The 56,268-nt window shown below is 69.5% G+C and carries 54 protein-coding genes and 1 riboswitch (2 of these 55 running past the window's edge); of the genes, 26 read left to right on the forward strand and 28 right to left on the reverse strand.

Annotated features, from left to right (window positions below; all coding sequences use genetic code 11):
- Positions 1–686: the beginning of a DNA-directed RNA polymerase subunit beta gene (locus tag ABVF28_RS08765; RefSeq protein ID WP_104254045.1), read on the reverse strand. 2,803 nt of this gene lie to the left of the window's left edge; 686 of the gene's 3,489 nt are visible here — the first part of the coding sequence; its start codon is at positions 684–686; the stop codon falls past the left edge of the window.
- A gap of 428 nt (positions 687–1,114) precedes the next feature.
- On the opposite strand from ABVF28_RS08765, the gene ABVF28_RS08770 reads away from it, so the two are divergent.
- From ABVF28_RS08770 to ABVF28_RS08780, 3 genes are all read left to right on the forward strand, one after another.
- Entirely contained in the window at positions 1,115–1,402 is a 288-nt protein-coding gene (locus ABVF28_RS08770) for a DUF1540 domain-containing protein (RefSeq protein ID WP_104254046.1), read from the forward strand.
- Positions 1,403–1,606: 204 nt separating this feature from the next.
- Entirely contained in the window at positions 1,607–3,334 is a 1,728-nt protein-coding gene (locus ABVF28_RS08775) for a lamin tail domain-containing protein (protein ID WP_371030209.1), read from the forward strand.
- Positions 3,335–3,572: 238 nt separating this feature from the next.
- Positions 3,573–4,385: a hypothetical protein gene (locus tag ABVF28_RS08780; RefSeq protein ID WP_371030210.1), complete on the forward strand. Its 813-nt coding sequence runs from the start codon at positions 3,573–3,575 to the stop codon at positions 4,383–4,385.
- Positions 4,386–4,484: 99 nt separating this feature from the next.
- Here ABVF28_RS08780 and ABVF28_RS08785 read toward each other — a convergent pair whose 3' ends face one another.
- Together ABVF28_RS08785 and ABVF28_RS08790 are read right to left on the reverse strand one after the other, a co-directional pair.
- The gene (locus tag ABVF28_RS08785; protein ID WP_104312725.1) at positions 4,485–5,981 is read right to left on the reverse strand and encodes a catalase; all 1,497 of its coding nucleotides are present in this window, start codon (positions 5,979–5,981) and stop codon (positions 4,485–4,487) included.
- Positions 5,982–6,045: 64 nt separating this feature from the next.
- Entirely contained in the window at positions 6,046–6,510 is a 465-nt protein-coding gene (locus tag ABVF28_RS08790) for a Fur family transcriptional regulator (protein WP_371030211.1), read from the reverse strand.
- An 84-nt stretch (positions 6,511–6,594) separates the two neighbouring features.
- On the opposite strand from ABVF28_RS08790, the gene ABVF28_RS08795 reads away from it, so the two are divergent.
- The 4 genes from ABVF28_RS08795 (at position 6,595) to ABVF28_RS08810 (ending at position 9,968) form a co-directional block, all read left to right on the forward strand.
- Positions 6,595–7,488 carry a spermidine synthase gene (locus ABVF28_RS08795; RefSeq protein WP_371030212.1) on the forward strand — a complete coding sequence of 298 codons (894 nt, stop codon included), beginning with the start codon at positions 6,595–6,597 and terminating at the stop codon, positions 7,486–7,488.
- Positions 7,489–7,574: 86 nt separating this feature from the next.
- On the forward strand, positions 7,575–8,147 hold the full coding sequence (locus tag ABVF28_RS08800) for a hypothetical protein (protein WP_104254052.1): 573 nt from the start codon (positions 7,575–7,577) through the stop codon (positions 8,145–8,147).
- Between the two features lie 8 nt (positions 8,148–8,155).
- Entirely contained in the window at positions 8,156–8,629 is a 474-nt protein-coding gene (locus tag ABVF28_RS08805) for a SprT-like domain-containing protein (RefSeq protein ID WP_104312728.1), read from the forward strand.
- 133 nt (positions 8,630–8,762) lie between these two features.
- On the forward strand, positions 8,763–9,968 hold the full coding sequence (locus tag ABVF28_RS08810; protein WP_179556234.1) for a mechanosensitive ion channel family protein: 1,206 nt from the start codon (positions 8,763–8,765) through the stop codon (positions 9,966–9,968).
- A 68-nt stretch (positions 9,969–10,036) separates the two neighbouring features.
- Here the strand turns inward: ABVF28_RS08810 and ABVF28_RS08815 are convergent, their stop codons facing one another.
- Positions 10,037–11,065: a pirin family protein gene (locus ABVF28_RS08815; RefSeq protein ID WP_371030213.1), complete on the reverse strand. Its 1,029-nt coding sequence runs from the start codon at positions 11,063–11,065 to the stop codon at positions 10,037–10,039.
- Between the two features lie 67 nt (positions 11,066–11,132).
- Here ABVF28_RS08815 and ABVF28_RS08820 point away from each other — a divergent pair, with 67 nt between their 5' ends.
- The 3 genes from ABVF28_RS08820 to ABVF28_RS08830 all read left to right on the forward strand — a co-directional run bounded on the left by ABVF28_RS08820 (position 11,133) and on the right by ABVF28_RS08830 (position 14,301).
- Positions 11,133–12,173 (forward strand): low specificity L-threonine aldolase, encoded by a 1,041-nt coding sequence (locus ABVF28_RS08820; RefSeq protein WP_371030247.1) that lies wholly within the window; start codon positions 11,133–11,135, stop codon positions 12,171–12,173.
- 31 nt (positions 12,174–12,204) lie between these two features.
- The gene (locus ABVF28_RS08825; RefSeq protein ID WP_371030214.1) at positions 12,205–12,723 is read left to right on the forward strand and encodes a hypothetical protein; all 519 of its coding nucleotides are present in this window, start codon (positions 12,205–12,207) and stop codon (positions 12,721–12,723) included.
- Positions 12,724–12,837: 114 nt separating this feature from the next.
- On the forward strand, positions 12,838–14,301 hold the full coding sequence (locus tag ABVF28_RS08830) for a hypothetical protein (RefSeq protein ID WP_371030215.1): 1,464 nt from the start codon (positions 12,838–12,840) through the stop codon (positions 14,299–14,301).
- Positions 14,302–14,329: 28 nt separating this feature from the next.
- On the opposite strand, the gene ABVF28_RS08835 is transcribed toward ABVF28_RS08830, so the two are convergent.
- Positions 14,330–14,473: a hypothetical protein gene (locus tag ABVF28_RS08835; protein ID WP_249312607.1), complete on the reverse strand. Its 144-nt coding sequence runs from the start codon at positions 14,471–14,473 to the stop codon at positions 14,330–14,332.
- A gap of 200 nt (positions 14,474–14,673) precedes the next feature.
- Between ABVF28_RS08835 and ABVF28_RS08840 the strand changes: the two genes are divergently transcribed.
- Entirely contained in the window at positions 14,674–16,011 is a 1,338-nt protein-coding gene (locus ABVF28_RS08840; RefSeq protein WP_371030216.1) for a GNAT family N-acetyltransferase, read from the forward strand.
- A 47-nt stretch (positions 16,012–16,058) separates the two neighbouring features.
- On the opposite strand, the gene ABVF28_RS08845 is transcribed toward ABVF28_RS08840, so the two are convergent.
- On the reverse strand, positions 16,059–16,664 hold the full coding sequence (locus ABVF28_RS08845; RefSeq protein ID WP_371030217.1) for a TetR/AcrR family transcriptional regulator: 606 nt from the start codon (positions 16,662–16,664) through the stop codon (positions 16,059–16,061).
- 51 nt (positions 16,665–16,715) lie between these two features.
- On the opposite strand from ABVF28_RS08845, the gene ABVF28_RS08850 reads away from it, so the two are divergent.
- Entirely contained in the window at positions 16,716–17,741 is a 1,026-nt protein-coding gene (locus ABVF28_RS08850; protein ID WP_371030218.1) for an FAD-dependent monooxygenase, read from the forward strand.
- A gap of 51 nt (positions 17,742–17,792) precedes the next feature.
- Here ABVF28_RS08850 and ABVF28_RS08855 read toward each other — a convergent pair whose 3' ends face one another.
- The gene (locus tag ABVF28_RS08855; RefSeq protein WP_371030219.1) at positions 17,793–18,149 is read right to left on the reverse strand and encodes a hypothetical protein; all 357 of its coding nucleotides are present in this window, start codon (positions 18,147–18,149) and stop codon (positions 17,793–17,795) included.
- Between the two features lie 70 nt (positions 18,150–18,219).
- On the opposite strand from ABVF28_RS08855, the gene ABVF28_RS08860 reads away from it, so the two are divergent.
- Together ABVF28_RS08860 and ABVF28_RS08865 are read left to right on the forward strand one after the other, a co-directional pair.
- Positions 18,220–19,623 carry a M20 family metallopeptidase gene (locus ABVF28_RS08860; protein WP_371030220.1) on the forward strand — a complete coding sequence of 468 codons (1,404 nt, stop codon included), beginning with the start codon at positions 18,220–18,222 and terminating at the stop codon, positions 19,621–19,623.
- On the forward strand, positions 19,620–20,654 hold the full coding sequence (locus ABVF28_RS08865; protein WP_371030221.1) for a RimK family alpha-L-glutamate ligase: 1,035 nt from the start codon (positions 19,620–19,622) through the stop codon (positions 20,652–20,654). The genes ABVF28_RS08860 and ABVF28_RS08865 overlap by 4 nt, the downstream gene beginning before the upstream one ends.
- Positions 20,655–20,749: 95 nt before the next feature.
- Here the strand turns inward: ABVF28_RS08865 and ABVF28_RS08870 are convergent, their stop codons facing one another.
- On the reverse strand, positions 20,750–22,117 hold the full coding sequence (locus ABVF28_RS08870) for an NtaA/DmoA family FMN-dependent monooxygenase (RefSeq protein ID WP_211892072.1): 1,368 nt from the start codon (positions 22,115–22,117) through the stop codon (positions 20,750–20,752).
- Positions 22,118–22,142: 25 nt separating this feature from the next.
- Entirely contained in the window at positions 22,143–23,297 is a 1,155-nt protein-coding gene (locus tag ABVF28_RS08875; RefSeq protein WP_371030222.1) for an LLM class flavin-dependent oxidoreductase, read from the reverse strand.
- Between the two features lie 122 nt (positions 23,298–23,419).
- On the opposite strand from ABVF28_RS08875, the gene ABVF28_RS08880 reads away from it, so the two are divergent.
- The 6 genes from ABVF28_RS08880 (at position 23,420) to ABVF28_RS08905 (ending at position 28,973) form a co-directional block, all read left to right on the forward strand.
- Complete coding sequence (locus ABVF28_RS08880) at positions 23,420–23,761, forward strand: VOC family protein (RefSeq protein WP_371030223.1); 342 nt, start codon at positions 23,420–23,422, stop codon at positions 23,759–23,761.
- Positions 23,762–23,786: 25 nt separating this feature from the next.
- A riboswitch (TPP riboswitch) is annotated at positions 23,787–23,894 on the forward strand.
- Positions 23,895–23,921: 27 nt separating this feature from the next.
- Positions 23,922–24,563 (forward strand): YkoF family thiamine/hydroxymethylpyrimidine-binding protein, encoded by a 642-nt coding sequence (locus ABVF28_RS08885; RefSeq protein WP_179556223.1) that lies wholly within the window; start codon positions 23,922–23,924, stop codon positions 24,561–24,563.
- Positions 24,560–25,150, forward strand: coding sequence for an ECF transporter S component (locus ABVF28_RS08890; RefSeq protein ID WP_371030224.1), 591 nt, complete (start codon positions 24,560–24,562; stop codon positions 25,148–25,150). Before ABVF28_RS08885 ends, ABVF28_RS08890 begins: the two co-directional genes overlap by 4 nt.
- Complete coding sequence (locus tag ABVF28_RS08895; RefSeq protein ID WP_371030225.1) at positions 25,140–26,858, forward strand: ABC transporter ATP-binding protein; 1,719 nt, start codon at positions 25,140–25,142, stop codon at positions 26,856–26,858. The genes ABVF28_RS08890 and ABVF28_RS08895 overlap by 11 nt, the downstream gene beginning before the upstream one ends.
- The gene (locus ABVF28_RS08900) at positions 26,855–27,619 is read left to right on the forward strand and encodes an energy-coupling factor transporter transmembrane protein EcfT (protein WP_371030226.1); all 765 of its coding nucleotides are present in this window, start codon (positions 26,855–26,857) and stop codon (positions 27,617–27,619) included. Before ABVF28_RS08895 ends, ABVF28_RS08900 begins: the two co-directional genes overlap by 4 nt.
- The gene (locus ABVF28_RS08905; RefSeq protein ID WP_371030227.1) at positions 27,612–28,973 is read left to right on the forward strand and encodes an NtaA/DmoA family FMN-dependent monooxygenase; all 1,362 of its coding nucleotides are present in this window, start codon (positions 27,612–27,614) and stop codon (positions 28,971–28,973) included. The genes ABVF28_RS08900 and ABVF28_RS08905 overlap by 8 nt, the downstream gene beginning before the upstream one ends.
- Here ABVF28_RS08905 and ABVF28_RS08910 read toward each other — a convergent pair.
- From ABVF28_RS08910 to ABVF28_RS08975, 14 genes are all read right to left on the reverse strand, one after another.
- Positions 28,951–30,468 (reverse strand): aldehyde dehydrogenase (NADP(+)), encoded by a 1,518-nt coding sequence (locus tag ABVF28_RS08910; protein WP_371030228.1) that lies wholly within the window; start codon positions 30,466–30,468, stop codon positions 28,951–28,953. The genes ABVF28_RS08905 and ABVF28_RS08910 overlap by 23 nt on opposite strands.
- A 13-nt stretch (positions 30,469–30,481) precedes the next feature.
- A complete protein-coding gene (locus ABVF28_RS08915) occupies positions 30,482–31,489 on the reverse strand; it encodes a proline racemase family protein (protein WP_371030229.1) in 1,008 nt (335 codons plus the stop codon).
- Between the two features lie 38 nt (positions 31,490–31,527).
- Positions 31,528–32,469: a dihydrodipicolinate synthase family protein gene (locus ABVF28_RS08920; protein ID WP_211892062.1), complete on the reverse strand. Its 942-nt coding sequence runs from the start codon at positions 32,467–32,469 to the stop codon at positions 31,528–31,530.
- Positions 32,466–33,950 carry an NAD(P)/FAD-dependent oxidoreductase gene (locus ABVF28_RS08925; protein ID WP_371030230.1) on the reverse strand — a complete coding sequence of 495 codons (1,485 nt, stop codon included), beginning with the start codon at positions 33,948–33,950 and terminating at the stop codon, positions 32,466–32,468. Before ABVF28_RS08925 ends, ABVF28_RS08920 begins: the two co-directional genes overlap by 4 nt.
- Positions 33,947–34,225: a (2Fe-2S)-binding protein gene (locus ABVF28_RS08930; RefSeq protein WP_371030231.1), complete on the reverse strand. Its 279-nt coding sequence runs from the start codon at positions 34,223–34,225 to the stop codon at positions 33,947–33,949. The genes ABVF28_RS08925 and ABVF28_RS08930 overlap by 4 nt, the downstream gene beginning before the upstream one ends.
- A complete protein-coding gene (locus ABVF28_RS08935; RefSeq protein WP_371030232.1) occupies positions 34,222–35,406 on the reverse strand; it encodes an NAD(P)/FAD-dependent oxidoreductase in 1,185 nt (394 codons plus the stop codon). Before ABVF28_RS08935 ends, ABVF28_RS08930 begins: the two co-directional genes overlap by 4 nt.
- A gap of 86 nt (positions 35,407–35,492) precedes the next feature.
- A complete protein-coding gene (locus ABVF28_RS08940; RefSeq protein WP_104312752.1) occupies positions 35,493–36,203 on the reverse strand; it encodes an ABC transporter ATP-binding protein in 711 nt (236 codons plus the stop codon).
- Complete coding sequence (locus ABVF28_RS08945; protein WP_371030233.1) at positions 36,200–37,201, reverse strand: ABC transporter ATP-binding protein; 1,002 nt, start codon at positions 37,199–37,201, stop codon at positions 36,200–36,202. Before ABVF28_RS08945 ends, ABVF28_RS08940 begins: the two co-directional genes overlap by 4 nt.
- Positions 37,198–38,328, reverse strand: coding sequence for a branched-chain amino acid ABC transporter permease (locus ABVF28_RS08950; RefSeq protein ID WP_104312754.1), 1,131 nt, complete (start codon positions 38,326–38,328; stop codon positions 37,198–37,200). Before ABVF28_RS08950 ends, ABVF28_RS08945 begins: the two co-directional genes overlap by 4 nt.
- Positions 38,329–38,332: 4 nt before the next feature.
- On the reverse strand, positions 38,333–39,223 hold the full coding sequence (locus tag ABVF28_RS08955) for a branched-chain amino acid ABC transporter permease (RefSeq protein ID WP_068479389.1): 891 nt from the start codon (positions 39,221–39,223) through the stop codon (positions 38,333–38,335).
- Between the two features lie 57 nt (positions 39,224–39,280).
- On the reverse strand, positions 39,281–40,480 hold the full coding sequence (locus tag ABVF28_RS08960; RefSeq protein ID WP_104312755.1) for a branched-chain amino acid ABC transporter substrate-binding protein: 1,200 nt from the start codon (positions 40,478–40,480) through the stop codon (positions 39,281–39,283).
- A gap of 150 nt (positions 40,481–40,630) precedes the next feature.
- Positions 40,631–41,320 carry a GntR family transcriptional regulator gene (locus ABVF28_RS08965; RefSeq protein ID WP_249312664.1) on the reverse strand — a complete coding sequence of 230 codons (690 nt, stop codon included), beginning with the start codon at positions 41,318–41,320 and terminating at the stop codon, positions 40,631–40,633.
- Positions 41,321–41,410: 90 nt separating this feature from the next.
- Positions 41,411–41,953: an EVE domain-containing protein gene (locus ABVF28_RS08970; RefSeq protein WP_371030234.1), complete on the reverse strand. Its 543-nt coding sequence runs from the start codon at positions 41,951–41,953 to the stop codon at positions 41,411–41,413.
- Between the two features lie 27 nt (positions 41,954–41,980).
- Positions 41,981–42,517: a DUF4916 domain-containing protein gene (locus tag ABVF28_RS08975; RefSeq protein WP_104254078.1), complete on the reverse strand. Its 537-nt coding sequence runs from the start codon at positions 42,515–42,517 to the stop codon at positions 41,981–41,983.
- A 31-nt stretch (positions 42,518–42,548) separates the two neighbouring features.
- On the opposite strand from ABVF28_RS08975, the gene ABVF28_RS08980 reads away from it, so the two are divergent.
- Complete coding sequence (locus ABVF28_RS08980; protein ID WP_179556209.1) at positions 42,549–43,247, forward strand: alpha/beta hydrolase; 699 nt, start codon at positions 42,549–42,551, stop codon at positions 43,245–43,247.
- A 22-nt stretch (positions 43,248–43,269) separates the two neighbouring features.
- On the opposite strand, the gene ABVF28_RS08985 is transcribed toward ABVF28_RS08980, so the two are convergent.
- Complete coding sequence (locus tag ABVF28_RS08985) at positions 43,270–43,449, reverse strand: PspC domain-containing protein (RefSeq protein ID WP_104254080.1); 180 nt, start codon at positions 43,447–43,449, stop codon at positions 43,270–43,272.
- A 126-nt stretch (positions 43,450–43,575) separates the two neighbouring features.
- Between ABVF28_RS08985 and ABVF28_RS08990 the strand changes: the two genes are divergently transcribed.
- Genes ABVF28_RS08990 through ABVF28_RS09000 form a run of 3 tightly spaced genes read left to right on the forward strand, consistent with a single transcriptional unit; the run spans position 43,576 to position 49,980 of the window.
- Positions 43,576–48,501 carry a DEAD/DEAH box helicase gene (locus ABVF28_RS08990; protein ID WP_371030235.1) on the forward strand — a complete coding sequence of 1,642 codons (4,926 nt, stop codon included), beginning with the start codon at positions 43,576–43,578 and terminating at the stop codon, positions 48,499–48,501.
- A gap of 26 nt (positions 48,502–48,527) precedes the next feature.
- Positions 48,528–49,220 (forward strand): pentapeptide repeat-containing protein, encoded by a 693-nt coding sequence (locus ABVF28_RS08995; protein WP_371030236.1) that lies wholly within the window; start codon positions 48,528–48,530, stop codon positions 49,218–49,220.
- Complete coding sequence (locus ABVF28_RS09000; protein ID WP_371030237.1) at positions 49,207–49,980, forward strand: DNA-formamidopyrimidine glycosylase family protein; 774 nt, start codon at positions 49,207–49,209, stop codon at positions 49,978–49,980. Before ABVF28_RS08995 ends, ABVF28_RS09000 begins: the two co-directional genes overlap by 14 nt.
- Positions 49,981–50,103: 123 nt before the next feature.
- On the opposite strand, the gene ABVF28_RS09005 is transcribed toward ABVF28_RS09000, so the two are convergent.
- From ABVF28_RS09005 to ABVF28_RS09020, 4 genes are all read right to left on the reverse strand, one after another.
- Positions 50,104–50,415 (reverse strand): hypothetical protein, encoded by a 312-nt coding sequence (locus ABVF28_RS09005; protein WP_371030238.1) that lies wholly within the window; start codon positions 50,413–50,415, stop codon positions 50,104–50,106.
- 78 nt (positions 50,416–50,493) lie between these two features.
- Positions 50,494–51,183: a hypothetical protein gene (locus ABVF28_RS09010; protein ID WP_371030239.1), complete on the reverse strand. Its 690-nt coding sequence runs from the start codon at positions 51,181–51,183 to the stop codon at positions 50,494–50,496.
- Between the two features lie 251 nt (positions 51,184–51,434).
- A complete protein-coding gene (locus ABVF28_RS09015) occupies positions 51,435–52,904 on the reverse strand; it encodes an NAD-dependent succinate-semialdehyde dehydrogenase (RefSeq protein WP_151422263.1) in 1,470 nt (489 codons plus the stop codon).
- A 139-nt stretch (positions 52,905–53,043) separates the two neighbouring features.
- Positions 53,044–54,078, reverse strand: a complete 1,035-nt coding sequence (locus ABVF28_RS09020) for an LLM class flavin-dependent oxidoreductase (protein ID WP_371030240.1) — start codon at positions 54,076–54,078, stop codon at positions 53,044–53,046.
- 336 nt (positions 54,079–54,414) lie between these two features.
- Here ABVF28_RS09020 and ABVF28_RS09025 point away from each other — a divergent pair, with 336 nt between their 5' ends.
- Both ABVF28_RS09025 and ABVF28_RS09030 read left to right on the forward strand, forming a co-directional pair.
- A complete protein-coding gene (locus tag ABVF28_RS09025) occupies positions 54,415–55,071 on the forward strand; it encodes a GntR family transcriptional regulator (protein WP_179556203.1) in 657 nt (218 codons plus the stop codon).
- 101 nt (positions 55,072–55,172) lie between these two features.
- Positions 55,173–56,268 carry the beginning of a PhoX family phosphatase gene (locus ABVF28_RS09030; RefSeq protein ID WP_371030241.1) on the forward strand. It continues 1,310 nt past the right edge of the window, so the window shows 1,096 of its 2,406 coding nt (coding positions 1–1,096); its start codon is at positions 55,173–55,175; its stop codon lies off the right edge, out of view.

Genomic DNA, 56,268 nt, shown 5'->3' on the forward strand with positions numbered 1-56,268 from the left:
AGGCCGAGGGCCTTCATGAAGACCGTGACGGACTGCTTGCGCTTGCGGTCGATGCGAACGGCGACCTGGTCGCGCTTGTCGATCTCGAACTCGAGCCATGCGCCACGGCTCGGGATGATGCGCGCCGAGAAGACGTCCTTGTCGCTGGTCTTCTCGGGGGTGCGCTCGAAGTAGACGCCCGGGCTGCGGACGAGCTGCGAGACGACGACACGCTCGGTGCCGTTGATGATGAACGTGCCCTTGCTCGTCATGAGCGGGAAGTCGCCCATGAAGACGGTCTGCGTCTTGATCTCGAGCGTCTGGTGGTTCATGAACTCGGCCTCGACGTAGAGAGGCGCGGAGTACGTCTTGCCGCGCTCCTTGCACTCCTCGAGGGAGTACTTCTCGGGCTCGAGGTACGGGTTGGTGAAGCTCAGCTGCATCGTCTCGCCGAGGTCCTCGATCGGAGAGATCTCCTCGAAGATCTCGTCGAGGCCGGAGCGGAGAGCGACGTCGGTGCGGCCTTCAGCCTGCGCCTGAGCGAGGCGCTGCTTCCAGGCGTCGTTGCCGACGAGCCAGTCGAAGGATTCGGTTTGCAGAGCGAGGAGATCTGGCACATCGAGTGTGTCGCTGATCTTCGCGAATGAGAGTCGGCGTGCATTCCGACCGGTCGTAGGCGTCGGAGATGCGTTGCGCGCAGCAGCCAAGGAAGTTCCCTCCACGATCCCGCGGATTCCGCGAGATGCCAGTAGTGTCGTCGGTGAGGTTCCGCCACGTTTCACGATGTACAAGGCATGCCCATCATCAACGGACGCGGTCGATTACGACCCGCGAAGATGTTGGTGAGAGAAGCACTGCCAGGCCGACCGCAATATGAAGGCATGGTGAGACGAAGCGCAAACATCGAGTGTATGCGCCGATTGGTGGTATGTCTACCCCGACCTTGCCTCAATCTGAAATCTCAGGTATAACGCGCCTCGTCCGGACCTCGCCGGGTGCGCGTGGAGGCAGGCAAGGCTCCGCTCAGCAAGGCGAACCTCCCCTTATCGGAAAGACACGATCGAGTCCAGTGTCGGCTTGAATACGGGGCCCGCGGGCTCCTACCGTTGAGGCAACCCAACAACGGAGGCACATCATGACACTGCTCGATCTCCCCAACGTCAGCACCTGTTCTGTCGCCGGATGCTCGTTCAACCACGACGGCTGCCACGCGCCCGCTGTGACGATCGACGGCGACGAGGGCTGCGCCACGTTCATCCCCCTCGACCGCAAGGGTGGCCTCGACAAGGTCATCGCAGGAGTGGGTGCCTGCCAGGCCGCAGACTGCCGCTTCAACAAGGACCTGACCTGCAGCGCCCCTGCCATCCGCGTCGGAGCCCAGGGCAACGATGCCGCGGACTGCCTCACCTATGAGGCAGCCTGACCGCCGCAGCAGCTCTTCTGCGAAGCGCCGACCCCCGACGGGGGTCGGCGCTTCTTTTTTCCCGTCGACCAGGACGAGGATCCGCGATTCCTCTCACAGTCGGCGACCGGCACGGGTGCGGCTCCCCGCGCGGTGTCTAGACTTGCCCGCGGCGACGCCCGCCTGAGCTCCCCCAGGTCGCCATTCACCAACAGAGGAGCGTGCGTGCAAGCACAACGAATGAACCTGGCGGCGGCTGTCGCCCTCATGATCGGTGGAGGTGCGGTGCTGGCCGCGCCCGCATCCGCGAACGCGACTGAGGTGCCCGTCTCCGGCGCTGGCAGCGTCGTCATCAATGAGATCGAGTCGTCCGGTGGCGAGCCGGGTGATTGGATCGAGCTCGCGAACCCGGGAGCGGCGGCGATCGACCTCGAAGGCTACGTCCTCACCGACAACTCGCCGGAAGACCCGACGCACCGCTTCACGATCCCGGCCGGCACGGTCGTCGCGGCGGGAGCGCACCTCGTGATCGAGGACGGCGAGAGCGGTCTCGGGCTGGGTGGCGCTGACAGCGTGCGCCTGTTCGGGACGGACGGGACGACCGTCGTCGATCAGTACTCGTGGACCCAACATGCGGCGACCACGTACGGGCGCTGCCCCGACGGTGCCGGGGAGTTCGCCCAGACCGCGGTGGCCACCAAGGGGAGCGCGAACGCCTGCGCCGACGCCCCGACCGAGGCACCAGGTCCCACGACTCCCGACAGCGAGCCCTGGCCGGGTGATGCCGACGTCGCTCCGATCGCCGGTGGCATCACGCTCGGCGAGGACATGTCGGGCCTCGACTACCAGTACTCGCCGGACGGCAGCACGCTCTGGGCCGTCGAGAACGGCACGGGCGGGCTCTACCGCTTCGAGGTGACGGCTGACGGGGGCGTCACCCCCGCGCAGGGCTGGGAGGAGCCCAAGCGGGTGCGATTCCAAGCTGACTCGGGCAAGCCGGATGCGGCGGGCCCGGACACCGAGGGCGTCACGTTCTCGCCGGAGCGGCCAGACTCGGTCTTCGTGGGCGCGGAGCGCGACAACTCCGTCAAGTCGACGAACCGGAACACGATCCTCGAGGTGAACGTCCGAGCCGCGACGGGCGCCGAGATCGTGGCGACAACCGAGTGGGATCTCACGGCGAGCCTGCCGCAGGTCGGCGCCAACACGGGCATCGAGGCGATCGAGTGGGTCGCGGACAGCGAGCTCGAGGGCAAGCTGCTCGACGAGAACACGGGCGCCCCGTACGACTCGGCGAACTACCCGGGCGCCGACGGCCTGTTCTTCGTCGCCGTCGAGGAGACCGCAGGCGTCTACGCCTACGCGCTCTTCGACGACGGCAGCGCCGGTCGCGTCGCGACCCTCGAGTCCGGCCTCGGCGGCGTCATGGCCCTCGACTACGACGAGTCCACGCAGACGCTCTGGGGAATGTGCGACAACGGATGCGGCGGCACGAGCGCACTGTTCCAGTTCGGCACGGAAGACGGCTCCGCCGGGTACACGGTGACGCACGTCACCCGCCCCGCCGGACTCCCCGACACGAACAACGAGGGCTTCGCGATCGCCGCCAACGAGACCTGCGTCGACGGCACACGCGCCGCCTACTGGCTCGAAGACGGCGTGAAGGCCGACGCACTCAAGCAGGGCTCCATCGCGTGCGCCCCGGACGAGACACCCGCGCCAACGGAGACCCCCGGCGCGACCGTCGCTCCGGGCGGGACGACGACGCCGGGGGCGAGCACGGCACCGGGAGACGGGTCAGCGCACGGAAACGGGCCTGAATCCGCGGCCGGCGGCACGGACGGAGGTGCCCTCGCGACGACCGGTGCCGAGCACCTCGTCCTCGTCACGCTCGCCGGGCTCACCGCGCTCACACTCGGCGGCTTCGCGCTCACGCGCCGCCGCGACGCGTAAGCCAACCGAGACGTATCAGCTGAGGGCAGGGCGATTCGCGCCCCTGCCCTCAGCCGTCTCCCGGACGACCCACGGGGCGTCGGCTGCCCGGCTTCCTGCGGGGAGTCCTCCCCCGCATCCACCCCCAGCCACCCAGTTCCGTTAGCGTGTCTTCCAGCACGGTCGGCTTCGTCGGATCGCGAGGAAGCGCCCCGCCCCACCCTCGGCCGTGTCATGCCCTCGCCATGAAGGAGACCTCGTGAAGAAGCTCGTGCGCACGTCAGCGGTCGCGCTGACCGCCCTGTTCCTGCTGTCGGGATGCGCGCTCGTCGGGCAGATGTCCGGCGGCGAGACGCCAGAGGTCGAGACGACCTCGACCTCGGAGAGCACTCCAGGTGCGCCCGGCGAGACGACCCCCTCGGAGTCGTCCGACCCCGGCGCGTTCTCCGTCAGCTACGCCTGCCGGATGACCGACACTCGCACGTTCGCGGAGGCCCCATCCGACCTTGCCGAGATCTGGGCGCTCGGCGACGACGTCACCCGCTGCACGGGCAAGTCGAACGGCGGGACCACGTTCTCGGAGACCGAGCAGAAGGCACTCGACGCCCTCGGACAGGCGGCCACGGACGACGACAAGGACGTGGCACCCGACGACGTGCGCCTCGCCGATGTCTACGCGCTCTGCGCTACCCCGGGGTTCTACTTCGCGATCTCCCCTGGCATCTCGACGGACGAGCAGTCGTCGCAGCTCGAAGCCGCCCTCATCCTCTGCCCTGAGCACCCGGACGCGGATTCCGCCAGGACCTCGCTGAACACCTACGAGGCCAACGTCACCGCCGGCAACGACGGCACGCGCTTCAACGACGGCGTCTGGAAGGTCGGCGAGGAGATCAAGCCGGGCACCTACAAGCCCGAGACGCCGAGCGACAACTGCCGCTGGTTCCGCTACGACGACAAGGGCGAGTGGATCGAGACGTCGTACGACAAGACCCAGGCCGAGATCGTCGTCACGATCGACGCCAAGGACAGCACGTTCGAGTCGCGCAACTGCGGGTACTGGCGCGCCTCCTGACCACCTGTCGCCCTCGCGAACGCAGATGAGCGTGCCCACTCGAGTGAAGCACTCGAGTGGGCACGCTCGTCTGCGGGGCCGCGGCCCGCGCCGTTCCGGCTAGTGGCCGACGCCCACTGGCGCGGGGTCGCTGTCGACGGCGTTGGCCTCGACTGCGGCACGGATGCGAGCACCGGTCTCCGGGTCGATGTTCACCCAGTACTGGAACGCGTTCGAGCGGACGGGCTCGATGACGGTCTCGAGGGCACCAGCGACGGTCTCTACGAGACGGTCGCGCTGCTCCTGCGTGAAGACCTCGCGGACGAGTGTGCCCGCCTGCGAGAAGTCGTCGTCGTCGGCGCGGAGCGTGTACGCGCTGCGCACCAGGTCCCCGTCGGTCTCCCACGAGTTCTCGACCGGTCCGGTCTGGTCGGCGTACGGGCGACCGAACGAGTTCGGCGCGTAGACGGGCGCGGCACCGGAGTGCGACACGGTCATGTTGCCGTCGAACGTGTACGAGTTGGTCGCGTTCTTCGGCCGGTTCACCTCGAGCTGCTGGTAGTTCGTGCCGACGCGGGCGCGCTGGGCGTCCGGGTACGCGAAGACGCGGCCGAGCAGCATCTTGTCCGGCGAGATTCCGGTGCCCGGCACCTGGTTCGAGGGCGAGAACGCTGCCTGCTCGATCTGCGCGAAGAAGTTCTCCGGGTTGCGGTTGAGTTCGAGGTCGCCGACCGGGATGAGCGGGTAGTCGGCGTGCGGCCACACCTTCGTGAGGTCGAACGGGTTGATGCGGTAGGTCTTCGCGTCCTCGAACGGCATGACCTGCACGTTGAGCTTCCAGCGCGGGAAGTCGCCCCGTCCGATGGCCTCGAAGAGGTCGCGGCGGTGGTACTCGGCGTCGGAGCCCGCGAGCTTCTCTGCCTCGTCGTTCGACAGCACCTCGACGCCCTGCTCGGAGATGAAGTGGTACTTCACCCAGAAGCGCTCGCCCGCCGCGTTGATCCACGCGTACGTGTGCGAACCGTATCCGTTCATGTGGCGCCACGACTGCGGCAGGCCACGGTCGCCGAGCAGGTACGTGACCTGGTGCGCGGTCTCGGGGTTGAGGGTCCAGAAGTCCCACTGCATGGTGTTGTCGCGCAGGCCCGAGTCGGGGAGGCGCTTCTGCGAGCGGATGAAGTGGGGGAACTTCATGGGGTCGCGCAGGAAGAAGACGGGCGTGTTGTTGCCGACGATGTCGAGGTTTCCCTCGCTCGTGTAGAAGCGCAGCGAGAAGCCGCGCACGTCGCGCCAGGTGTCGGGCGAGCCCTGCTCGCCCGCGACGGTCGAGAAGCGCAGCAGCGTCTCGCTCTCGGCGCCCTGCTGGAAGACGGCGGCGCGCGTGTACTGCGAGACGTCGTGCGTAGCCGTGAAGGTACCGAAGGCGCCTGCACCCTTCGCGTGCGGGTTGCGCTCCGGCACACGCTCGCGGTTGAAGCTCGCGAGCGTCTCGACGAGGCGCACGTCGTGCAGCATGAGCGGGCCGTCTGCGCCTGCGCTCAGGGAGTTCCGGTCGCTTTCCGTGGGACGGCCGTTGGTCTCGGTGGATGGGACTGTCGGGTCGATGTAGTCAGTCATAACGCTCCTCTTCGGATTCAGCTGGGCTGTGAACTGGGGATGAGTCTGGGTGTGCCGACTTGGGTCAGCGTGGCGCGCAATCGGCGCAGACGCCGCGGTAGACGACTTCTGCCGTGTGCACGGCGAACCCGTTCGGCGCGTCCGGGACGAGGCAGGGTGCCTCGCCGACCGAGCAGTCGATGTCCTCGATGCGCCCGCACTCGTCGCAGACCGCGTGGTGGTGGTTGTCGCCGATGCGGGTCTCGAAGCGGGCCGCGGTGCGGGGCGCGTCGAACCGACGCACGAGGCCAGCGCGACCGAGGTCGTCGAGGATGCCGTAGACCGCCTGCAGAGTGAGCGAGCCGAGCTCAGCGCGAAGCGAGGTCGCCGCTGCGAAGATCCGCTCGGCCGACGCGTGCGGGTCGGCGTCGAGCAGCTCGAGCACCGTCACGCGCTGGCGCGTCACTCGGAGCCCAGCGTCGCGCAGCGCCGAGCGCCAGAAGGCGGCGTCGTGTCGCTCGCCCACCTCGAGCTCGGTTGTCGTTGCCATGCCTCCATGCTGGCAGTTGTTTTGAACGATTCCAAACAAGGCCACCCTTGCTCGAACCCAGCGTGTCTCTGCTTGACTTGCCAGGTGCCGTCAGCCAGCGAGAAGACCCCCAACAGCTCCAGCCCGCAGAGCGTCAAGCTCGCCTCAGGAGCCCAAGCCCGCTTCTCGCGCGACGGAGAAGAGTGGACCCTGATCGTCGACGGCACCCCGCAATCGGCCGTCAACCCGCTCGACCCGAGAGAGCTCTCGTTCGGGTACATCCGCCACATGGGCTACGTCCTCGACCTCGCCTTCCCCGAATCGGCGGCCATCACGGCCCTGCACCTCGGAGCCGGGGCCCTCACCATCCCCCGCTACGTCGACGCCACCCGGCCCCGCTCACGACAGCAGGTCGTCGAGCTCGAGCGCTCGCTCGTCGACTTCGTGCGCGAGGTCGTGCCGCTTCCGGCCGGGGCGAGCATCCGGGTCCGCTACGGGGATGCGCGTGAGCAGCTCGGCAGACTCCCCCGCGGCCTGCTCGGCTCCGTCGACGCGATCGTCGTCGACATCTTCTCCGGCGCGCAGACCCCGGCTCACGTGACGAGCGTGGAGTTCTTCGCCGAGCTCGAACCGTTCTTGAAGTCCGAGGGAGTCGTGCTCGTGAACATCGCCGACGGCCACGACCTCGCGTTCGCCCGAGCGGAGGTCGCGACGCTGCTCGAGGTGTTCGGCGAGGTCGCGCTCGTCGGCGACCCCGCCATGCTGAAGGGCCGGCGTTTCGGCAACATCGCTGCCGTCGCCTCGCGCTCCGCCGATGCACTCGCGCTGCCCGGACTCGAGCGACGCGTCGCGTCGGGCTTCCCGCCAGCCGTCGTCGTTCGCGGCAAGGCCGTGCGCGAGTTCATCCGCGGCGCCGAGCCGGCCAGGGACGCATCGGCGACAGCGTCGCCGCTGCCAGGGAAGAGCCTCTTCCGCGAGCGCAGACAGGGCGGCTGGTGAACCCCACGGGCGCCTGATCGGATCCGCTGTCCACAACCCGGCGAGGGATGCACCCAAACCGCCGCCGCTGCGACTAACCTGCTGGGGTGTCAGACGCTCCCATCATCCTCGGCTACGACCCGGAGACCCTCCGCGAGCGCATCGACGTCGACGCCGCGGAGGCTCGCCTCGCGGAGATCGCCGTGCTGCGATCCCTCACCGCGCTGAACGAGAAGGTCGCGCTGCTTCGCATGCTCGGCCGCCTCGACGAGGCGTTCGACACGGCGCAGACCGCGTACCGCCAGTCGCGCTTCACCGGCGCCCGCGAGGACGCCCTCGCGGCACGTGTCCGCAAGGCGCAGGTGCAGCAGTTCCAGGGCAAGCACGACGTCGCACTCCAGGACCTGACCGGCTGCGTCGACGAGGCGCTCACCCATGAGTGGGACGAACTGGCCGCGTTCGCGCTGCAGCACCGCGGCAAGGTGCGCTTCGAGCAGCGCGAGTACACGGAGGCGCTCGTCGACTTCGAGCGGGCCCACGAGCTGCGCCTCGCACGCGGCGTGGCTGCCGACCAGCTGCAGTCGTCGAAGTTCGCGATCCGCGTGACCCGGGCGATCCTCGAGGGCGACGAGGAGCCCTCCTCGGAACTGAGCGAACCGATCACCTCGATCGACTCCTAAGCGGCGCGGTGGCCGACCTGGCCAAGGTGCAGGTGTGGGCGGAAGCCCTCATCCGCATGCACCTCGACGACAGCTGGAGCTTCGGCTTCGACCACGCGAAGAAGCGCGCGGGCGCCTGCAACTTTCGAGACAAGCGCATCACGGTCTCGCGGTACCTGTCGGCGAGGTACGACGACGACACCGTGCACCAGACGCTCCTGCACGAGGTCGCCCACGCGGTCGCCGGTCACAAGGCGGGGCACGGGCCGGAATGGAAGCGCATCGCGGATGAGCTCGGCTACGTCGGCGGGCGCACGCACGACGGTGAAGTTGCGTCCGAGTTCGCCAAGTGGGTCGGCACCTGTCCGAACGGGCACGAAGTGCTGAGGTTCCGTCGCCCGACCAACGGCAGACTCGTGTCTTGCCTGCGCTGCGCGCCCTCCTTCGACCGGAGGTTCCTCATCCAGTGGCGGGAGCGCTCGGACGCAGAGCGGCGAGGCTGACGCGCTGGCGCCTCCCTTTCTGGTCGCAAGCCAGGGAGCACGGAGACTCGATCACTAGCGTGGGTTGCTCCAGCCCTCCGCGCCTCCTGCTTCCGCGGGCCCGAAGAGGGACCTCCACTCCCCAAGGAGGAACGTGCTCGATCCCTGGCTCGCTTTTGCCATCTCACTCGCTGTCGCCGTCGCGGCCGCGGTCGCCCTGACCGCTGCCGTCGCCCTCATCATCCGCCTGGTCGCGAAGCGAATGCGCTGGCCCGAACCGCTTGTGCGGCACACGCGGCGCCCCTTCCGCGTCGTCGTGCTCATCATCGCGCTGTGGATCGCCGTCGCAGTGGCGTTCCCCGCCTCCGGCGAGGGCTCCTGGCGCGAGGTGATCTACCACGCGCTGACGATCTGCGTCATTGCCGCTGGCGCCTGGCTCATGGCCGGCCTCGTCGCCTTCTCGACCGACATCACGCTCGGCCGCAACCGCATCGACGTGGCGAACAACCGGGTCGCTCGTCGCATCCGCACCCAGACCCTGATCCTGCGACGCCTGGCGGTCGCCGTCATCGTGATCATCGCGTTGGGGGCGATCCTCCTGACGTTCCCCGCAGTGCGCACCGTCGGCGCCAGCCTCCTCGCCTCGGCCGGCATCGCGTCGGTCGTCGCGGGACTCGCCGCGCAGTCGGTGCTCGCGAACATCTTCGCCGGCCTGCAGCTCGTGTTCAGCGAGGCCCTGCGGGTCGACGACGTCGTGGTGGTCGAGGACGAGTGGGGCCGGATCGGCGAGATCACGCTGAGCTACGTGGTTGTGGACCTCTGGGACGACCGGCGTCTCGTGCTGCCGTGCACCTACTTCACGACGCAGCCGTTCCAGAACTGGACGAGGCAGGGCAGTGAGCTGCTCGGCTCGGTCGAGCTCGACGTCGACTGGCGGGTCTCTCCAGCCCTCATGCGCGAGCGCCTCGCGGAGGTGCTCACGCAGACCGACCTCTGGGATGGCCGCGCCCAGGTGCTCCAGGTGACCGAGGCCACGGGTGGGCTCGTCCGCATCCGCATCCTCGTGACGGCGGTGGATGCGCCGACCCTGTTCGACCTCCGGTGCTTCGTGCGCGAGGCCATGGTCACCTGGCTGCAGCGCACCATGCCGTCGGCACTGCCCGTGCAGCGGGTGCTCATCACCGAGCCCGCGGTTCCAGATGACGCTGCATCACGTGCGTCTCAGGACGAAGACACCCGCAGCGATGACACGAGTGCGGGAGGTTCTGGGCTCTTCACGGGAAGCGTCGAGGCCCAGGAGCGGGCATCGGTGTTCACGAATGCGATTCCCGTCGTCGACGCGGAGGATCGCGACCGTTGAGGCCTTGCCGGGCCGGGGCTGGGGCGGGGGCCGGGGCGGGCTGAGGCCGAGGTCTCGGGCCGTGCGCGTCAGGCGTTGCGGGTTCGACCGCGGGGCTTGAGGCGCACGGTCGGGAGGGCCGGGGCCGCGAGTGTCCTCCCGTCGTGGCTGTCGACGGCGCCGAAGCGCGCATCCGCTGACAGCGACCCCCTGGTCGCTTCCCACTCTGTTCGCGCCGCCGCGACGTCCTCGTGCGAGGAGCCGACGAAGTTCCAGAACATGACGATCTCTTCCTCGAAAGGCACGCCTCCGAGCAGCAGCGCGCGTCCGCCCTCCGCCGCACCCACGACGCTACGTCCCGTCCCGGCGGGCAGATAGCCGACGGCGCCCACGGGAAGTTCCACGTCGTCGACCGTGATGCCAGGCGAGCATGCCAGCACACCGTGCTCGAAGGCCGGATCCAGTGCGAGTTCCGCTTCCGAGCAGCCCGGGAACGCGAGCTCGACTCCCACGAGCGGCGAGAAGCTCGGGGCGTCGGAGCGCAGACCGGCGTACTCCCCCATGAAGACGGTCGCCTCGACGCGCCCGTCCACTCCCGTCGACGCCTCGAGCTGCGTCGACGGACACCGGTCCAGACCCGCGAAGGCGGGCGCCATGCCGCGACGCTCGGCGGGCAGCGCGACCCAGAGCTGCACCCCGTGGAGCACCGGCGCACGGGTCGAACGTGTCGGCGAGACCTCGGAGTGCGCGATCCCCTGGCCCGCCGTCATCACGTTGACGCCACCGGGCGCGACCTCGTGGACGCTGCCGATCGAGTCGCGGTGCAGCACCTCGCCGGAGAACAGCCAGCTCACCGTCTGCAGGCCCGTGTGCGGGTGCGGGGCGACGTCCATCCCGCCATCCGACGGCAGGTCGACCGGGCCGTAGTGGTCGATGAAGCACCACGCCCCGATGAAGTGGCGGTACTTGTTGGGGACCGAGCGCAGGACGGGCAGCGAGCGGGGTCCGCCGAGCGGCACCTCGCGGGGCAGCAGCAGCTCGATGCCCGCGATGACCTGGCCGGTCTCGTAGGCGTCCTGCAGCCGCGCCTCGATGGGGTTCGCCTCGGCGTTGCTCATATACCGAGGGTAGACGCGAACACATGAGTTTTCATCGACCCGTGGCGTGCGCGAGAATGGATCGGTGATTTCGCAGCTGCACGACCCCAGCATCCGCACGTTCACGAGCGACAACGCCGCGGGCGCCCACCCGCAGGTGCTGGATGCGCTGGTCACCGCGAACGGCGGGCACGTCGGCGCGTACGGGGCCGACCCGTACTCGACGGCGTTCCAGAACCTGTGTCGCGAGCTCTTCGGTGAGGCAGCCATCGGCCTGCCGGTCTTCAACGGCTCGGGCGCCAACGTCGTCGCGCTGCAGTCGATGGTCCCACGCTGGGGCGGAGTCGTGTGCCCAGCATCCGCGCACATCAACACCGATGAGAACGCGGCACCAGAGCGGGTCGGCGGGGTCAAGCTGCTGAGCGTCGAGACCCCGGACGGGAAGCTCACCCCCGCCGACGTCGAGCGCGCTGCGGCGGTTCGGCGCGACGTGCACCGCGCGACCCCGCTCGCCGTGAGCATAAGCCAGGCGACCGAGGTCGGCACCGCATACTCCCCGGACGAGGTCCGCGCCGTGGCCGATGCCGCCCACGCGAACGGCATGTGGCTGCACGTGGACGGCGCACGCCTCTCGAACGCCGCCGCACACTTCGGCTGCACGCTCGCCGAGGTCTCGAGCACCGCGGGGGCCGACGTCATCAGCCTTGGCGGGACCAAGAACGGGGCGCTTGCCGCCGAGGCCGTGGTCGTCGTCAACCCAGAGGCCGTGTACGGCGTCGAAGAAGCGCGGAAGATCGACCTGCAGCTGTCCTCGAAGATGCGCTTCGTCTCAGCGCAGCTGCTCGCGCTGTTCGGCGGCGAGCTGTGGCGCGAGAACGCCGAGCACGCGAACGCCATGGCCGCTCGCCTCGCCGCCGGCATCGCCGCTATCGACGGCTGCTCGGTGCCCCTCCCCCGCCAGGCAAACGGCGTCTTCGCCATCCTGCCGGGTGAGGTCGCCGAGCGCGTCAGCGAGCGCTACGCGTTCCACACCTGGGACGCCTCCACTGGCCTCGTGCGCTTCCTCTGTTCCTGGGACACCACCGACGGCGACGTGGATGGACTCATCGCGGCCGTCGCGGGCGCGTAGAACGAGGCGACGGGCGGGTAGCCTCGGGGCCGTGACTGACTACACCGCCTGGGAACGCCTCTGCACGCTGATCGATGACGACCCGGAGATCTGGCCGAGCGTCCAGGAGGCGCTGCACGGCGGTGCCGACGATGACCACGAAAAGGGTCACGGTGATCACGATCACCAGGCAGACACCGACGAGAGCGGCGTCGAGGAGGACGACGGCGCCGACGAGGCCTGGGGCGCCCTCATCGACGCGCTCGATGACTGTGGCGCCCTCGCGTATCTCCACGCCGACGACACCGCAATGGAACTCGCGGATGCCCTCGCCGGCGTGCCTCGAGTCGTCCGCATCGGGCTCGACACCGATGAGATCGGAGACGTGGACGGGGATGTGCCAACCGCATCCGCAGCTGCGGACACGCTGCTTGCGCCCGCCGGTCTCGCGCTCGTGTTCCTCGAGGAGGACAGCGACGCCTACCCGCTGGTCGTCGTGCCGCGCGAATCCGTGCCCGAGATCGTCGACACGGCGGCCGCGCTCGGGTTCGTGGCGCGCCAGCTCCCCTAACGGGCGCGAGTCCCCCTCGATCTGTCGTCGGAGCGGTGCAGACCTTGAAACCTGGAGCCGTAAAGTTACTGGTAATTCCTAGTAACTAGATTCTAGTCGTGCTAGGGTTGACCCATGTACCAGCCGGCAGCGAGCTTCGAGGAGCGTTGGCGTTTCGACGTCAACGACCCAGCTTCCGTCGCCGCCGAACGTGCTGCGATCCTGTCCGAGACCGCCCGCATCGAGTCAGCCAGGCGCGCTATCGACGCTGAGGCGATCCTGCTCCAGGCTCGCGCGTACAATTTCGGCTACCTCCTCGACATTGCCGACGGCCACCCCGAGATGGGCATGCACGTCCGATCGATCTCGGCGGAGATCTCGTTCGAACTGCAGGCGAAGCACAGTCTCGTGATCCGGCAGCTCGCCGGGTCGTGGAACGCCGTCCGGGAGTTCCCCGCCGCAGTGGATGCAGTGGCAGACGGACGCATCTCCGGCCACCATCTCGACGCCATCGTCTCGTCAGGGCTTCTCATCTCCCACGAAGTGGAATCCGAACAGGCTTCGCTCCGCGCCCGCTACGTCGAGATCGCTCTCGACCAGGTGAGCGGACAGATCCTCACGGAGGCGGCACTCAGGCGCATCACCGCTCGCATCGCGGAGGAACTCACGCAGATCCCACTCGCGGAGCGGCGCCGGAAAACGCGCATGAAGGGCTTCGTCTCTGTGACCGACGCGGGCGATGGTCACGGAGTGCTGCACGTCGGAGGGTCGCTCCTCCTGCTCACCGCCGTTCGCGAGAGAGTCCGCAAGCAGGCGACGCGTGTCCTGCGGGCACGCACCAAGGCCGAGAAGGCCGCCGCTGCCGCCGGCGGACTTCCAGAGTCAGAACCCGACGAGCGAACACTTGGAGAAGTCAGCGCCGACCTTGTCTGCGACCAGCTCCTCACGAGCGACCCCACCTCGACAACCGCAGCCAATGGCGTCCAGGCGACGGTGAACCTGGTCATCCCAGCAACAACCCTGCTCGCCGACCAACGCGAACCCGGCCGTCCCCCGGCGCTCCTCGACGGCCTCTCACCCGTGCCGATCGACGAAGCCAAGCGCTTGGCCGCACTGGCACCGATGTTCACGAGGATTCTGACACACCCCATAACCGGGACCGTACTGGCCGTCGACACGTACACGCCGACCGCGGCCATGCGGAGATTCCTGGCAGCCCGCGACGTCCACTGCCGTTTCCCGGGCTGCCGCCTCCCAGCCCGCGCCTGCCAGATCGACCACACTCAGGAATGGCAGCACGGTGGGAAGACCTGCCTCGGGAACCTAGAACACCTCTGCGTCTTCCACCACGTCATGCGCCACGCCACACCGTGGTCAGTCGACCAGCTTGAAGGCGGAGTCCTCGAGTGGAAGACGCCAGGAGGAACAGAGCTGGCCGACAAGCCCGAGCGGCAGGGCGTTCGGTTCGTGCCGACAGCCGAAATCAACGCGCAGAACGAAGCCCCATCCACGGCCGACCCCTCGACCGCGACCACATCCGGGGGGCCATCCGGACCTCAGATGGAACGAGACCCGAGCAACGATCCGCCGCCATTCTGACGCGGGCCGATGCACATACCGATCTCGTCTACACCTCTTCGATGCCGACGCCGCGCAGGAGGAGCCTCTGCTCGCCCACACCCGAGCGCTCTGACACGAAGAGCTGCGAGAACAGCCTCTGCAGGCGCATGGCCATCGAGGGACCGCCATCGGTGCGGACGGAAATGCTCATGTGCTGCCCTCTCGTTCGTCGCGGTCCTTCGTCGCCATGACGAAACCTCTTGCGTCAGCGTAGGAACGCAGGAACCAGGCCGGAAGCAGGCGCCGCAAGACGGGTACACGAGACGACACCGTGCTTCGCCGGGCGAAACACGGCGTCACCGGACAGCCAGTCGCGAGCCCAGAAGCCGGGATGCGGCGCACCATGTGCGCATGACATCCGCGCTCACCGCACGCCGCCTCGACATCGCCTCCACCGAGGTCGTCGAGGTGCTCGATGCCCTCGACGAGGAGTACCGCACCAGGTACCGCGAGTTCTACAACGACGACATCGGCGCCTACCCAGTCAGCGACTTCCTCGCCCCGGACGGGGCATTCATCGGCATCCTCGACGGCGACCTCCTCGTCGCCGCCGGCGCGATCCGCCGCTACGACGCCACCACTGCCGAGGTGAAGCGCATGTGGACGCGAGACTCGCACCGCCGCCGCGGGCTCGCCCAGCAGGTGCTCGGCGAACTCGACAGCGCCGCAGCCGAGCTCGGCTACACGCGCATCTTCCTCACCACCGGGTCACGGCAGCCCGAGGCGGTCGCCCTCTACCGCGCCTCCGGCTTCCAAGGCGGCGAGCGGCGCATCCCCGAATTCGACCTGCCCGTCTTCGCGTTCGAGAAGCCCGTCACCAGCACCCCCAGGAACGCCCCGCTAACGCCTGAAACGCCCGCGCCAGCGCCTGAGGAGTACCCTCGCAAGGTGCCAGCAACTCCCCCGAACCAGCAGCCGCGTCGACCCAAACGGAGCCGGCTTCGGCGCACGCTCATCTGGAGCTTCTCCATCATCGCCGGCGTCTTCGTCGCCGCAATCGCCGCGTTCCTCGTCTGGGCGAACGTCGGCGTCATGGCCGCCGAGCCCGAACCGCTCGCGTCCGTCACCGACGACCCGGCGATCACCGTCGCGGACGTCGACGGGTCGCTGGTGCTCAGCCCGACCGAAACCGCGAGCACAACCGGGCTCGTCTTCATCCCCGGAGCGAAGGTCGAGCCAGCGGCCTACGCCGCCAAGCTCTCCAGCCTCGTCACCGACGAGCAGATGACCGTCGTCATCCCGCAGCCCCTCCTCAACCTCGCCTTCTTCGACACCCGCACCATCGACGACTACTCGACCGCGGCGCCAGGGGTCACGACGTGGGCCGTCGGCGGGCACTCCCTCGGCGGCGTCCGCGCCTGCCAGCTCGCCGATTCACCCGACGTGGCCGGCCTCCTCCTCTTCGGCAGCTACTGTGCCAACGACCTCACGGCCGACACCTCGCTCGACGTCCTCAGCATCACGGGAAGCGCCGACGGACTCACCACCCCGCAGAAGGCAGCCGATGCACGCGGCCTGCTCCCCGCGGACGCCGAGACCCTTGAAGTCGACGGCGCAAACCACGCCATGTTCGGCAACTACGGCCCGCAGTCCGGCGACGGTACGGCGACCATCCCTGACGAGGAGGGGCGCGAGCAGATCGCCGTCGCAACATCAGCCTGGGCGGCAGAGCTGCAGCCAGCCGGTTGACGGTACCAGCCCGGTGATGTCCACCCGCGCGCAGCAGACGGGGACACCTACCCCTCGGCGAGCATCCGTCGCACCGTGAGACCCACGTCGACAGCATCACCCACCCGGCCCTCGCCCGGCTCACCCTCGTTCGACGGCCCCTCGGTCGACTGCCCCTCCGAAGGCGCGGAGAGCCGCTGCAGGACAACCCCGTCGATGAACGCGAAGAGGGCGAAGGCACGCGCCTCAGGGCCGCTCACACCGAGACCGGCGACCGCACTGACGGCCCAGCTGCGCAACCGATCGCGCCCCTCCTGGATGGCCGCGGCCACTGACGGATTGTGGGTGCCCTCAAGGACCAGCGCGTAGCGGGCGAGCGTCTGCTCGCGCCCGGTGCCGGTCATGGAATCGACTGCCGCTTCGATGGCGGCGCAGAAGCGCTCGACGCTCGGCTCCCCCCACTCGTACGTGAGGAGCCACTCCGCGTAGTCGCTCCTCACCAGGCGCTCGATGACCCCCTCGATGAGCGCCTGCCGCGTTCTGAAGTGGTTCGAGGTCGACCCGCGCGGCAGCCCAGCCTCAGCGTCGACGCGAGCGTGCGTGAGCGCGCGTATGCCGCCTGAAGCGAGCAGCTGGAGGGCGGCGGAGAGCGAGCGATCACGTGTGGAGGGCACCCTCAAACTATAGACGTAGTGTTGCCACTACGCCTGTAGTAGCCTGCGCGTATGGACAGGCGCGCGACGATCATCGGCGGCGGCATCGCTGGGCTCGCCTCAGCGCTCGCGCTGCACGATGCTGGCTTCGAGGTGACCGTCCGCGAGCGCGCCACTGGCCTCCCGAGCAGCGGAACCAGTCTCGGGATGTGGCCTGACGCCATGGCCGCACTCGATGCGATCGGGGTTGGGGCCCGGATACGAGACGAGACCGAGGCGCACGCGGGCGGGAGCATCCGTCGTGCGGACGGGCGGATGCTCGCGCGGCTCGGCACCGGACGCGAGGCGCGCATCGTTCCGAGGCCGACCCTGCTTCGTGCGCTGTCGGACGAGGTGGAGACCCGTCTCGGCCCGGACGCCATCATGTGGGGTGACACCGCAGACGCCGCCGAGAACGCCGAGAACGCCGGCCGCGAAGCGCTGATCGTCGGCGCGGACGGCATCAACAGCATCGTGCGTGCCCGAGACTGGCGTGACGCCAGCCCGCGAGCGCTTGGGACGACCGCACTCCGTGGGGTCGTGCCCGGTGAGGCGACCGAGATCTCCGAGACGTGGGGCCGGGGCCGCATCTTCGGCATCACCCCGCACTCCCCCGGCCACACGAACTGGTTCGCCTGCGCCAGAACTGTCCAGCTGCCGCCGAGTCCGCAGCCGTGGGGCCATGCCAAGACGCTGCGTGGCCTCTACGGAGATTGGCACCCCGCTGTCAGGGAGGTGCTCGCTCAGGTCACGGAGCAGTCCATCGACGCCAGGCCCCTGTTCGAGGTGCCACGACTCAGCAGTTACGTCCGCCCGGGTGTGGCGCTCGTCGGCGACGCGGCACATGCCATGGCGCCGAACCTGGGGCGCGGGGCCTGTGAGTCGCTCATCGACGCGGCGGCTCTCGGCGCCGAGCTCACCTCAGCGCGCGACCTCGACACCGGGCTCGTCGCCTATAGCCGTCGGCGTCGAGGGCCGAGTCAGCGCACGCGACTCGGCTCGCGCATCCTGAACCGGTTGACCACCGGGCCGTTGACGACGATCATCAACGCCTGGTGAGGCGGTGCCTCACCCATCGTCGAGGCCTCGAGCGGGCCGGCAGCTCGGCCGTCATGACTGCAGCGTGCGTTCGTGTCGGGAGTGCGCGATGAGTCCAGGCACGAACAGCACGAGCGCGACAGGCAGCAGCGCGGCGAGCCCGATGACGTGCCAGAGCTGGCCCGCGGCGACGACGGCCAGCAGCGCCCCGCCCATGCGCAGCCAGCTCGCGAGCTTCGGAGTGCCGGGCGGGTCCTTGAAGATCGGGAGCTTGCGGCCGGCGCCCGCCCTGTTGATCAGGAAGTGCGCCCAGGTCGTGAGCGCGAGGCTGAGCCCGAGCAGCACGGCACCGACGATGAACATCACGCTGTCACTGTAATCGAGCTTCACGTTACGGCCCACGACGGCAACCGAGACACGGTCAGGCACGCCCCGAAGAATCGAGGCACGATGGATGCAGACGGCCCGATCGGGGCCCCGGCGGCAAGGAGCACACCACGTGAGCGAAGCAGCAGGCCCGAGCAGCGCACCCCAAGGATCCGGGGCCACCCGCGGCATCAGCGTCGGAGCGTCCCCCACGACGCCGAGCAGCACCTACCTGGACCTCGTCGCTGCTGAGACCGCCATCGCGGCCGCCGCCGCCCCGCGCATCACCTCAGCCCACGACGGCGTATCCGGTGACGACACCTCCGCGATCCGCTCCGCCTCCGAGTCGCTGCAGCCCGAGCTGGTGGAGCTCTCCCACCGCATCTTCGAGTACGCGGAGGAGGGATTCGAGGAGACGCAGAGCGTCGCCGATATCGCCGAGCTGCTCGCCGAGCACGGCGTCACGGCTCAGGTGGGTGCCTTCGGGCTCGACACTGCACTGGTCGCAGAGCTGGTCGTCGGCGAAGCGGCACAGGATGCGCCGACCGTCGCGATCCTCGCCGAGTACGACGCCCTCCCCGGAGTGGGCCACGGCTGCGGGCACAACATCATCGCCGCTTCCGCCGTGGGCGCGTTCCTCTCTCTTGTCGAGGCGAGCCGAAGCCGTGCGCTCCCGGCGGGTCGGATCGTGCTCTACGGGACACCCGCCGAGGAAGGCGGAAACGGCAAGGAGATCATGGCCCGCGCGGGCGCGTTCGACGGCGTCGACGCCGCCATCATGATCCATCCCTTCGGCTACGACGTCACCGACCAGCCCTTCATCGGGCGGCGCATCCTGCGCGTCCGCTACTACGGGGTGCCCGCCCACGCCTCCGCGTCCCCGTTCCAGGGACGCAACGCGCTCGATGCCGCCAACCTGAACTACCAGGCCACTGGCCTCCTGCGGCAGCACCTGTACCCGGGCGACCGCATCCACGGCGTCATCGTCAACGGCGGACAGCGCCCCAACGTGGTCCCCGAGTTCGCGGAACTCGAGTACTACGTGCGCTCGAACGCCGCCGAGACGCTCAAGGAACTGAGCCTGCGCCTCGAGGACATCGCCAACGGCATCGCCCTGGCCACCGGCACAGGGGTCGAGGTCGAGTGGGACCCGCTGCCGTTCACGATGCCACTGCGCTACAACACGCCACTCTCCGAACGCTGGGCCGTGCACCAGGAGGCCAGGGGCCGTCGCGTGCTCACCAAGGCGTCCGTGCCCTCGCACCTCGCCGCATCCACCGACTTCGGCAACGTGAGCGTGCGCGTGCCCGGCATCCACCCGGTCATCGCGATCAGCCCACCGGACGTCAGCCTCCACACGCGCGAGTTCGCCGAATACGCGACGAGCGACGCCGCGAGCACCGCCATCGCGGACGCAAGCGCCGGCCTCGCACTCGTCGCCGCCGACTTCCTGGCCGACCCCAACCTCCGTGCCGCGGCCCGCGCCGACTTCGACGCGGCGGGCGGCGCACTCGACGTCGAAGGATTCTTCTCTTGAGCACACCGGTCTCCTCCCAGTCCATCTCCTCCCAGTCCATTTCCTCGCAGCCCGTCGCAGCAACACCCGTCGTCTACGCGCTGCACGAGAACCCCGAGTGGTGGCCGCCGTTCCAGGCCGCCTTCGAGGCCGCCGGCGTTCCCGTCGTCGAATGGCGCCTCGTCGAGGGCGTCCTCGACCTCGACGCGCTCCCACCGGAGGGCATCTTCTGGTCCCGCATCAGCGCCTCGTCGCACACCAGGGACCACGCGCTCTCGAAGGACTACGCGCGCTCCGTGCTCAACTGGGTGGAGGCCGCGGGCAGGCGAACCGTCAACGGCCGCCGCGCCATCGAGCTCGAGGTGAGCAAGGTCGACCAGCTGACGCTGCTGCGCCGGGCCGGCATCGACACCCCGCGCACCCTCGCCGTCATCGGCAAGCAGGGGCTGCGGGGTGCGGCGCGCGACTTCCCGACCCCGTTCATCACGAAGCACAACCAGGGCGGCAAGGGCCTCGGCGTCCGCCGCTTCGACCACTTCGCCGACTTCGAGGCCTACCTCGACTCCCCCGAGTTCGAGGAGCCGCTCGACGGCATCACGCTCCTGCAGGAGTACCTGCGTCCCGCCGGCGGATTCATCACCCGCGTCGAGATCGTCGGGGGCGAGCACATCTACTCGATCGCGGCCGACACCATCCACGGCGGCTTCCAGCTCTGCCCAGCGGATGCGTGCGCGATCGACCCGGACACGGGCCGGCCGGTCGTTCCCCCGGGCGCCGAGCTGGCGCCCGAGCCAGGCACGTCGATCTTCTCGCTACGCCAGGGCGGCCACGACGACCTCGTCGAACGCCTTGTAGCGTTCACGAAGGACATCGGCCTCGAGATCGCCGGCATCGAGTTCATCGAGACCGAGGACGGCCGACAGGTGGTCTACGACATCAACACGAACACCAACTACAACGCCGATGTGGAGCGCGTGGCCGACGGCTCGGGCCCAGGGGCCATCGCGGCCTACCTGGGGCGCGTGCTGCGGGAGACCTACCCGGACGTGTGAGCCCAGCCACTCACGGCACGGCACGGCACGCGGAGAGGTGGCCGCCGGAGTTCATCTCCGGCGGCCACCTCTTCGTTGCTGGGGATTCTTCTGGGTCAGACCGCGAACGCGCTCGGAGCCCGCGTCCCCCGCTCCGGCACGGGGATGCCGAGGTTGTCGCGCAGGGTCGTTCCCGCGTACTCCTCACGCAGGGAGCCGCGCTCCTGCAGGATCGGCACCACGTGGTCGACGAAGTCGTCGATGCCACCCGGCGTGAGGTGCGAGCCGATGACCAGCCCGTCCGAGCCGTCGTTCTGCACGAACTCGTCGATCTCCTCGGCCACTTGGGCGGCGGTGCCGACGAACCGCACGCCGCCGAGCTCGTTGCGGGCGAACTCGCGGATGCTCCATCCGTTCTCCTGCGCCTTCTCGCGCCACCTGCGGACCGTGGCGAGCCGGTCGCCGTAGGTGAAGGCGCGGCCCTCGATGATGGGCGCGCTCTCCCCATCCGGATCGAAGTCGGGCAGGGGACCATCGAAGTCGATGTCCGAGAAGTCACGGTTCCAGACCTGCTCGAGACGGACCTGAATGGTGCGCGGGCTGAGCTGCTGCTCCGTCACCCAGCGAGCCTTCTCCTGCGCCTCCTGGTGAGTGTCGCCGAGCACGAAGCTCGACTGCGGCAGGATCTTCAGGTCGTCACGGTTGCGGCCGAAGCCCTCGACTCGAGCCTTGATGTCGGCGTAGAAGTCGCGTGCCTCCTCGAGGCGCGAGTACGGGGAGAAGATGACGTCGGCGTTGGCAGCCGCGAAGTCCCTGCCCTGCGGAGAGATGCCAGCCTGCACGATGATCGGCCTCCCCTGCGGGCTGCGGGGAACCGTGAAGCGCCCGCTGATGTCGAACTGGCTCGTTCCCACGTCGAACCGCCCCTCGTCGGCGGAGTCGAGGAACTGCCCGGTCTCCTTATCCGCGACGATCGCATCCGCCGACCAGGAGTCCCACAGCTCCCGGACGGTGCTGACGGTCTGCTCGGCCCGCTCGTAGCGCTCCGCGTGCGGCAGGAAGCCCCCGCGGCGGAAGTTCGCGCCCGTGAACGCGTCGAACGACGTCACGACGTTCCAGCCGGCACGTCCACCGGAGAGGTGGTCGAGGCTCGCGAACTGGCGAGCGAGCTCGTACGGCTCGTTGAAGGTGGCGTTGATGGTCCCGACGAGGCCGATGTGCTCGGTCACGGCGGCGATGGCGGCGAGGACCGGGATGGTGTCCGGCCGCCCCGAGATGTCGTGGTCGAAGATCTCGCCGAGCCGCGAGCGCAGCGCGAGGCCCTCGGCGAGGAAGAAGTAGTCGAACTTCCCGGCCTCGGCCTTCTGCGCCACGTGCTTGAACGTGGAGAACTCGATCTGGCTGCCCGCCTCCGGGTGCTCCCAGAGCGTGTGCTCGTTGACCCCGCCGACGTAGGCCGCGAGGATGATCTGCTTCTTCGTCATGGTGATCTCCTGATCGGGTTCGGGTCTAGACGGCGGCGTAGCGGTTGGGCACGGTGGTCTCGAGGCCGAGGAGGCCGCGCAGGGAGCGCTCCTCGTAGCGCTCCCGGAAGAGGCCCTTGCGCTGCAGGAGCGGGACGACGTCCGCGACGATGCGCGGCAGGTCGTCGGTCACGACGCCGGGGTGCAGGCGGAAGCCGTCGTAGCCGAGGCCGGCGAGCGTCTCGAAGTGCTCGACGAGCTCCTCGGCCGAGCCCGCGAAGACCGCCGGCGGCTCTCCGAGCGCGCGCCCCTTCGCGTTGAGGCGGTTGAGGCGGGCGGACCCCGTCTCCTCCGGCCCGTCGAGGAACACGGCGAGGTCGACGAACACCGACAGCTCGCCGTCCCGCTCGACCTTCTTCTCTGCGGCCCGCACCTCGCTCAGGATGCGCACGGCCGAGGCGACGTCGGTCGGCGTCACGAAGAGCAGGTCGGTGCTGGCTGCCGCGAACTCGTACGGCACCTCGGCGTGACCGAGCGCGGCGACAACCGGCTGCCCCTGCGGGGGCCGGGGTGTGATCGACGGTCCGCGCACGCTGAACCACTTGCCCTCGAACTCGATGCGGTGCACCTTGGCCGCGTCGAGGAACCGATCGGTGGAGGCGTCGCGGATCTCGGCGTCGTCCTCCCAGCTGTCCCAGAGCCTGCGCACGACCTCGACGAAGTCGTTGGCCTCCGCGAAGAGCTCGCCGACGAGCGGCGCATCCCGACGTCCGAAGTGCGCGTGCTCCGCACCGGGCGAGACACGGGCCTGCCAGCCCGCACGGCCCAGGCTCGTGTAGTCGAGGGTTGCGACGGCCTTCGAGACGTGGAAGGGCTCCGTGTGCGTCGTCGTGACGGTCGGGATGAGGCCGATGTGCTCCGTGACGGGCGAGACGCGGGCGGCGATGAGGAGCGCGTCCAGGCGACCCCTGACCTCGTCGGTCCGGTTGTCCTGGCGGAGGAACTCGCCGCTCTGGAGCGCGAGCGAGTCCTCGATGGTGACGAAGTCGAGGAGGCCCCGCTCGGCGAGCTGCACGAGCCCCACCCAGTACTCGGGCGTGAAGAGCTCGTCTGGGCGAGCGCTCGGCTCCCGCCAGGCCGCCGGGTGGATGCCGGCGCCATCGAGTGCGACGCCGAGGTGGATTCGGTTGGGGTTCGTCATGGTGCGACGCTAGGCCGCGCCCCGAGTTCGGTCCACGGCGCCCGTCGCGGCCCGTTACGCGTCGAAACGCGGGGACATGTTCGTTGAGGGTCCTCGCACCCTTCTCGCGCATGCTGGGACGCATGGCTATCAACGGAGTGCTCGCGCAGATCACCGTGTCGGACCTGGCTCAGGCTACGGAATATTACGGGAGGCTCTTCGGGCGGGGTCCCGACGAGAATCCGATGCCCGGCCTCCTGGAGTGGCACTTCACAAGCGAGGCCGGCCTCCAGCTGTGGGCCGACTCGAGTCGCTCTGGAAAATCCACCGTGGTGTTCAACGACGACGACCTTGAGAGCGTGGCCGCGCGGCTCGACGCCGCGAAGATCGAGCACGGCGGGATCGAAGACGCCACTCACTTCCAGATCCTCCAGGTGCTCGACCCCGAGGGCAATCACGTCGTCTTCACGAGTGCCTCGAGCTAGCCGCGCGCACCGTCGGGGCTACAGTGTGGCCGTGCACGGGAGCCCGATGAGTCGGGCTGAGAGGGAGTACTCGAACTCCGACCGTTGAACCTGATCTGGGTAATGCCAGCGAAGGGAGTCGACTCACCCGTGCCGTCACGCTCCGACGGAAGGCACGCACATGGAATCCATCACTCGAGACCCACTCGCATTCGGGGTGGGGGCGAGAGTCACGCTCTCGGTCATGTCAGACCGCTACGTCGAGGTGATCCTCGCCGCGGTCGACGCGGCCGACTCCTCGGGGCTGATCCTCGAGACGGGCGATGTCAGCACGTACGCCGGGGGCGACGAGCAGGCGCTGCTGCGGTGGCTCACCGACCTCACGCAGCACGTCGCCGCGACCGGACTGCACGCCTCCGTCCAGGTGCTGCTCTCTCGCGGCTGCCCCGGCGAGGCGGTGTGCGAGCTGCCAGGCGGCGCGGGGCCGCGGCGAGTGGACGCCCCGCGCGGGCGGCACACGGGGAGCTTCGCGAGCGCCGAATGGGCGCTGTACCCGCTCGAGGACGCGGGGGCGGATGCGCGGACGCCCGACCACATGCGGGAGATCTACGCCGCCATCGAGACGGCCAAGGCGAGCGGCACGTTCGTTGCATCCGAGCACTTCGTCACGAAGCTCAGCGGGGACCTCGGCCGCGTCCTCGAGACCGTCGTCGTGGCCTGGGCCGGGGTCGGCGCGCACGTGCAGCACGTCACGAGCCACCTCACGATCTCGCTCAACAGCCCGAGCCACGCGGCAGGCGCAGCAGCGGGAGCGCGGGCATGAGCCTCAAGCTGCGCGACATCGTGCTCATGGTCGTGCTCGGCACGGTCTTCGGATTCCTCTACTGGGCGCTGGTGCAGGCCTGGACGGCGCTCTCGATCGCCATGGGGCCGGCGGGTGACCTCGCCCAGCACTTCCTCTTCGGCGGCTGGCTGCTGGTCGCGCCCATCGCGATCGCCATCATCCGGCGGCCGTTCGTCGGCGTCATCGCCGAGGTGCTCGCCTCGGTCATCGAGGTCGTCTTCCTCGGCTCGGCGGTCGGCCCTCTGCTGTTCGTCGCGGCCGCGATCCAGGGCGTCGGCAGCGAGCTGCCCTTCGCGATCGGCCGGTACAGGAAGTACGGCTGGCTGCGGTACGCCATCTCCGGGGCGCTCGGTGCTGGCCTCGTGTTCTTCTACTCGGCGTTCCGCTCCGGCTGGTACGGGCAGGACATCCTGTTCCTGCGGTTCGGCATCCAGCTCGCGTCCGGCATCATCCTCGGCGGCCTCCTCGCGAAGCTCATCGTCGACGCACTCGTGCGCACGGGCGTGCTCGACAACTTCGCGATCGTGCAGGACACGAAGCCCCTGGCCGTGCGCCGTGCGGCCTGACACGGCGCCCTCGGAGAGCCCGGAGTTCGACATCGAGGCGCACGGCTTCGAGGTGATTCACTCGTCGGGCGACGGGCTGGGGCCGGTGGACCTGCGGGTCCAGCCGGGCGAGCACGTCCTCGTCATCGGGCCGTCCGGTTCCGGGAAGTCGACGCTGCTGCAGGCGCTGAGCGGGGTCATCCCCCACGCCGTGCCAGCGCAGGTGAGCGGGACCATGCGCGTCTGCGGCATGGACACGCAGGAGCATGACGTGCCGACGATCTCGCGGAACCTGTCCGTCGTGGCGCAGAACCCGGCCTCGTCGGTGTGCCTCCCCGACGTGGCCGACGAAGTCGCCTTCCCGCTCGAGAACCACGCGTGGCCCGCCCCGTCGATCGGTCCTGCCGTGGCCAACGCTCTCGACACCGTCGGAGCGTCGACGCTGATCGACCAACGCTCCGCGACGCTCTCCGGCGGGGAGACGCAGCGGGTGGCCCTCGCCGCGGCCATCGTCACCCAGCCGCGCGTGCTCGTGCTCGACGAGCCCACGTCCATGCTCGACCCGGAGGGCATCGCATCCGTCCGCCGAGCCATCGACGCCGCGACAGCGCGCGCGTCGACGGTCGTGCTCGTCGAGCACCGCCTTGACGAATACGCGGGGGCACGCGGCATCGCCGGCCTGCCCGGCCGCACCATCGTCGTCGGCCGCGGTGGCATCATCGCACACGATGGATCGACCGGACAGGTCCTGCTCGACAACGCGGTCGAACTGCAGGCGGCCGGATGCTGGCTGCCGCTCGAAGCGGAACTCGCCGCCACGACGGGGCTGAGCGGCGGTCTCGCGAACCCGGCCGTCGCCGAAGCGGTCGCGACGCTCGGCGAAGGGGCTGCCCCCCGAACCGCCGCACCCCGATCATCGGATACTGCTCACGGCCCGTCCTTGCGCGTGGAGTCGCTTGACGTCGTCGCAGGAGGGGCGCCGAGGCGGAAGCGCAGTGCAGCCGCGGCGGCAACTGGACCCGGCGCCGTGCTCCGGGGCGTGAGCTTCGAGCTCCGGGCGGGCGAGGTCGTGGCGCTCCTCGGTCGCAACGGATGCGGGAAGTCGAGCCTGCTGCGCACGATGGCCGGCCTGGCCCGGCCGGGTGGCGGGACCATCCACGGCCCGCGCCCCGGTCTCATCTTCCAGAACCCCGAGCACCAGTTCGCGCAGTCGACGCTCCGGCGGGAGATGGAGCACGGGCTCGGGCCCGGCGACGCGGAGCGCGTCGCAAAACTCGTCGAACGCTTCGATCTCGCGAGCTCCCTCGACCACAACCCCTTCCGGCTCTCCGGCGGGCAGCAGCGGCGGCTCAGCATCGCGGCCATGCTCGCGCACGACCGGCCGTTCCTCCTCGCCGACGAGCCGGGATACGGCCTCGACCGGCGCGCGAGCATCACGGCCATGCGCGAGCTCGAGCGCACGGCGGCGTCCGGATGCGGCGTGCTGTTCTCGAGCCACGAGCTGCGGGCCGTGTGCGCCCATGCCCACCGCGTGCTTGTGCTCGGCGACGGCGAGCTCCTCGCCGACACGACGCCGTTCGAGCTGCTGCGCGACCCCGAGCTGCTGGAAGCGGCGGGCCTCGAGCGCACACCACTGCTCGCCTGGCTCCTCGATGAGGGCTTCTCGGACGACCGGTCAAGGGGCATCCTGCGCGAGCTCGACGATGCAGGACTGCGGGTGGCGGCGTGACCCCCTATCTGGAGCGGCGCAACCCGACCGTCAAGCTCGCGGTGCTGTTCGTCTGCTCACTCGCGACGCTCTTCGTGCTCAACCCGCTGACGCTCGGTGTGCTGACGGCGCTGGCGATCGTGTCCGCGCTGACGACGACGAGGCTGACCCCCACGAAGCTGCTCGCGGCGTCCCTGCCCTTCGCCGCCTTCGGCCTGGGGCTCCTCACCGTCAACGCGCTCAGCCGGCCGGGCACGGAGGTCTTCCCCGATCTGCCCGTGCGCGTGACCAGCGAGGGACTTGCCATCGGCGTCGCACTCGCCCTGCGCACCACCGTCATCGGCATGCTGTCGATCTCCTTCATCGCGAGCACCCCGCCGCGCGACCTCATGACGAGTCTCACGCAGCACGCGAGGCTCAGCCCGCGCTTCGCCTACGCCCTCCTTGCCGGGTTCCGCCTCCTGCAGCTGCTGCCGAGCGAGTGGCAGAGCATCCGTGCGGCGCAGGCCGTGCGGGCGCCGCTCGGGAGGGATGGCATGCCGCGCACGGGCCTGGCCGGATTCGGGTCGGCGTCCTTCTCGCTCCTCGTCGTCTCGATCCGCTCGGGCGAGCGCATCGCGCAGGCCCTCGAGTCGAGGGGGCTCGGGGCGGGGGCCCGCACGGTCTGGCGCCCCGTGCCCCTGGATGCGCGCGATGCCGCGCTCGCCGGAATCGTGCTCGCCGCGTTCGCACTCACGGCGGCGTTCGGCGTTGCCGCAGGAACGGGGCTGTCGCTTGCCTGAACCCCGTCAACTCGCACTCGTCGGCATGGTGAACCCTCCCACCCAGCGCTACGCGGCGGCGTGGCGGCACCCGGACTCGAGCAGGGACTGGCTGCGCGCGAGCTCGTACGTGGGCATCGCGCGTCTCCTGGAACGAGGCGGCTTCGACCTGATGTTCCTGCCGGACGCCCTCGCGGTGCCGGAGGATGCGCTCGGCGACGCCGCGACGACGCTCGCGAGCGGCGGCAAGGGCGCCGTGACGCTCGACCCCATCACCGTGCTCAGCGCCGTTGCCGGTGCGACGAGCAGCATCGGCCTCGGCGCCACGGTGTCGACCTCGTTCCTGCCCCCGTACGCCATCGCGCGCACCCTCGCGAGCCTGGACCACCTCTCCGAGGGCCGAGTGGCCTGGAACATAGTGACCTCCACGACCGACGCGGAGGCGCGCAACATGGGACTCGAGCGCATCCCGTCGAAGGCGTGGCGGTACGACCGCGCCGATCGTGTTGTCACCCAGGTGCTCCAGCTCATGCGCAGCTGGGACGCCGACGCCCTGGTGCAGGATGCACATGGCGGAGTGTTCGCCGAGCCGGGGCTCGTCTCCCGAACTCCGGCCCCGCGTGAACATGCTGCGGCTCCCGGCCCGCTCAGCCTGCCGCGCAGCCCGCAGGGGCACCCGGTGCTCATGCAGGCGGGAGCTTCCCAACGCGGCATGGAGTTCGCGGCGAAGTGGGCTGAGCTCGTCTTCGTCGCCTCCGACGGGCTTGAAGGGAACCGCGCCGTCCGCGCCGAGTTGCGCGAGCGTGCGCGCCTCGCAGGGCGCGACCCCGACGAGCTTCGTGTCTGCGCCGCCATCCAGCCGATCGCAGGATCGACGAACATCGATGCAGAGCGTACGAAGGCGTCACTGCTCGCGCGCATCGATGAGGAGTCCGCGGTGCGCTCGCTCGCGCGGCTCATGCACGCGGATCCGGAGGCGATGCACCTGGACGAATCCGCTGGGGCCTTCCTCGCCCGGCACCGCGGGGCGACCGGTAGCGACGGCTTCGAGGACATGCTTGCCGCCGTGTGCGCTCGCGATGCTCTGACGGTGCGCGAGCTCGCGCTGCGTCAGTCGTTCGACCAGCTCACGCCGTCGCCCACCGGGAGCGGGGCCGAGATCGCGGAGGAGCTCTGCGAGTGGCACGATGCCGGGGCCGCCGACGGTTTCGTCGTGACCCCGGCCATCCTGCCCCGCTCGTTCGAGGACTTCGTCGAGCACGTCGTCCCTGAGCTGCGACGGCGCGGCCGCCTCCCCGCCGAGGGAGCCCAGTCGTTCGCCTCCACGCTCCGCGGGCGACTCACGGAGAAGCTCAGCCCTGCGAGCCCCAGCTGACCGACTGTCCGGCTGCCGCGCGCTGCTGCGGCACGCCCCACGGGTTGGCGTCCTGGAGGGGCTCGGGGAGCGCCTCCTGTGGCGCGCCCTGGTAGGCGACGCCTCGCAGGAAGCGGGAGATGGAGGCGGTACCGACCGAGGTCGACGTGTCGTTCGAGGTCGCCGGGTAGGGACCGCCGTGCTGCATGGCGGGCGTCACGGCGACGCCGGTGGGCCACCCGCCGAAGAGGACGCGTCCCGTCTTCCGGGCAAGCCCCGCGACGAGCGATGACAGTGCCGTCGACTGCTCGCCCTCGGCGGCGTGCACCGTGCCAGTGAGGTTGCCGACGTACAGCTCGTCGAGGCTGGGCGCGAGCGAGGCCTCGTCGTCGTACTCGACGATGACGGAGAACGGACCGAAGACCTCGTCGAGCAGCGTCTCGTCGCCCGCCGAGAGCTTGCTCGCGGGCACGGCCACGATGGTCGGCGTCGCCCACACGTTGCCGTCGTCGTCGCTGCGCACGGTGCCCTCGGCGACGACGCGCACGCCGTCGGCCGCGAGCACGTCGGCGCGGCGCTGGAGGTAGGCCCGGCCGATGCTCGGGTTGAGGAGGCGGTGCTCGGCGGCCTGCTCGGCTGCCTGCGAGACGCGCAGCTCGAGCTCGCCGGCGGCATCAGTCGTGGGCACCCAGAGGAAGCCGGGCTTCGTGCACAGCTGGCCAGCGGAGCCGGCGACGGAAGCGGCGTAACCGGCCGCGATCTCCTCGCCGCGCTCGGCGAGCGCGGCGGCGGTCACGAAGACCGGGTTGACGCTGCCGAGCTCCCCGTAGAACTGGATGGGCCGGGGGCGCGCCGCGGCCTTGTCGGCGAGCAGGCGGCCCACGCGGATCGACCCCGTGAAGGTTCCGACGTCGACGCGGTCGTCCTCGAGCACGGTGACGCCAGCCTGCTGGCCGAGCACAAGCGCGAAAACTCCATCAGGAGCTCCGGCTGCGCGGAGCGCGTCCTCGACGACGCGTGCCGTCGCGACCGAGAGCTCCGGGTGGCCGGAGTGGCCCTTGACGATGAGCGCGCAGCCCGCCGCGAGCGCCGCGGCCGAGTCACCGCCCGCCACCGAGAAGGCGAAGGGGAAGTTGGAGGCGGAGAAGTTGACGGCGACGCCGACGGGCACGAGCATCCGGCGCACGTCGGGCCGTGGGCCGAGCACGAAGTCGGGGTCGGCCTCGTCGAGGCGCACGTCGAGGTAGGCGCCGTCTCGGATGACGTCCGCGAAGAGGCGGATCTGCACGGTCGTGCGCTTCAGCTCGCCCGTGAGCCTCGCCTGCGCGAGGCCCGTCTCCCGCATGCCGATGGGGATGAGCTGCCCCGCCGCCTGATCGAGGGCGTCCGCGACCGCGATGAGCGCCGACGCTCGTTCGGTCGGGGGCGTCGCCGCCCAGACCGGGGCGGCGAGCGCGGCCGCCGCGAGGATCTGCTCGAGCTCGGCGTCTGTCGTGTGCGGGGTGGGAGTGCTCATCGATGAGTCCAATCTAGAATTCGAAACCTGCGGGGAACGGGTCTGTCGGGTCGAGCAGGTACTGGCCCATGCCGGTGATCCACGCGCGCCCCGTGATGGTGGGGATCACGGCCGCCCGGTCGCCGACCTGCACCTCGTCGATGAGTCGGCCCGTGAAGCTCGTGCCGATGAACGACTCGTTGACGAAGTCGGTGTGCAGCGGCAGCTCGCCCCTGGCGTGCAGCTCCGCCATGCGCGCGGACGTGCCGGTGCCGCACGGCGAGCGGTCGAACCAGCCGGGGTAGATCGCCATGGCGTGCCGCGAGTGGGCTGCGTCGGAGCCCGGCGCGATGAACTCGACGTGGTGCACGTGGTCGACGCCCTCGATCGTCGGATGCCGGGGCGCGTCGTGCGTGTTGATCGCGTCCATGATGGCGAGGCCGGCGCGCAGGATGTCATCCTTGCGGCGTCGATCGAACGGCAGGTCGACGTCGTCGAGGTCGACCATGGCGTAGTAGTTCCCGCCGAAGGCCAGCGAGTAGCGGAGCGCGTCGATGCCGAGTTCCGGCACCGGGACGACGGCGTCGAGGCGTTCGCAGAAGCTGGGCACATTCTCGATGGTAACGCTAACAGCGCGTCCTTCGCTCACTTCCACACGAGCGATCACGAGACCGGCCGGCGTATCGAGCCGGATCACCGTCTCGGGCTCCTGCACCTCGACCATCCCCGTCTCGACCAGCACCGTCGCCGTCCCGATCGTGCCGTGCCCGCACATCGGGAGCAGGCCGGAGACCTCGATGTAGAGGACCCCGAAATCGGCGTCTGGCCGCGTCGGCGGCTGCAGGATGCTCCCGCTCATCGCGGAGTGCCCGCGCGGCTCGCGCATGAGGAACGTGCGCAGGTCGTCGCGGTGCTCCTGCACGTAGAGGCGCTTCTCGTTCATGGTGGCGCCGGGAATCACCCCGACCCCGCCCGTGACGACCCTGGTCGGCATCCCCTCGGTGTGGGAGTCGACGGCGGAGATGACTCGTGATGCTCGCATGTCAGTTGACCTCAGGCTGTGGAGTGGAAGGTGCGACCCTACTGGAGGGCGACGAGCGCGTCGAGGGCGCGCTGCGTGTCGGCGCGCACCTGCGCCTCCATCGCGGGCGTGAGCGCGGCGCGCGGCGGACGGCAGGGCCCGCCGTTGCGGCCGACCATGTCCATCCCGAGCTTGATGGCCTGCACGAACTCCGGGCGCGAGTCCCAGCGGAACGCCGCGATGAGGCTCTTGTAGATCTCTCGCGCCTCGACGTAGCGGCCAGCGGCCATGTGGTCGTAGATCGCGACCGCCTCCGCGGGGAACACGTTCGGGTAGCCCGCGAACCAGCCCGTCGCGCCGTCGATCATGAGCTCGAAGAGCACGTCGTCGCTGCCGGCGATGACGTCGATGCTCGAGCCGGCGGCCTCGCAGGCCTCCTGGATCTCGAAGGCGCGTCGAACGTCGCCAGAGAACTCCTTGACGGCGACGATGCCGTCGATCTTCGCGATCTCGGCGACGAGACGCGGCGTGATGTCGACCTTCGTGTCGAGCGGGTTGTTGTAGATCATGACGGGGAGCCCGACCTCGGCGACCTTAGCGAAGTGCTCGACGACGTCGGCGTCCGCCGAGCGGTACATCGTCGGCGGGAGGCAGAGCACACCGTGGGCTCCGTCTTCCTTCGCGAGCTGCGTCCAGTGCTGCGCCTGGTGCCACCCGGGCCCGTGCACGCCCGCGACGACGATGCCGCGGTCGCCGACGGTCTCGACAGCCACCTGCACCACCTTGCGGCGCTCCTCGTCAGTGAGGGATGAGTACTCTCCGAGCGAGCCGTTGGGCCCAACACCCCGGCAGCCGTTCTCGATGAGCCAGTTGCAGTGCTCGGCGTAGGCGTCGTAGTCGACGGCGAGACCGGCGGGCGCCGAGGCGTCCTCCTTGTAGGGGAGGGCCGTCGCGACGACGACGCCGCCGAGGTCGAGGTGCGTGGAAGCTGTTTCGGTCATGGGTCTTGCCTTCCTGTCAGGGGGTGCTGCTCTTCTGAGATGCCTGCCAGCTCTGCGAGCCGGATGGGGGTCTGGATGGGGCGGCGGTCGACGATGCCCTCGTCGAGTTCGCCGGTCGAACCGGTCGCCGCCTGCAGCAGCTCCTCGGCGCTGCGGCCGCAGATGCGCGCCTGGCAGATGCCGAGGCCCGCGCGGGTGGCGAGCTTCTGGGAGCGCAGGCTGCGTGAGCCGGTGGCGGCCGCCTTGCCGCGGAGCTGGCCTGCGGTGACTTCCTCGCAGCGGCACACGATCGTGTCGTCGCGAAGCCAGTCCTGCCAGCCTGGCCGCACCCCGTGGGCGGCGTCGATGCGGGCGGCGAACGCGCCGAAGACGGCGCGCTTGCGCTGCGCGTCGCTGACCTGCGGGGCTCGAGCGGCACCGCCGGCGGCGCAGTGCCCCGCGACGCGTCCCTCGGCAAGCGAGAGGTCGACGCCCCCGATGCCGGTCACCTCCCCGGCCGCGTAGACGCCTGCCGCGCTCGTCGCGCAGGACTCGTCGATGACCACGAATCTGTCGTCGCTCAGCGCGCATCCGGCCGCGATGGCGACCTCGAGGCGGGGCGTGAACCCGTGCGTGACGCACACGGAGTCGCAGGCCACCTGCCGCTCACTGCCGGGGATCGGCCGCCACTGGGCGTCGATGCTGGCGATCGTCACGCGCTCGACTCGGCCGTCGCCGTGCGCCTCCACGACGGCCTCGCCGACGCGGTACGGGATGCGGTGACGCAGCTGACCTGCCACGTAGCCGAAGAGCTCGCTCACCTTGCCCGGCGCACCGGCCAGCTGCCACGGCTTGGGCAGCCAGCCGGAGGCGAGACGCGGGATGCGGTTGGCTTCGACGACCTCGATGACGCGCGAACCCACCTGCGCGAGGGACGCAGCGACGGGCAGGAGGAACGGGCCGGCACCCGCGACGACGACGTTGCCGCCGACCGCGATGCGCTCGCTCTTCGCGAAGGCCTGGGCAGCCCCGCCAGTGAAGACGCCGGGCAGATCCCAACCCGGGAAGGGGAGCGTGCGGTCGTGCGCCCCGGTCGCGATGACGATGGCGTCCGGCCTGAGCGTCGACGGTACGCGCGTCGCCGCGTCGGCCGGGCCGGTGAGGAGCTGCAGCGTCGGGATGCCGAGGTCGGGGCCCCGACCGGCCGCAGTCGGCGCATCCACAGCCCACACGCTCGTCTCGGCGAGCACGGCGATGTCGGGGTTCGAGCGGACTCGACGCTCGAGGTCCTGGTACGTCGACCAGCCGTGGTGCATCGCAGCCTGACCGTGGCCGTCGCGCTCGTCCGGCAGGTGTCGCCAGTACTGGCCACCGAGCTCACGACTCGACTCGACGAGCGTCACGCGTGCGCCGTGCTGCGCCGCGGCCACTGCGGCCGCGAGACCAGCCGGTCCCCCGCCGACGACGGCGACGTGGCGCCGTTCTCGCTGCGTCGAGGTCATTGGGAGCTCACCTCGTCCCCGTCGCACGCGCGTCGCTGACAGGCGCGCACATCCGGAACCCCGTCGACGGTGACGAGGCAGTCGAAGCACACGCCGATGCCGCAGAACAGTCCGCGGGGCCTGCCCGTGACCGCCGTCTCGCGCCAGGCGGCGCGGCCGGAGCCGAGGAGGACACCCGCGATGCTCTGCCCCGCGATGCCCTCGACGGGCTCGCCGTCGACCGTGATGCGGATGGGCCTCTCGACCCCATCGCCCCGGGCTGCACGTTCGCTCATGCGACGGCCTCCAACTCGGCGGCGAGGGCTTGTCGAGACGGAGCGAAGTGGGTGGCGTCGATCTGCGTCGGCTTCCCATCCATGAGGTCGCCGATGAGCGTGGCCGTCGGCAACGAGAGGCCGATGCCGGCCCCCTCGTGGCCCGTCGCGTGCCACAGGCCCGGGAGGCGTGGATCGGCGCCGATGAGCGGCAGATGGTCGGGCATGTACGGGCGGAACCCCGAGTAGCTGCGGATGATCGCCGTCTCGGCGAGGAACGGGAAGATCGACATGGCCTTCCTCGCGAGCTCGCTCAGCACGTTGGCGCGGAACGCGTCGTCGAAGCCGACCTGCTCGCGACTCGAGCCGATGAGCACCGTGCCACCTGGCGTCGACTCGACGACGCTCGAGGTCATGAGGGCGACGTCACCGGAACCGACGGCACCGACGTAGTCGGCGTCGTACACCTTGTGGAACACCCGCTGCGGCATCTTCGCGGTGACCAGCACAACTCCTCGACGTGGGCGCACCGGCAACGGCATGCCGAGAACGGCCGACACGTCGCCCGACCAGGGACCCGCCGCGACGACGACGTCGTTGCCGCGCACATCCCCCGCGGTCGTCCGCACGCCCACGAGCCTGCCGCCGTCGCGGAGGGCTCCCGTCACCTCGTGGTGCTCCAGGATGCTGGCCCCACGCAGGCGCGCGAGGGCCACGAGCGCCTCGGTCGCGATGGTCGGCTGCACCTGGCTGTCCCCCGGATACCAGACGGCTGCGGTCATCCGATCGGTGAGCCACGGCTCGAGTCGACGCGCCTCTGCGAGCGTGACCGGCTCGGCAGCGATGTCCGCCTCGCGCTGCGTGGTCGCGAAATCGAGGAGCGCGGACGCTCCCCCGTCGGTCGTCGCGACGACGAGGCCGCCCTTGGCCTCGAACTCGATGTCGGGGAAGTCGTCGCCGAGCTCGTCGCGGAAGGTGTTCGCAAGCCTGGACCAGGCCGCATTCGCGAGCTTGGAGAGCTGCAGCTCCGCCCCGGGGCCCTTGTCCGAGACGAGCAGATTGCCCTCGCAGTGCGCACTGGTGCCGCTCGCGACTCGCCCGCGCTCGACGAGCACCACCCGGCGACCTCGGCCGGCGAGCTCAGCCGCGCAGGCCGCGCCGATGATGCCGCCACCGATCACGACGACGTCGTAGCTGCTCATCCCGCACCTCCTGTCAGTAATATGTCACACACCAGTTGCCCTTGCAAGCCTGGCCCGCCCCTCGCGCGGGACGGGCCAGGTGGCGGTCAGCCCAGGTAGGCCTCGATGACCGCCTTGTCCTTCGCGAGGTCGGACGCGAGGCCGGAGAGCGTCACGTGCCCGTGCTCGATGACGTACGCACGGTGCGCGACCTTCAACGCCGCACGCGCGTTCTGCTCGACAAGCAGCACCGTGGCGCCACGCTCGTTGATGCGCCCGATCAGCTCCATCACCTGCTTCACGACAAGCGGCGCCAGTCCCATCGACGGCTCGTCGAGCAGCATGAGCTTCGGTCCGCCGACGTACGCGCGCGCAATGGCGACCATCTGCTGCTCACCACCCGACAGGGTTCCGCCCTGCTGCGTGCGCCGCTCGAGCAGGCGCGGCATGAGCTCGTAGCACTCCTCGACACGATCGGCCACGACCTTCGGGTCCTTGACCTGGTACCCGCCGAGCAGCAGGTTCTCGTGCACCGACATGGTCGAGAAGATGCGGCGCCCCTCAGGCACGTGGATGAGCCCGTCGCGCACGAGGTCCCACGGCTTGGCGCTCGAGATGTCCTTGCCGCGCCAGGTGATCGTGCCGCTCTTCGCCCTGGCCAGACCAGAGAGCATCGTGAGCGTGCTCGTCTTGCCCGCACCGTTGTTGCCGAGCAGCGAGACGACCTCGCCCTCGTTCACCTCGATCGACAGCCCCCGCAGCGCCTGCACGCGCCCGTAGAAGAGGTCGACGTCCTTCACCTCGAGTTCAGCGCTCATGACCGTTCCTCCTCCGCAGAGCCCTGCTCCGCGATGTCCTCTTCGTCGATCCGGTCGCGGAGCGTGCGTGCCCGTTCAGGAGCGTCGACCTGCTCCACGCCGACCTCCTCCGCGACCTCGTCCTCCGGATCCTCGACCCCCAGGTACGCCTCGATGACCCTCGGGTCGTTCTTGACGTCCTCCGGCAGGCCATCCGCGATTTCACGGCCGAAGTTGAGCACGATCACGCGCTCCGAGATCTCCATCACGAGCCCCATGTCGTGCTCGATGAGCACGATGCCGACCCCCAGGTCCCTGATCTTGCGGATGAGCGCGATCAGCTCCTGCTTCTCGTTGTGATTGAGGCCGGCCGCGGGCTCGTCGAGCAGCAGCAGCTTGGGCTGCGTGGCCAGCGCGCGGGCGATCTCCACACGCCGCTGCTCGCCATAGGGCAGCTGCGACGCGAGCAGGTCGTCGTCGAGCGAGTAGCCGACGAAGTCGAGCCAGCCACGCGCATCCTCGAGCGCCTGCGCCTCGATCTTCCTGTAGCCGATCGTGTGCAGCATCGTCTGGAACACGTTCTGCCGGATGCGCGCGTGCATCGCCGTCTTCACGTTGTCGATGACCGACATGTCGCGGAACATGCGCACATTCTGGAACGTGCGGCTCAGCCCGAGGCGCGTGATCGTCGACGGCTGCTTGCGCATGATGTCGACACCATCGAACGTGATCGTGCCCGACGTCGGCCGGTAGAACCCCGTGATGCAGTTGAACGCGCTTGTCTTGCCAGCGCCGTTCGGGCCGATCACCGAGATGATCTCGCCCGCGTACGCGTCGAACGACGTGCCGTCGACGGCCTTCACTCCGCCGAACTGCAGGCGCAGGTCGCGGACGGACAGCAGCGGCTCCCCGGAGTGCGCCCGCCTGAACTCCTCGGCGACCGCGGTCACCGACTCCGTCTTCGGCACATCGATCGGCGCGGTCCCGTAGACCTCACCCGTGCCCGAACCCTGGCTCATGCCTGCTCCTTCGAGAGGTCGATGTTGGCGTCCGGCGCCTCATGGGCCGAGAACCCGTCCTTGGGAGACGGCGGCTCGCCCTTGGCGCGCGACTTGAGGAACGGCAGGATGGCCGTCGCCGGCCAGATGCCCTGCGGCCGGAAGATCATCATGACCACCAGCAGCACGCCGAAGACGAGGAAGCGCCAGTCGGAGAAGTCGCGGAGGATCTCGGGCAGCAGCGAGACGAGCAGGGCACCGACGATGACGCCGGGGATGGAGCCCATGCCGCCCAGCACGACCGCCATGAGCAGCAGCGCCGAGTTGAGGAACACGAACGACGTCGGGCTGATGGCCGTCTGGTGGGCGGCCATGAGCACGCCGGCGAGGCCGCCGAACACCGCGCCGAGCACGTACGCGCCGAGCTTCGTCGTGTACGTGTTGACGCCCATCGCCTCGGCTGCGTCCTCGTCGTCCTTGATCGCGCGCCAGGCGCGCCCCATCTTCCCCTTGCCCAGACGGGAGGCTGCGATGATCGCGGCACCTCCCGCGATGATGACGCAGAGGAAGTACAGGAGGATCTTGCCGTTGAACTCGATACCGCCGATCGTGAGGCCGTCGGCGAACGACCAGCCGAAGAACTCGAACGTGTCGATGCCGGAGATGCCGGATGGACCGCCCGTGACCTCGAGGTTGTTGGCCGTGAGTCGGATGATCTCGCCGAAGCCGAGCGTGACGATCGCGAGGTAGTCGCTGCGCAGGCGCAGCGTCGGCCCGCCGATGATGAGCCCGGCGAGGATGCACGCCACGATGACGAACGGGATCGTCGCGATGAGCGGCATGTCCAGCAGCGTGTTGAGCACGCCGGCCGTGTACGCGCCAACCGCGAAGAAGGCGTAGTAGCCGAGGTCGAGGAGGCCCGCGTAGCCGACGACGATGTTGAGGCCCATCGCGAGCATGATGTAGATCATCGCCGAGGTGCCGATGGAGATGACGTACGGCGTCGCGTTGATGAACGGCAGCAGGAAGGCGAAGAGGAAGAGCACGAGCCCCACGAGGTTCATGAAGGTCTTCGGGTTCCGGATGCCGGTGCGCGGTGTCGGCCGCTCGACGGTGGGCGCAGGCGCCTGGAGTCTGATGTCGGTCATGGGGTCACATCCGTTCCACGACGCGGGCACCGAGGATGCCGGTCGGTCTGAAGGACAGGAAGAGGATCAGGCACGCGAACGAGAACACGTCACGCCACTCCCCGCCGAGCCAGTGGGTGCCGAACGCTTCGAGCAAGCCGAGCACGAGGCCCCCGAGCATGGCGCCGTAGAGGTTTCCGATGCCGCCGATGACGGCGGCCGTGAACGCCTTCAACCCGATGACGAAGCCGGCGAGGAAGTCGATAGTGCCGTAGTAGGCGCCAGCCATGACCCCGGCGGCGCCCGCGAGCGCGGAGCCGATGAAGAACGTGCGCGAGATGACCTTGTTGACGTTGACGCCCATGAGCTGGGCTGCCGTGGGGTCGAGCGCGATGGCGCGCATGGCCCGCCCGTCGCGGGAGCGCATGATGTAGGTGTTGAGGCCGAACATGAGGGCGGCCGCGACGAGCATCATGACGATCTGCGGCATCGTGATGCGGCCGCCGAGCAGGTCGAGCGTCTCGCCTTCGAGACGCGTCGGGTACACCTTAGGGTCCGGCCCGAAGATCTGGCGCACGCCGTACTCGAGGATGAACGACATGCCGACCGCGGTGATGAGCACGGCGAGTCTGGGGCTCGAGCGCAGCGGACGGTAGGCCACCCGCTCGATCGTCACGCCGAGGATGCCGGTGAAGATCATCGCGAGCAGCATGACGAGCAGGATCGAGAGGATGCCGCCCCCGGCGAGGCCGGAGAAGGCCGAGAAGATCGTGAGGCCGGCGAACGCGCCGACCATGTAGACGTCGCCGTGCGCGAAGTTGAGCAGCTTGATGATGCCGTACACCATGCTGTAGCCGAGCGCGACGAGCGCGTAGAAGGATCCGACGAAGAGCCCGTCGATGATGAGTTGAATCACAGTGGTTCCTGACTGCAGAAGCGGGCGGGGAGTTCCCTCCCCGCCCGCCGTGGCTGACTAGCTCTTCAGGTCATCCTCGAGGATGAAGGTGCCGTCGGGTCCGACGGTGACGATGGCGAATCCGCCCTCGGTCAGCGTTCCCTCTTCCGTGAAGGTGAGGGGGCCGGAGAAGATGTCGAAGCCGTCGAGCGCGTTGAGCGCCTCGATGACCGCGGGTCCCTCAGTGCTTCCTGCATCCTCGATCGCCTGGGCGACGACGCGGACGGCGTCGTAGCTCTGCGTCGAGTACGGGCCGGGAGCCGCGCCGAACTTCTCCGTGTAGGCGTCGATCCACTCGGTTGCACCCTCGAGCATGTCGGGGGTCTGCGTGAACGTGCCGAGCACACCCTCGGACGAGCTGCCCGCGATCTCAGCGAACTTCGCGTCGACCGAGCCGTCGGCGACCATGATCTTGCCGGTGTAGCCAGCGGCACGCAGCTGCTGCGTGATCAGGCCACCCTCCTGGTAGTAGCCGGTCCAGTACATCATGTCCGGGTTCGCCGAGACGACCTTGTTGACGTTGGCCGCGTAGTCGGATTCGCCCGCGTTGACGGACTCTTCGAGGACGACCTCGATGCCGAGCTCCTTGGCCTGCTCGGAGGCGGACTTCGCGAGGTCCGTCGAGTAGTCGGTGTTGTCATCGACGAGCGCGAGCGTCTTGACGCCCTGCTTCTCGGCGTACTTGAGCATGGCCTGGGCCTGCTGCGTGCCGGTGCCGTTGATGAGGAACACGTTGTCGAGGCCGGCCGCGACGAGCTGGTTCGAGTTGGCGGCCGGGATCACCATGGGGATTTCCGCCGTGTTGAAGATCGGGAGCGTCGGGAGCGTCGCGCCCGAGCAGTAGCCGCCCACGGAGGCGACGACGCCGTCGGTGACGAGCTTGTTCGCCGCGGCGGTCGCGCTGGTCGCGTCGCAGGCGTCGTCGGCGGTGACGAGCTCGAGCTGGCGGCCGAGGACGCCGCCGGCTTCGTTGAGCTCATCGATCGCCATCTTCGCGCCGTTCTCCATGTACGGGCCGAAGGCGGATTCGGATCCCGAGAAGGGGGCCGCGAGTCCGAGCTTGATCGGTCCATCCTCGGACGCGGTGTCACCGCCTCCGGCGACACCTCCGGAGCATCCGGTCAGAGCCAGTGCGGCAGTTGCGAGGAGGGCTCCTGGGAGGAGCACCCGCTTCCAGAGGCCAGCACCCCGAGGGCTGGTGGAACGACGTGCAGTCATGGTGAGTTCCTTCCGAACAGACGTCAGAATCGCCGGACCATCTCCGGTGATGGGATGTCACACATTACTGTTCGGCGGACGCTCGCAGTAGACCCTTCAACACCCTTGAAACACAGTTGTTACAAAGTGTTTCACTAGGTGCAGGGCTTGCTAAGCCTCTTCGGGTAGGCCAGCCCACCAGCCGACGACGTGGCCGATGTGGCGGTGCATGAGCTCGGCAGCCTCATCCGCCTTGCCAGCCTCGAGCAGCACGAGGAGGTCCGCATGCTCGCGCGCCGAAGCGGCGAGCTCCTCGGAGCCGAGCATCTCCGTGAGGCCCGTGAGCCTCGTCTGCCGCCGCAGCGCCGTGACGATCGACACGAGCCGATCGTTGCCGGACAGACTGAGCAGCCGCTCGTGGAACTCGATGTCGACGGCGAGATACAGGGGCAGGTCACCCGCAGCCGAGGCGGCGTCGATCCGCGTCGCGAGGTCGCGCAGCTCAGTCCGAGGCGCGACAGGGAAATCGGCGGCGAGCTCCCGGACGACAGGCACCTCGAGCATCTGCCTGACCTCGACGATCTGCCGCAGCTCCTCCACCGAGACGTGCGTGACGCGGAAGCCCTTGTTGCGGACGGGTTCGACGAAGCCGAGCTTCTCGAGGTTCAACATCGCCTCGCGCACGGGCGTCGCCGACACCTCGAACCGGGCCGCGAGCGCAGGCACGGAGACGAGGGTTCCAGCCGCCAGCCCGCCGGACACGATGGCCGCGGCAACCGAGTCCTCGATCGTGGCTCGTAGGTTCGACTGCTGCGCCGCCGGCCTGAAGTCCAACGCGTCGATCATGGGCACCCCGTTCATCGAGCTCACTCTGGTCGGAAGCGTAAGCACACCTCAGCGGTGCTCATTACGCACACTCAATAATGTGTCACATGGGCCGATATTGCTCGATCAGAACCTGATCGAGTACGGATCCTCGCCCGAATCCGGCTCCCCACGCCCGGCCCGCTCCGCCGACTGCGCGAGGCCCGTCTCGCGGATGAGGCCCATCCCCAACGCACTCGGCTCAGGAGACGGGCGCCTGACGGCATCCTCGAAGATCTCGAAATCGCGGCGAGACAGCTCCAGCCAGCCAGCACGCAGTCGCTCACCCCAGTACTTGTCGTTGCGCGTCAGGTCGAGGAGTTCCCGAAGCGGGCGGATGGGCGCGGGGCGTGCCTCGCGCATCCACTGCACCTCTCGGCGCCACGGCGACGAGCCCCGACCGCCGGCACGGTACGGCTCCTCGTCGAGCACGTACCCGGCCTGCACCACGCTGCGCATGGGCTCGCCGTCAGGGTTGACCTCCCGCGGGCAGTAGATGACGACGCCGTCGGAGACCCCCATCTGCTCGACCCCCTCGAGCGCACCCCACGGAGCCTGCACGAAGCCGCCCTCGACCATCGCGAGGGCACGATCGAAGGGCTGCACGACGAGCCAGTAGCGGATGGCCATGGGAACGACGCCCGGCAGGGGTTGAGGCTAGGGCCAGAGGCCGAGGTGACCGATAGCAGTCCGCAGCACCTGGCCGCGTCCGCCCTCGAGCTCCTCGAGAAGATCGGGGTCGAGTGCCTGCTGCGGCGTCAGCCACGTGATCTCGAGCGCATCCTGGCGCGGGTTGCACTCCCCCGCGACGGGCACGATGAACTCGAGCGCGACCGCGTGCTGCCGCGAATCGAACAGACCGGAGCCGGGCATCGGCGAGAACTCGGCGACCGTGAACGGCGCGAGCGCCTGCGGCAGCGCAGGGAACGCCATCGTGCCGAGGTCCTTCTCCAGGTGCCGCAGCAGCGCATCCCGGATCGACTCGCCGTACTGCACCCGCCCCGACACGAACGAGCGCGTCATGACGCCCTGGTTGTCCGCGCGCAGCAGCACACCGAGATGCTCGACCTTCCCCGCGGCGTCGACACGCACCGGGATGGCCTCGACATACAGCATCGGCACGCGACGCCTGACGAGCGCGAGCTCGTCGTCGTTCATCCAGCCGGACTCAGGATCAGGAGTGCGCACCGTCATGACCCCATTGTGGACCATGTATGTTTCCCGGGTGAGCACTGCATCCACAGGTATCGACCCCACGACACTCCTCTGGCGCGGCGGCGACGCCGAGACGGCGGCCACGAGCAGGGTTCCCCTGGTCGTGGGCCTGCACGGATACGGCGCGGACGGCACCGACATCCTGAGCCTCACCGGCCAGCTGCCGCAGGGCTACCGCTACGTCTCGGTGCCTGCCCCGCACATCCAGCCGGAGGGCGGGCGCGAATGGTTCCCGTTGCGCTTCGCCGACCCGATGACCGGGGAAGTCGCCGTGGATGCCGACGCGCAGCTGAGCCTCGAGCGCGGTGCGAACGACGCGGCATCAGCGCTGCTCGAGCTGCTCGACGGGCTCGGCGTCTTCACCTCAGGCGCGCCGATCGCCCTGCTCGGCTACTCGCAGGGCAGCATCGTCGCCATGCAGGCGCTCCGTCAGCGACCGGGCTCGTTCGCCGGAGCACTCCTCATCTCCGGGCTCGTCGCCGTCGGCACGCTGCCGGGGGATGCCGAGCTCGCCCAGACGCGTCCGCCCGTCTTCTGGGGGCGCGGCGACGCCGACACCGTCATCCCCGCTCTCGCCGTCGAGCACACGGCGGCATGGCTCGAGGCCCACGCCGACGTCCAGAAGTACGTCGAGGCGGGCCTCGGTCACGCCGTGTCCGAGACGGAGCTGCCGCTCATGGCGGCGTTCCTCGAGCGGGTGCTCGAGTAGCTCTCGTCTCAGGCCGTTCTCGCTAGTCGTTCGGGATGAGCAGCCAGAGCGCCAGGTAGATGATGACCTGCGGGCCCGGGATGAGGACCGACAGGACGGTGAGCAGGCGGACGACGAACGGCGACCAGCCGAAACGCTGCGCGATACCCGCGCAGACACCGGCGATCATGCGGCCCCGGCGGGGGCGGACAAGACGCTTCATGTGAGATCACTCCTTCAGAATGTGGTGCGTCCAGCTTCGCCCATCACGGCTGAATGATCGTCCTCCGCGGGGTTGATCCCGTCCTCCTGGAGGCTGATGTCGGTGGTGTGTGGTTCTGTAGTCCCCATGCCGAAATCGACCGCGCTGGATGCGTTCTCACCCGCCACGCGGGAGTGGTTCCAAGGCGCCTTCGTCGGCCCCACTGCCGTGCAGGACGCATCCTGGCGCGAGATCGCCGGCGGGCATCACACGCTTGTCGTGGCACCGACTGGTTCGGGCAAGACGCTCAGCGCGTTCCTCTGGGCGATCGACCAGCTGGCCGCCGAGCGCGGGGCGCAGAGCTCGGAGCCGAACGCCGCGCGTCGCACCCGAGTCGTGTACCTGTCGCCCCTCAAGGCCCTCGGCGTCGACGTCGAACGCAACCTGCACTCGCCGCTCGTCGGCATCACGCAGACGGCGAGGCGGCTCGGGGCCGTCGCTCCCGACATCCGCGTCGGCGTGCGCTCCGGCGACACGAGCCCCGCCGAGCGCAGGCAGCAGCTGCGCAACCCTCCCGACATCCTCATCACGACGCCAGAGTCGCTCTACCTCATGCTCACCTCTCAGGCGCGGAAGACGCTCACCGGCGTGACCACCGTCATCATCGACGAGGTGCACGCCGTCGCCTCGAGCAAGCGCGGTGCCCACATGGCGCTGACGCTCGAGCGGCTCGATGCCCTCCTCGACAAGCCGGCGCAGCGAATCGGACTCTCGGCGACCGTCCGCCCGCTCGACGAGATGTCGCGTTTCCTCGCAGGCAACGCTCCCGTCAAGGTGGTGGCGCCCCCGAGCACGAAGACCTTCAAGCTGGAGGTGCGCGTCCCGGTCGAAGACCTGAGCGACATCGGCATGACGCGGGCGGGGGCCGCCACCCCGACCGCGGCCGACGCGTCCGGTGCCGTCGACGACGCCGACCCGTTCGCTGACTTCGAAGCGGGCGCCGCCGCGGGGACCCTGCGGGATCCGAAGGTCGACGCAGAAGAGAGCGGCTCGGTGTGGCCGCACATCGAAGAGTCCATCGCCGACCTCGTCGAGTCGCACCGCTCCACGATCGTGTTCGTCAACTCTCGGCGACTCGCCGAGCGTCTCACGGCGCGGCTCAACGAGATCGCGGAGGAGCGCGCGGCGGTCGACGCCCCGTCGATCGAGGCCGCCCACGAGAGCGATCCGTACGGTGCCGCGGCGCCCGGCGTGCGCTGGTCCTCCGGCGATCACAGCGCGAAGCCGAAACCCGACCCGAAGCGCCCGCCGGCCGTGTCGATGGGACAGGCAGGCCAGTCCGCCGGCGCCCCGCTGTCGTTTGCGCGCGCCCACCACGGCTCCGTCTCGAAGGAGTCTCGCGCCGAGGTCGAGAACGCGCTCAAGAGCGGCACGCTGCGCTGCGTCGTCGCGACCTCGAGCCTTGAGCTCGGCATCGACATGGGCGACGTCGACCTCGTCGTGCAGGTCGAGTCGCCGCCATCGGTCGCGAGCGGCCTCCAACGGGTCGGCCGCGCCGGGCACCAGGTCGGAGAGACCTCGGAGGGCACGATCTTCCCCAAGCACCGAGCTGACGTGCTGCACTCCTCCGTGCTCGCCTCCCGCATGGTGACGGGGCAGATCGAGCGGATGCGGGTGCTCGCCAACCCGCTCGACGTGCTCGCCCAGCAGACCATCGCGGCCGCCGCCATCGAGGACCTCGACGTCGAGGAGTGGTTCGACCTCGTCCGCCGTTCGGCCCCGTTCGCGTCGCTGTCCCGCCCCCTGTTCGAGGCGACGCTCGACCTCCTCTCCGGCAAGTACCCGTCCGACCAGTTCTCCGAGCTGCGGCCCCGCCTCGTGTGGGACCGCGACCTCGGGCGCCTCACCGGCCGACCCGGTGCCGCCCGGCTGGCGGTCACCTCCGGCGGCACCATCCCGGATCGAGGACTCTTCGGCGTCTTCCTCGCGGGATCCGAAGACGCCGACGCGCAGCGCGGGCCGAGGCGCGTCGGCGAGCTCGACGAGGAGATGGTCTACGAATCACGCGTCGGCGACATCTTCGCCCTCGGCGCGACGAGCTGGCGCATCGCCGAGATCACGTTCGACCGTGTCCTCGTGACCCCCGCCTACGGCCAGCCGGGGCGCCTGCCGTTCTGGACCGGGGACGCCCTCGGACGCTCCTCCGAGCTCGGTCAGGCCATCGGCGCCATCACCCGCGAGATCGCCGCCAAGGGGCGCGTGCCGGAGGCGCTCTCCACGCTCATGGACGACAACGCCGTGCAGAACGCCGTCGCCTACGTCCGCGAGCAGCAGGACGCGACGGGGCAGGTGCCGAGCGACCACACGCTCATCGTCGAACGCACTCGGGACGAGCTCGGCGACTGGCGCATCATCCTGCACTCTCCGTACGGCTCCCCCGTGCACTCGCCCTGGGGGCTCATCGTCGCCGCGCGCATCCGCGACCAATACGGACTCGACGGTGGAGTCGTCGCGAGCGACGACGGCATCATCGTTCGCATCCCCGAAGGCGACGCCGAACCGCCCGGGGCCGAGCTGTTCGCACTCGAAGCCGACGAGATCGAGCAGATCGTGGCACGCGAGGTGGGCGGCTCCGCGCTCTTCGCCTCGCGCTTCCGCGAGGCCGCGGCCCGAGCGCTGCTGCTTCCGCGCCTCAACCCCGGCAAGCGCTCCCCGCTGTGGCAGCAGCGACAGAAGGCGGCGCAGCTGCTCGACGTCGCCAAGCAGTACCCGACGTTCCCGATCATCCTCGAAGCCGTGCGAGAGGTTCTGCACGACGTCTACGACCTCGATGCGCTCGTCGACCTCGCCAAGCGCATCGCCGGGCGCGAGGTACGCCTCGTCGACGTCACGACCGAGCAGGCCTCCCCGTTCGCGCGAACGCTGCTGTTCGGCTACGTCGGCGCGTTCATGTACGAGGGCGACAGCCCGCTCGCGGAGCGCCGCGCGGCCGCGCTGGCCCTCGACACGAGCCTCCTCGCCGACCTGCTCGGCCGCGTCGAGCTGCGCGAGCTGCTCGACGCGAACGTCATCGCCAGACTCGAGGCAGAGCTGCAGCGCACGGCACCGGACAGGCGGGCCCGCGATGCTGAAGGCGTCGCCGACCTGCTGCGCGTGCTCGGACCGATCAGCGTCGAGGAGATCGCCGAGCGTCTGCTCGGCGACGATGCCCAAGGCACCGACGATGTCGAGGAGCCGGGCGGCGAGCACGAGCGAGACGGGGACGGGGCGGAGCGCGAGGCGGCCGCCGAGGCGCGCCCCGGCGCGAGCATCGAGGTCGCGGAGCAGTACGCGGCTGAGCTCGTCAGCGCCAAGCGCGCCCTGCGCGTGCGCATCGCCGGCGTCGAGCGCATCGCCGCGATCGAGGACGCCAGCAGGCTCCGCGACGCGCTCGGGGTAGCGCTGCCGATCGGCGTTCCCGTCGCCTTCATCGACCCGGTCGACGACCCGGTCGGCGACCTCGTCTCCCGCTACGCGCGCTCGCACGGGCCATTCTCCGTCGCCGAGGTCGCGGAGCGCTACGGCACCGGGCAAGCCGTCGTGCGCGAGGCCCTCACCCGTCTCGAGCTGGCGCGCCGCGTCGTCGAGGGCGAGTTCCGCCCAGACCGCGAGGGCTCCGAGTGGGTCGACGAGACCGTGCTCAAGCGACTCCGCGCCCGCTCCCTCGCCGCGCTCCGCAGCGAGATCGAGCCGGTCGACCACTCCGCGTTCGCCAGGTTCCTTCCCGCCTGGCAGCACGTCGGCGGCGACCTGCGCGGCATCGACGGCCTCATCACCGTCATCGACCAGCTCGCGGGCGTGCCCGTCCCCGCATCGGCGCTCGAGACGCTCATCCTGCCCGCCAGGGTTCGCGACTACCACCCGAGCATGCTCGACGAGCTCACGACCGCGGGCGAGGTCCTATGGCGCGGGCACGGCGCGATCGGCTCGAGTGACGGCTGGATCAGCCTGCACCTCGCCGACACTGCGCACCTCACGCTTCCCGACCAGCCAGAGGGCGAGCCGGATGCGCGCGGCAGGCACCTCCTCGACGCGCTCGCCGGCTCCGGCCCCGGCTTCTTCCCCCAGCTGTCGAGGCACGTGCGCCTGATGCTCGAACCCGAGTCAGTCAGCGACCGCGAGCTCTCCGACGCGCTCTGGGCGCTCGTCTGGCAGGGGCGTGTGACCAACGACACGCTTGCACCCCTGCGCGCGCTGCTCTCTGGCGGGCCGGGGGCGGCGAGCACCTCGGCGCACCGCGCCCCGAGCCGCGCCGCCCGCGGGAGGCTCTACCGCGGCCGTGTCGCCATGGCTCCGAGCGACTCCGCCGGCGGCCCCACCGCATCCGCCTTCGCATCGCAGCGCCCCGCCCCATCGCAGCCCCACACGAGCGGACGCTGGACGCTCGGGCTGAACGGAGTCAGCGATGCGACCGAGCGCGGCCTCGCCATCGGGGACCTGCTGCTCGACCGCTACGGCATCGTGACCCGGGGCAGCGTCATGGCGGAGGAGATCCTCGGCGGTTTCGCGCTCGTGTACCGCGTCCTCGCGCGCTTCGAGGAGTCTGGCAAGGCGAGGCGAGGCTACTTCATCGAGAAGCTCGGCGCCGCCCAGTTCTCGACCGTTGGCGCCGTCGACCGCCTGCGGGGTTTCACGAATGAGCTCGACGCGGAGAAGCGGTTCGAGACGCTGACGCTCGCCGCCACCGATCCGGCGAACCCATACGGTGCCGCCCTCGCGTGGCCCGACGCCGAGGAGTCGCAGACCAAGCACCGGCCAGGCAGGAAGGCCGGTGGGCTCGTCACGATGGTCGACGGTGAGCTCGCACTGTACGTCGAGCGCGGCGGCAAGACCCTCCTCACCTTCACCGACTCCGACGAGGTGCTCCGGGCGGCGGCGAGGTCGCTCGCCGAGACGATCCGGCGGGCGCGCATCCCGAACCTCGTGATCGAACGCGTCGACGGCACCTTCGTGCTCGAGACGCCCCTCGCGAGCATGCTGCAGGAAGGCGGGTTCTCGCTCACCACCCGCGGCCTGCGGATGCGCGGGAACTGAACACACCAACGATGAGAGGAAACGCATTGGCAGCAGCACGCGGACGACGAGGAAACAGGACAGGCGGCACCGAGGCGAGGATCGAGGCACCGTTCCTGCCGGAACTCGACGAGGCGCGTGCCGTGGACTTCGCGACAGCGCGGGTCCACGAGCTGCAGCACTTCGTCGACGTGCAGGGTGAGGAGATCGACGCCGCCGGCGTGACCTTCTCCGAGTGCCGCATCGAGGGGCTCACCGCCCGCAGGCTCCTGCTCCACTCGGGCCGGGTGAGCGAGTGCGTGCTGGAGCGCGTCGAAGTGCCCGTCGTCGAGGGACAGCGCCAGTCGTTCCGCTCCGTCTCGTGGACGGCTTCGCGACTCGGCTCTGCCGACCTCCACGAGAGCGACCTCCAGAATGTCGAGTTCCGCGACAATCGTCTCGGCTACGTCAATCTGCGAGGGGCCACCCTCACCGACGTGCGGTTCGCGGACTGCGCGTTCGACGAGATCGACCTGGGCGGCGCCACAGCGAAGCGCGTCGCGTTCACGGAGAGCCGCACCGGCATCCTCGACGTCACGGGCGCACGCCTCGAGCACGTCGACCTGCGCGGCCTCGAGTTCTCAACCATCACGGGCCTCGACGGCCTCCGCGGCGTCACCGTGACGCCTTCGCAGCTCGAGGCGCTTGCTCCCCACCTCGCGGCGCACCTCGGCATCGGGGTGCGTGATGCCCGAAGGTGACACCGTCTACCGCGCGGCGACCCGCCTAAACCGCGCTCTCGCGGGGCGCGAGCTGACCCGCTTCGAGCTGCGGGTTCCGAAGTACGCGGCGCTCGACCTCAGCGGCCTCACCGTCGACGGGGTCGTGCCGCGAGGCAAGCACCTGCTGACGCGCATAGGCGAGCACACTCTGCACACCCACCTCGGGATGGACGGCAGCTGGCAGCTTGTGCAGCTCGGCGCGAAATGGCCCCGCCCGGACTACCTCGCGAGAGTCGTCCTCGGCACCGCCGCCGGCACCGCTGTCGGCTTCGAGCTGCCGGTTGTCGAGATGCTGCCGCGCGACGACGAGGAGGACGCGGTTGGCCACCTCGGCCCCGACCTGCTCGGCGACAACTGGGATCCGGGCCTCGCCGTGGCGAATCTGCGCCGCGAACCAGACGCGGAACTGGCCGGCGCACTCCTCGAGCAGCGAAACCTCGCGGGCCTCGGGAACGTGTACGTGACCGAGCTGCTGTTCCTGCGCGGTCTGCACCCGCACACCCACGTCTCCGGGGCGGGCGACCTCGACCGGCTCGTCGAGCTCGGCCACAAGCTCATCGTCGCGAACCGAGACCGAGTGGAGCGGACGACGACCGGCGATCTGCGCCCAGGGAAGCGCACGTATGTCTACGGCAGGTACGGCAAGCCGTGCCTGCGCTGCGGCACGCGCATCCGCCGCGGCCTGCAGGGCAGAGAGCGCGTCGCCGCCTGGTGCCCCAGCTGCCAGCCCACCCCGTGAGCTCCCGCACCCGCACCCGCACCCGCTGCTGCGCCCGGGCCCGCTGACCGCAGAGTTGTGGACATGCGCAGCTCCGCCGAACGCTGACGACGCTTTGCCACAACGCTGATCCCCGCGCGCGCATCATTCGCCAAGCCGCTCCGCCCGGAGTCGATGCGCGTAGGACGTGAAGGTCTCCAAACCGGTGGCCGGCTCCAGATCGGCCACCGTGAGTCGGACGTGACTCCAGCGCTCACCCTGGATCTCCCGACTGCGTGTGATGTCGAGACGCCACTGGCGCTTGTCCTTCCGATGGCCGTCCCCGTCGTACTCGTACGCGATGCGTGCGCGCAGATCGGCGAGATCGAGGCGAGCGATCCTGCGCTCCCCCGACATGAGCTGGAAGTTCACCGCAGGCTCGGGATACCCGGACTCCACGAGCACAAGACGTGTCACCGTCTCCCACGGCGACTCGACGCCATCCCGAAGCAGACCCGTGGCGGCTCGCAGGCGCGCCGCCCCCGTGCATCCCGCTCACGCGTCGGCTGCCGCAACCAGCCGTTCCCTGCTGGTGAGCGCCCACGGCAGCGTGCGGCCAGGATAGTTGCCTGCTTCGGAGACCAGCGCGTCGCCCAGCTGCACGAGCTCGTGCACGCTCAGGTCGCGCCCCAGCAGACAGTACAGCAGCTCAGGCGACGCGATGCTCGCGCCGCGCAATGCCTGGACACTCCAGAACCTCGCCGGAACGGATCGCGCCGAGACGCCCCTCGCCCGCGGCGGATTTCGAACCTTCGGCACGATGACATGCACCGTCGGGTCCCGAAGCAGACGGAGCGGAAGCGGGAGGCCGTAGAGACGTGCCGCTGAGACACCGCCGAACGCTTGAACGGCGGACATGATCGGCAGGTAGCTGCGGTCGAGGTTCCGCATCCGTTCGGCCAGCACCTCGAACTCATCGGGGGAACCGTGGTGGCCGAGCAGGCGACCGATCTCTCCCGGATCGTGCGGGACCTCTGGAACGCGCACACCGTGGAAGGGCCTTCCCTCAGCCCTGTTCCTCAGGCGTCCGCGGGAGACGCCCGCGGCGCGAGCGTCGGCGACGCTGAACGCGGAGTACCGAAGCTCGCTCGGCAAGGGGATGCGCGGCTCGCGTCCCGTTGCGCGCCCAGCATCGTCGCGTCGTCGGCTGGCTCTGCTCGCGCCGCTCCTGTCACCTGCATCCACCGCTCGAGGCTATGAGGGATCCGGGCGCCGAGACGAGTGCGCTCACGGGCTGTGGAGAACCTCGGCGGTCAATCCCCGACCAGCCGCGGCACCGGACAGAGTTGTGGCGAGGTGTCGCTCTGCGGGGTGGCAGGAGCGTTCTCCCACAACGCTGAGCCTGCCCTGGCCGACGCTGCTCGGCGGCGAGACAGCGATCCCGCCGTCGGCGCGAGGCCGGCGGCGGGATCGGTGGATGCGGGAGGCGCGAGAGCCTACGCGTAGGGGTTCGGGGTGAGCGTGTACTTCGTGTACAGGTACTCCTCGATGCCCTCGAAACCGCCCTCGCGGCCGATGCCGGACATCTTGACGCCGCCGAACGGGGCCGCCGCGTTGGACAGCACACCGATGTTGAGGCCCATCATGCCCGTCTCGATGCGGTCGATGAGCCGCTGGCCGCGCTTCAGGTCTTCCGTGAACACGTAGGAGACGAGGCCGTACTCGGTGTCGTTGGCGAGGCGGATGGCCTCTTCCTCGTCGGCGAACGTCGTGATCGAGAGGACGGGTCCGAAGATCTCCTCGCGGAAGATCTCGCTGGAGGACGGCGTGCGGTTGAGCACGGTCGGCTCGTAGAACGACCCGTCCCCCTCGACGCGCTTGCCGCCGTGGAGCAGCTCGGCACCCGCGGCCACGGCCGAGTCGACGAGCGACGCGACCTTGTCGACGGCCTTGTCCTCGACGAGCGGGCCGATGACGACGCCCTCCTCGGTGCCGCGCCCGATCTTGAACGAGGACACCTTCTCGGTGACGCGGCGCGCGAACTCATCGGCGACGTCCGTGTGCACGAGGATGCGGTTCGCGGCCGTGCAGGCCTGCCCGATGTTGCGGAACTTCGCCGCGATGACGCCTTCGACGGCCTTGTCCAGGTCGGCGTCCTCGAAGACGACGAACGGCGCGTTGCCGCCGAGCTCCATCGACGTGCGCAGCACGTTCTTCGTGGCTTCCTTCATGAGGCCCTGGCCGACCCCGGTCGACCCGGTGAACGAGATCTTGCGGAGGCGCGGGTCGGCGATGATCGGCGACGAGACGGCCGCGGTGCTGCGGGTCGTGATGACGTTCACAACACCCTTGGGCAGGCCGGCCTCTTCGAGGATCTTCACGAAGTAGAGCGTGGTGAGGGGCGTGAGAGATGCGGGCTTCACGACCGAGGTGCAGCCAGCGGCGATCGCCGGCGCGATCTTGCGCGTCGCCATCGCGAGCGGGAAGTTCCACGGCGTGATGAGGAATGCGGGGCCGACGGGGTGCTTCGAGACGATCATGCGCCCCGTGCCCTCCGGCTGCGTGCCGTAGCGGCCGTGCACGCGCACGGCTTCCTCGCTGAACCAGCGCAGGAACTCGCCACCGTAGGTGACCTCGCCCTGCGCCTCGGCGAGGGGCTTGCCCATCTCGAGCGTCATGATGAGCGCCATCTCGTCGCGGCGCTCCTGCAGGATGTCGAAGGCGCGGCGGAGGATCTCGCCGCGCTCACGCGGGGCCATGCGCGCGAAGTCCTCTTGAGCGGCGACAGCCGCGTCGAGCGCCTGGATGCCCTGCTCCGGGTTCGCGTTGGCGATGTGCTTCAGCGCCGTGCCGGTCGACGGGTCGTTGACCGCGAAGGGCTCGTCCGCGCCGTCGACCCATTCGCCGCCGATGAACAGCTGGCCGGGGACCTTCGCAAGCAGTTCCGCTTCGTTGGGGTACGTCATAGTGCAAACTCCTCGGTTGTTGGCGGGCTCGAGTGTGGCGGGCTCAAGCGTTCTCCGGGCTCCAACGCTACTCGTGCGGGCTGGGCGCTTCACGAGCATTTCGCCCAGCCCGCAGCACCTGGGCCGTGCATCCGCACAATCAGGCGAGGAGATCCCTCACCATGGGGATGACCTTCGTTCCGTAGAGCTCGATGGCCTTCATGCTGTGCTCGTGCGGGAGCGTGCCCGCGCTGTACTTGAGGTCGAAGCGCTGGAGTCCGAGCACCTGCACGGTCGCGGCGATCTTGCGTGCGACGGTCTCGGGCGAGCCGACATAGAGCGCGCCACGCTCCCCCGTCTCCTGCACGTACTGCTCGTATTGCATGGGCGACCAGCCGCGCTCCTTGCCGATGCGCATCATCATGGTCCGGTAGTTCAGCCAGTGCTCCTCGCGTGCCTGCTCGTCGGTCTCGGCGATGTGGCCGGGCGAGTGCGCACCGATGGGCCCGTTGGGCTGGCCGAACTGCTCGTTGGCTTTCCGGTAGAGGTTGGCGAAGGGCGCGAAGCGCGCCGATTCTCCGCCGATGATCGCGAGCATGAGCGGCATCGAGTACTGGGCGGCGCGGACGACGGACTGCGGTGTTCCGCCGACGGCGGCCCACGTGCGCAGGCGCCCCTCCTCGAGTTGCGGATGCACGGTCACGTCGTTGAGCGCGCCGCGGACGGTGCCGCTCCAGCTGACGGGTCCGCCCGCCGCGATCTTCATGAACAGGTCGAGCTTCTCCTCGAAGAGCACCTCGTAGTCCTGGAGGTTGAACCCGAAGAGAGGGAAGGACTCCGTGAAGGAGCCGCGGCCGAGCATGACCTCCGCGCGCCCGTTGGAGATGGCGTCCACGGTCGAGAAGCGCTGGAAGACGCGGACGGGATCGTCGGAGCTGAGCACGGTCACGGCACTCCCGAGGCGAATGCGCTCGGTGCGTGCGGCGATGGCTGCGAGCACGGTCTCTGGGGTCGAGATCGCGAAGTCGTCCCTGTGGTGCTCGCCGACCGCGAACGCGTCGATGCCAACCTCTTCGGCGAGGACGCCTTCTTCGATGACATCGCGAATGACCTGGGCGTGCGAGCGCGGATGCCCCTCGAGGTCGTTGGTCGCGTCGCCGAAGGTGTTGAGGCCGAACTCGATCGTGCCGGTCATGACAGCTCCATCCATTTCAATGCAATTGCATGAACTCTACTGCCGGAAGCCGACGGCCCGAAGCTCTGCGGGGCACAAAAAAGCGCCGCCCCGGGGGAACACGGCATCCCCGAGGCGGCGCGGCTTGTGGTCGACTGCCGCGCTGCGTGCCCGTCTGGACGAGGCGGCGATCTATGCAATCGAATGAAGTTCAATGATGATGCCAAGAAATACCCGGGCACGTCAACTCAGGCGGGCCTCGCCTCGGCACCCGCCCAGATGGACGAGACGTGGGTCAGGGACGTATATGGTCACTCCTACCCCCGGCAATGAAGCAAGAGGTGGAACGTGGAGACTGTGGCACGAACTCTGGAGACCCTCGCGCCCGGCAAGGCGCGCCTCGCTTACGACTACCTCAACGAGCGCATCTCCGATGGCACGTTCCCTCCGGGGTACCGCCTCGTGCTGGGGTCCATCGCGAATCAGATCGGGGTGAGCACCGTGCCCGTCCGCGAAGCGATCCGGATGCTCGAAGCCGAAGGCGCTGTCACCTTCGAACGCAATGTCGGGGCGCAGGTGTCCGGGCTCAACCCCGAGCTCTTCTCGCAGACCCTCGAATCGCTTGCGGTGCTCGGCGGCTACGCGACCGCGAGCGCCGCCCCGCACATGACCCCGGCCGACCTCGCGGAGGCCCGCCAGATCACCGAGTCGATGCGGCAGGCGATCGACGCCCTCGATGCAGTTGCGTTCATGGACCTGAACGCGCGCTTCCACCGCGTGCTCTACCGGCGGTGCCCGAACGCGCACCTCCTCGAGCTCGTCGAACGGACCCGTCTCAGGCTCACGCAGGTGCGTCATTCGACGCTCGGGTTCGTGCCGGAGCACGCCAGGGCCTCCCTCGCCGAGCACGAGCAGCAGATCGATCTCGTCGAGTCCGGGGCGCCGGGCGCCGAGATCGAGGCGTCGATTCGCGAGCACCACCTCGCCACGCTGCGGGCAGCGCGCCCGCGTTAGGCAGCCCTCACGCGGATTCACCGGGCATTCACCCCGCGACCATTCTCCGTTCCTCACGCGCTGCTTGCCTTCGTCGAGTCCCCCGACGAAGGAGTTCTCCCATGACCGATGTCTCGCGCCGCACGTTCCTCCCGATGCTCGGGCACACGAAGGGCAAGCGCAGCCCAGTGACCTGCGCCCTCAAGTGCGCCAACGCGTGCACGGGCGAGGTCTGCAACACCTCGTCGAACGCCTACTTCCGCGACATCGTGTCCGCGCAGCTTTCGCGTCGCACCATGCTCGGCGCGAGCGCCGGACTCGCAGGCGCCATCACCCTCGCCTTCAGCGCCGCGCCTCGCGCCGAGGCCGCCCCGAGCGCGTCGCCGTTCGGCCCCGCCGCCTCGCCACTCGAGTTCACCCCGATCTCACCCGTCGACGCCATGTCCGATACGTTCACGGTGCCGGACGGCTACGACTGGCGCGCCCTCATCCGCTGGGGAGACCCGCTCTTCGCCGACAGCCCGATCTTCGACCCAGCGGACCAGACGGAGGCCGCGCAGGCCCGCCAGTTCGGCTACAACTGCGACTACACGGACATCCTGCCGCTCGATGGCACGGACGGCCTTCGCGCGGTGCTGTTCGTCAACCACGAGTACACCAACGAGAACATCATGTTCCCCGCGGCGCAGCTCCAGAACGAGCAGGCGCGGGTTCGGGCCGTCAGCCGAGCCGCACACGGCCTCACCGTCGTGGAGCTCGAGCGCACCTCCGCCGAACACCCCTGGAACTACGTCGTCGGCGCCGAACGCAACCGCCGCTTCCTGCTCAACACGGTCTACGAGGTCACTGGGCCAGCCGCGGGGTCGCCGCTCCTGACGACGGTGGAGGACCCAGCCGGCCGCTGGGTCAAGGGGACACTGGGCAACTGCGCGGGCGGCACGACCCCGTGGGGCACCATCCTCTCCGGCGAGGAGAACTTCAACGGCTACTTCCGTTCCCCCGGGGTCTCGGCAGAAGACAAGCGGTACGGCCTCTCCGACAGCGAGACCGCCCGCGGCTGGGAGCTGGATGCGCCCCGCTTCGACACGAGGAACGCCGGGTACGAGAACGAAGCCAACCGCTTCGGCTGGATCATCGAGATCGACCCGCTCGACCCGACGAGCACACCAAAGAAGCACTCGATGCTCGGTCGCCTCAAGCATGAGGGCGCCAACATCT

It is taken from the genome of Pseudoclavibacter sp. JSM 162008 (assembly GCF_041366455.1).
In the GTDB taxonomy this organism is placed as follows: Bacteria; Actinomycetota; Actinomycetes; order Actinomycetales; family Microbacteriaceae; genus Pseudoclavibacter.

Bases quoted from the DNA above. Each gene is read 5' to 3' on its own strand.
- ABVF28_RS08770 (WP_104254046.1), top strand. From the start codon at position 1,115: ATGACACTGCTCGATCTCCCCAACGTCAGCACCTGTTCTGTCGCCGGA.
- ABVF28_RS08785 (WP_104312725.1), bottom strand. From the start codon at position 5,981: ATGACTGACTACATCGACCCGACAGTCCCATCCACCGAGACCAACGGC.
- ABVF28_RS08790 (WP_371030211.1), bottom strand. From the start codon at position 6,510: ATGGCAACGACAACCGAGCTCGAGGTGGGCGAGCGACACGACGCCGCC.
- ABVF28_RS08815 (WP_371030213.1), bottom strand. From the start codon at position 11,065: ATGAGCAACGCCGAGGCGAACCCCATCGAGGCGCGGCTGCAGGACGCC.
- ABVF28_RS08830 (WP_371030215.1), top strand. From the start codon at position 12,838: ATGTACCAGCCGGCAGCGAGCTTCGAGGAGCGTTGGCGTTTCGACGTC.
- ABVF28_RS08835 (WP_249312607.1), bottom strand. From the start codon at position 14,473: ATGAGCATTTCCGTCCGCACCGATGGCGGTCCCTCGATGGCCATGCGC.
- ABVF28_RS08840 (WP_371030216.1), top strand. From the start codon at position 14,674: ATGACATCCGCGCTCACCGCACGCCGCCTCGACATCGCCTCCACCGAG.
- ABVF28_RS08850 (WP_371030218.1), top strand. From the start codon at position 16,716: ATGGACAGGCGCGCGACGATCATCGGCGGCGGCATCGCTGGGCTCGCC.
- ABVF28_RS08870 (WP_211892072.1), bottom strand. From the start codon at position 22,117: ATGACGAAGAAGCAGATCATCCTCGCGGCCTACGTCGGCGGGGTCAAC.
- ABVF28_RS08875 (WP_371030222.1), bottom strand. From the start codon at position 23,297: ATGACGAACCCCAACCGAATCCACCTCGGCGTCGCACTCGATGGCGCC.
- ABVF28_RS08880 (WP_371030223.1), top strand. From the start codon at position 23,420: ATGGCTATCAACGGAGTGCTCGCGCAGATCACCGTGTCGGACCTGGCT.
- ABVF28_RS08885 (WP_179556223.1), top strand. From the start codon at position 23,922: ATGGAATCCATCACTCGAGACCCACTCGCATTCGGGGTGGGGGCGAGA.
- ABVF28_RS08890 (WP_371030224.1), top strand. From the start codon at position 24,560: ATGAGCCTCAAGCTGCGCGACATCGTGCTCATGGTCGTGCTCGGCACG.
- ABVF28_RS08910 (WP_371030228.1), bottom strand. From the start codon at position 30,468: ATGAGCACTCCCACCCCGCACACGACAGACGCCGAGCTCGAGCAGATC.
- ABVF28_RS08915 (WP_371030229.1), bottom strand. From the start codon at position 31,489: ATGCGAGCATCACGAGTCATCTCCGCCGTCGACTCCCACACCGAGGGG.
- ABVF28_RS08920 (WP_211892062.1), bottom strand. From the start codon at position 32,469: ATGACCGAAACAGCTTCCACGCACCTCGACCTCGGCGGCGTCGTCGTC.
- ABVF28_RS08925 (WP_371030230.1), bottom strand. From the start codon at position 33,950: ATGACCTCGACGCAGCGAGAACGGCGCCACGTCGCCGTCGTCGGCGGG.
- ABVF28_RS08930 (WP_371030231.1), bottom strand. From the start codon at position 34,225: ATGAGCGAACGTGCAGCCCGGGGCGATGGGGTCGAGAGGCCCATCCGC.
- ABVF28_RS08935 (WP_371030232.1), bottom strand. From the start codon at position 35,406: ATGAGCAGCTACGACGTCGTCGTGATCGGTGGCGGCATCATCGGCGCG.
- ABVF28_RS08940 (WP_104312752.1), bottom strand. From the start codon at position 36,203: ATGAGCGCTGAACTCGAGGTGAAGGACGTCGACCTCTTCTACGGGCGC.
- ABVF28_RS08945 (WP_371030233.1), bottom strand. From the start codon at position 37,201: ATGAGCCAGGGTTCGGGCACGGGTGAGGTCTACGGGACCGCGCCGATC.
- ABVF28_RS08950 (WP_104312754.1), bottom strand. From the start codon at position 38,328: ATGACCGACATCAGACTCCAGGCGCCTGCGCCCACCGTCGAGCGGCCG.
- ABVF28_RS08960 (WP_104312755.1), bottom strand. From the start codon at position 40,480: ATGACTGCACGTCGTTCCACCAGCCCTCGGGGTGCTGGCCTCTGGAAG.
- ABVF28_RS08965 (WP_249312664.1), bottom strand. From the start codon at position 41,320: ATGAACGGGGTGCCCATGATCGACGCGTTGGACTTCAGGCCGGCGGCG.
- ABVF28_RS08970 (WP_371030234.1), bottom strand. From the start codon at position 41,953: ATGGCCATCCGCTACTGGCTCGTCGTGCAGCCCTTCGATCGTGCCCTC.
- ABVF28_RS08975 (WP_104254078.1), bottom strand. From the start codon at position 42,517: ATGACGGTGCGCACTCCTGATCCTGAGTCCGGCTGGATGAACGACGAC.
- ABVF28_RS08985 (WP_104254080.1), bottom strand. From the start codon at position 43,449: ATGAAGCGTCTTGTCCGCCCCCGCCGGGGCCGCATGATCGCCGGTGTC.
- ABVF28_RS08990 (WP_371030235.1), top strand. From the start codon at position 43,576: ATGCCGAAATCGACCGCGCTGGATGCGTTCTCACCCGCCACGCGGGAG.
- ABVF28_RS09000 (WP_371030237.1), top strand. From the start codon at position 49,207: ATGCCCGAAGGTGACACCGTCTACCGCGCGGCGACCCGCCTAAACCGC.
- ABVF28_RS09015 (WP_151422263.1), bottom strand. From the start codon at position 52,904: ATGACGTACCCCAACGAAGCGGAACTGCTTGCGAAGGTCCCCGGCCAG.
- ABVF28_RS09020 (WP_371030240.1), bottom strand. From the start codon at position 54,078: ATGACCGGCACGATCGAGTTCGGCCTCAACACCTTCGGCGACGCGACC.